The following is a 57,671-nucleotide window of genomic DNA, read 5'->3' as shown; positions in this document are numbered from 1 at the left end:
GACGCAGTGTACCTGCAACCTTCTTCATCGCCTTGATTTGTGCAGAACCACCTACACGAGATACAGATAGACCTGCGTTGATCGCTGGACGTACGCCAGAGAAGAATAGGTCAGATTGTAGGAAGATTTGTCCATCAGTGATGGAGATAACGTTTGTTGGGATATAAGCAGAAACGTCACCTGCTTGTGTTTCGATAAATGGTAATGCTGTAATTGAACCTGCACCTAATGTGTCGTTCAATTTCGCAGCACGCTCTAATAGGCGGGAGTGCAAGTAGAATACATCCCCTGGATATGCTTCACGACCTGGAGGACGACGAAGTAATAGGGAAAGTTCACGGTATGCAGCCGCTTGTTTAGAAAGATCATCATATACGATTAATACGTGCTTGCCAGAGTACATGAACTCTTCAGCCATCGCAACACCCGCATATGGTGCTAAGAATAGCATTGGAGCTGGTTGTGATGCAGATGCAGACACAACGATTGTGTAATCTAATGCGCCGTTTTTACGAAGCATTTCTACCGCATTACGTACAGTTGATTCTTTTTGACCGATTGCAACATAGATACAGATCATGTTTTCAGTCTTTTGGTTTAGGATTGTATCGATCGCAACAGATGTTTTACCTGTTTGACGGTCACCGATGATTAACTCACGTTGACCACGACCAATTGGAACTAGTGCGTCAATCGCCTTGATACCAGTTTGTAATGGCTCATGAACAGATTTACGCGCCATAACGCCTGAAGCTACTGCTTCAACTGGGCGAGTTTTAGTAGTATTGATTGGACCCATACCATCGATTGGTTGTCCTAAAGAGTTAACAACACGTCCAATTAGTTGTTCACCAACTGGAACCTCCATGATGCGTCCTGTACGACGTACTTCGTCGCCTTCCTTGATGTCTGTGAAAGGTCCAAGGATAATAATACCGACGTTATTTTCTTCTAGGTTTTGTGCCATACCCATAACGCCGTTTGAAAATTCAACAAGTTCTCCAGCCATGACATTGTCAAGGCCATGAACACGTGCGATACCGTCACCTACGGAGATAACTGTACCAACATCACTCACTTGAATTTCTGCCTGATAGTTTTCAATTTGCTGCTTTATCAGGGCACTGATTTCTTCAGCTTTGATGCTCATGAGTTTCACCCCTATCTACGAATCTTAGCTTAACAATTTACGTTCTAAACGGTTTAACTTGCCGCGCAAGCTTCCGTCATATATACGGTTTCCGATGCGGAGCTTTACGCCGCCAAGCAATTCGGAATCAACGATATTTTCGATTTTTAATGATTTCTTGCCTACTTTTGCTGCAAATGTAGTAGAAATAGCTTCGCGCTCTGCATCTGTAAGTGCACGAACACTGTACACTGCGGCTTCAGCTACACCCATTTCATCATTTGACAGTTCAATAAAGGCATTCACCACTTCAACGATTTCGTCTTCGCGGTGACGATCAACCAAAATTAACAATGTATTGAGTACATATGCATTGATAGATCCAAAAGCTGCTTTTAAAATCTCTTTTTTCTTATCAATCGTTAGTTTTGATGATTTTAGAACAGCTTTCAAATCAGCATTGTATTGCAAAACTTCTTTTACTACACGAAGTTCTTCTTCTACTGTACTCAGAATCTGCTGTTCTTTTGCAATTTGAAAAAGAGCTGACGCGTAGCGTTTTGCTACCATAGAATTGCTCATCGCCCTTCTCCTGCCTCTTTGATATATTCGTTAATAAGTTGATCTTGGTCTGCTGCAGTTAATTCTTTTTCAATTACTTTAGAAGCAACTAATACAGACAGGGAAGCAACTTGTTCGCGAATAGCTGCAACTGCTTTCTCTTTTTGCTGCTCGATTTCAAGCTTCGCAGCTTCTTTAATACGTTCTGCTTCAGTACGTGCCGCAACTACGATCTCTTCACGTTGGATATCGCCTTGCTTTCTAGCGTTTTCCATTAAGTTCTGAGCTTCAGTACGTGCTTCTTTTAAAAGATTTCTTTGCTCTTCTAAAAGCTTCTTCGCTTCTAAACGACTGTTTTCAGCCGCATTAATTTCGTTAGCAATGTGTGATTCACGTTCCTTCATGATGCCCATTAATGGACCCCATGCAAACTTCTTCAGCAACGCTAACAAAATGATGAACATTAGTAGCTGGAAGAAAATATCTCCCAAATTAATATGGGAACCGCCTTCTGCAGCAGTAGCCAATACAAAATTGCTTGTTAACACCCTGGGTTCACTCCTTTCAAGAGTCGCTAAACGATGAAAGTAACAACAATTTAACTAGACATAAATGAATGGCGAAGGATTAGGTGTCTTCGCCATCTGGAGTTTTAATAATAATTACTTATTTAAAACCATGAACGCAATAACTACACCGATGATCGGTAATGCTTCAACTAACGCAACCCCGATGAACATTGTAGTTTGTAACATACCACGTAATTCTGGTTGACGAGCAGTACCTTCTACTGTGCGTCCTACGATAAGACCGTTACCAATACCTGCGCCGATAGCGGATAAACCAATTGCAATTGCTGCTGCTAAAATACCAATTGAACCTGTCATTTTCGTTTTTCCTCCTTAAATGTATAAAAAAATATTGTTTTTTATTTTGTTCATGAGTAATGAACGGTTTATATTAATGGTCGTGACTCACTTTATGAGCCATATAAACCATTGTTAACATTGTAAAAATGTACGCCTGAATTGAACCAACGAAGATCGAGAAACCTTGCCAAACTAGTGTCAGTGGTACTGCTGCGATAGTTCCAGCAATGCCTTGATGCGCTAGTCCTGCCGCTAATAAAGAAAGAAGCAATTCACCGGCAAAAATGTTACCGTATAAACGCAAACCAAGTGTCAGTGTATTCGCAAATTCCTCAATTATTTTTAATGGGAATAGGAATTTCATAGGGCTGACAAAGCCTTTTGCATATCCTTTTACACCTAGTAGCTTTACACCGTAGAAGTGTGAAAGCGCAACAACCATAACAGCTAATGTTAATGTGATGGTTGGGTCAGCTGTTGGTGATTTCCACCATAAGTCTCCGCCTACTACCACTGCGAATGGAAGTCCAAGCATATTGGATACAAAAATATACATGAGTAGTGTGATTCCAAGAATGTGGAATCGGCCACCTGTCTTCCAATCCATTGTGCTGTTGATAATCCCTTTAACAAAATCCAAGATCCACTCGAAGAAATTTTGTACGCCTGTTGGCTTCATCGCAAGTTTGCGGGTGGCAAGGACTGCAATTAGGAAAACAATCAAACTGGCAACGGTAATCATTAAGATGTTGGCACCGTTAAACCAAAGCCCCATAAATTTAAAATCTGGAGTTCCGTGTTCCATGTAAACTCACCTCGTTTCCACTCATTTATGTACATGCACTGCATGATAAAAATAATCTATCATAATGACAATATAGGATGTCATCAGTCCTATTACTAAACTTATAATATTAAAATACTCGGGGTATCTTAATGCAATTAATGCGGCTATCCCACCTACTGCCATTCTGGACAGCGAGCCGAGAGAGCGGACTTTCTTGCCCTGTGAAACCTTTTTATCAAAGTCCTCTGTTTTCTTCACTAATAACCAAAGGTTTAAGTAACCAAAGCATGTCCCAAGGATCAGCCCTAAGAAAACCGTTGGGTAGGGTGTGAATCCCCAGCCAAGAACATAGATGGCTAATACATAAAAGAGCCATTTCCGCTGTCTGTTAAACATGATTCTAAAATCTGGCATAGTTATTTATCTCCTGAATAGAAATGGCGGATTGAAAGAAGCATGGAATAGGTGCCTGCTCCAAGTCCAATGAGCAGTCCAACTATTAAGAAAAGCGGCTCGGTATCCCACTGCCGATCCAGCCATCTGCCTGAGAATATACCTATTAGAATGGAACCGACTAACTGGGAGACTATTGCGGACATTAAAGCCATAGCTTGTAATGGATGACGGTTGTTTTTTCGCATGCTTATCGCATCCTCACTATCAGAGAATGTCAACCGGGTACTAGTATGCAAACACGTAGGAAACACCGTAGAATATTGTCGAAATTCCGATGAAAACCCTATCATTTTACACCCTTTGTTAGCATACAATAGGCATCTTGTAAAGTCAATGGAATTTAGTGAATTATCCCACAAACAATTTCCCAAAGCTTTTTCTCATGAAATTTTAATTTACACTCTTATTGTAGTGGATTTCTTATCTATTTTTTGACCATTTTGTGTCCATTTTGTGAACTTTGTGACACAAAATATTTTTCTGTGATAAACATGGTGGACAAACCGGTCCAAATTTGGCTTGCCCACCATGCACATAAAAATTACTCCTTTTCCCTCTCAATCACAATCATCCGTTCAATAAAATCTTCCTTTTTCGCCTTTTTCGCAAATACCTTCACAAGGTACGTCCCGTCAGCCGGCAACTGCTCAGGCGAAATGACCTTGCGGATGAGCCCTTTCTTCACATTTGTCCTCGTATCTAGAAAGCCCATAAACCGGTAGTCTTGCGGATTAAACAACGCAATACCAAACTCCTCGGCACCACCAGGCAAATAGACCTCATATTTGTACTGCCCCGGCTGGTCCCCTTCACCAAAGTCAAACCCCATCACCCTTGGATATCCCGGCTCTTCCAGCACATACAAATATGGAATGTGAATGGTCGTTGTGCCTGCCTGCATTTCAAGGTAACCGTCATGAACCTTGCGCAAGAACACCTTCGGATCCACCATCAATTCCACTGTCACATCCCGCGATTCCTTCGGTCCAAGCGTGAACGACAGCGGGAACCTCCAACTCAACCCCTCCACCTTCTCTGGAATGGAGAAGGAATAACGCTGTACATGCGCACTCTTATTTTCCACATGGAGAGTGGATGTGTGTACATCCCCATCTTCGCTATATTTCCCAAACCTCATACTGCTCGGTGAAACCAGTGACGTGGCCTTAATCGCTTCATCCACCTGGATTCGTCCGGCCCCTTGTTCATACGTACGGTAATAGCCGTGACTATCGTCAGCCACTATACTTATTCGTCTTTTTTCAAGCGGCTTTGCCGTGTTCATCAACGCCGCCTTAATTTGCAGCGGTGTCCAGTCTGGGTGCGCCTGCTTGATTAACGCACAGGCCCCTGCCACATGCGGTGCCGCCATACTCGTCCCCTGTAGTGATAAGTAGCCGCCTGGAATTGTCGAATTGATGGCTACTCCCGGCGCGACAATATCCGGCTTAATATCCCACGTCCCCGTAACCGGCCCCCTCGAGCTAAAGTCTGCCAACTTGTCCCGCTCTTCGACCACTGAGATTCTCGCAACCACACCTTGTTTTATTTCTTTCTGTAAAAAGACTCCGTCACCCCTAGAGAGTGCACCCACAGGGATGGTCAGCGGAGATTCCAGATTGCCAATGAAGCTTCCGCTCATATTGTTGTAAATTAATACCGCTCTTGCCCCCGCCGCGCGGGCATTTTCGGCTTTTTTCGTAAAGGTCAGTATCCCTCGCTTCATCAGCACAATCTTTCCTGCAACATTTTTCAACTCGTTTTTCCTGCCAAGACCTCCGTCTACCACATCTAGCGAACGGTCTAGCGCCCATTTGTCGGAGCCTTCCATCGGCTGAATCCGTAATTTTTGCCGACTTCCTTCTATTAATAAATAGGGTATCTCCATAGTAGGCGTTGAAGCACCGACCGAAATCGCTTTAGAGGCGGTACCGGGCGAACCCACCGTCCACACATTCGGTCCCGAATTACCAGATGCAGCCACCGCAACAATGCCTTTGTCCACCGCGCGGTTAAGCGCAAGACTGATTGGAAGGTCCGGACCGTTAATATCGTTTCCGAGCGACAGGTTCATAATATCCACTTTGTCCTTGATTGCTTGGTCAATGGCCGCCAGTACCTGTTCTGTCGTTCCGCCGCCCCCAGGACCGAGTGCGCGGTACGCGACAATTTTCGCCTCCGGCGCTACGCCTTTAATTTTTCCATTAGCCGCAATAATCCCAGCGACATGCGTCCCATGAATCGTCGCCTTACCGACAGCGAGCGTTTCCATCGGATCGCGGTCATTATCGACAAGGTCATGTCCGCCGGCATAGTTGCGCTGCAGGTCGGGATGCGTATAATCGACGCCGGTATCAATCACCCCGACTGTCACCCCTTTCCCGGTAAGGCGTTCATTTTTCTCATCAAAAAAACTGCGGACCTCTTCCCCGCCAATGATTTTGACGCTCTCTTCTGTTTCTGCCTGATACTGGGTCACTTGAGAGACGTTGAGGATGTGCTGCTGGTTGGTGAGTTTGCTGATGGTTTCTGCAGGTCCCTGAACAGAAAACCCATCAATCGCCTCCGTAAAAATTCTGCGCAGCTTGATGTCCTTATACGGTTGAATCAACTGCCGGATGGCTTGTTCCGATCGGGGCTCCTTAAGAAGGACAATCGCCACGGTCTGTTCATTGGAAGGTTTCGGAATAGGAGGATGGATCAAAATTCTCGGAGTCTGAAAGGTAAGGAGCAATGCAAGTATGAGTTTCATCAGTAAAAATCCCCTTTTTTCCTATCGTTTTCATTTAGGGGGGAAAGTATGCAGTCTGGGGGAAGATAGTATTGAGTGGTCCTTCCGATACCAGTAACCTGAAGCTGCAGCGAGTGGAGCAGCCCCTTAGCTGCTCCTCGCTTATCGATTAATAAAAATTCCTGAAACTGTTTGACCGTCATTTTTTCATTTTGCAGAAGGAAATAATCTCTGACCGCGGAAAAATGTGCGTCCTTTGAGTAGGTTTCACAGGAGGGGCAATACCATGCAGCGGACACTCTCCACATCGGTATCCTTTTGCAGGTGGGGGCATTGAACCCCAGGAACAATCTCTTTCCCGCCAATCCCATACATTTTGAGAATTTCAGGATAAGAGGGTATATGTTCAGCTAACAGAAGCTGTGTCAGTTTATTGTAGGGTTTGATTTTTAAGACTGCAGTTTGGTATCTTGCAGCAAGCTGATTGATTTTCTCCTCTAAACACTCTGCATAAATGATATTGTTAAAAATATGCTCATTACCGGGATTTGTTTTTAATCTGGTGGAGTTTCTACTGATGACAACTAAGTATTCGAGGGGGAATGGTGGAATCTTATGTTTTATCATCCATTGAAGCAATTGATTTCGGTGCCGCCTTGCTTGAATGAGAGGGTTAGCAATTCCTTCTTCGATATCCTTATAGATTCTTGTAACACTGTTAGTGTGTTGATCGAAAAACAGCGTCCCAGCTATGTTCTTTATTTCAAGAATTAAGCCAAACATAAGTGAAAAAAGGACCGTATCCATTTGGAAAGTATTTTGGTTTTTCAGCCGCAAGTCATTAATAATACCAAACTGCTCTTCTGGCAAGTAGGATAGATAATAGTCCGTATTCCTTTCACCTGCATAGCCCGCTTTCCAATTAATTAAGTCCTTTTCAATCTCCTTGTAGCGATAAAAATTTTTGTCTAATCTTCGCAAGAGTGCCTCCCTTTGTAATATCTGGATCGGCACAGGTCTTTCCTTTAAAATCATGGAATCTCCTCCTTTTTATTTAATAACAGTTACCTTTTCTAATGAAAACTGCAAAATCCCTTTATTTTATGTAGGTAGATTTTGTGAACGATGATTAAAGGCGGGGTGGGGACTTATTTTTTGGAAAAATTACGTAGCATTTTCGGTGATTGGCTCATTTTTGGGAGAGATTGGCTCATTTTTTCCTATAATTGGCTGATTTCCTTTGCTGATTGGAGCATTTTCCCGCAACATTGGCTCATTTTTCGAGTAGATTGGATATTTTTCCAATAAAACCCAAAAAACAAGCAGCCCTCAGTAAGAGGACTGCCTGTTTTCACCAACCAATTATTTTACCCATGCGCCATCTTTGCCAAGCTTATAGCCATCAACCGTTGTGTTGTACGCCATTTTACCAGACTTCGGATATAGGTAATACCATTTTCCATTAATGAATTTCCAGCCTGTATCCATCACACCGCTAGTGCTTAGGTGATACCATTCACCGCCTGTTTTCACCCAGCCAGTTAACATTGCACCTTGGCTATCTAGGAAGTACCACTTACTACCTACAAGTACCCAACCGGTTTTCATTGCGCCATCTTTATCTAGGTAGTACCACTTACCACCTACAAGTACCCAGCCCGTTTTCATTGCGCCATCTTTATCTAGGTAGTACCATTTACCAGCATCTAATACCCATCCTGTTTTCTTCACATCTTTATCATAGAAGAACCAAGTGTTGCCATCCTTTACCCATCCAGACTTGACAACAGGTGTCGGATCCGGTGTTGGATCTGGATCTGGATCCTTCGTTTCCGCACGGTAAATGCTGATTTCCTTCGTTGTTTCGTTACCCGCAAAATCAACGAGACGAACGTTTACTTTATTCTCTCCATGCTTCACAGGAACAGTGAACTCATAGTTTGTGCTCGCAGGAGTCAGAACATCAACCGGGCTCTTGTACGGTTGAACAAATACCTGATTGTCTCCTACATAGAAAGATAAGTAGTTATAGTTGTCTTTTAGAGTCACATTCACTGTTGCGACATCTACATCGTAGCCCACTTTATCAGAAGAATTGACAACAATTTCCCCTGGAGTCGTGTCGATATAAACATTACGGCTGATTGAAAACTCCTTACCTGCCACATCCGTTACCGTTACAGGAATCTTATACTGTCCGTCTTTTTCAAACTTCACAGTAGTTGAGAAAGTGTATTGATTTTTAACAGCATCATACGTAACGGCAACATCTTTGCCATTTACTTGTGCTTTTTCTACACCAAGGTCATCTGTAAAGTATCCAGAAACAGGAACCTCTAAAGTTTTGTAAATACCAGAAGCTGCAGGAGTTGATACATAGATTAACGGAAGCTCTGTGTCGCCCGCTGCCGTCTTAGAACCGCCTACATTTAGTGCATAATCAGTTGCAAATACTTCAACAGAAGTCTTCTTCGCTAAAGGTGTTGCGAATGTATAGCTTGAAGTCGTACCGTTTACAGTTGTCTTTAATACGCCATCCACAAAGATACTATACGTTTTCACACCTGTACCTGTTTCGTCAGCTGACCAATTTACTGTATTTGCTGCATCATCATAAGTTGCTTTTACTTTTGGTGCAGTGGTATCCACATAAACTGGGATTTTCTTAGATTGATAGCTTGCACCTTCAAAATCTATTACAGACTTAATTTCATAGTAGTACAGACCATCTTCTACTTTTTTGCCGCCAACTGTACCATCCCAGGCACGGCTGGATTTGAAAGAATACGTTGTACCTGTACCGCCATTGACATAGTTCTTTCTAACATCCTTTTCTAATGCCACACGACGAAGGAAGTTACCGTCCTTATCGAGCACGTTGAATTGTGCTTCTGCCGCATTACGAACAAACGATGGCAGCGGATAAATCGTATCCAATTTCCCGTCTGTATTTGGTGAAACAGGATAGAATGATTTCCCAGGAACTGGAGCCACAAATGTACCAGAAGCACCTGAAAGCATTTCATTCCAACCAGCGCTTAAACCAAAGAAACGGTTTTCGCCAAGCTCTTTAAATCCATCCACGATATCCGGACGATCCCACTTTCCGTAGAACCCAATATAAGGAATGTTCAATGTTGGCTCTAGTTTGTTGTTGACATCTGTTAGAGTGACAAAGCCTTCTACAAAAATATCTTCTTTTAAATCTAGTGAAATCTTTTGTCCAGCATTATCTAATCCAGGAATTTTTGCATTAGAAAAATCAACGTTTACTGTAAAATCAACCGATTGACCCGCTGGAACCTTTACAGTTTTCGGTGCATCCACAATGGCACCTTCTAAATTGCCTGCGATTAACGCATTTGTATCAAGTTTCCCCGCAGTTTGCTTGATGGTATCTGTTAAAACATCTGTATTAACTGCATACGTTACATCTTTATCTGAAACGTTTTTCGCCGTAAAGCTCATGGAGAAGTTAGTTGAAGTGAAATCCTTTAACTCTACTTTTCCTTCATTATTTGCTTTGTTTACCACATAAACTGGAGTCGTAACAGCACTGTAGGTTTGCATCATCCCTGCACCTTGACGGCGAGGTGAGAATGGTTGTCCCTTCAAATCAGTGATTTTGTTACCTGTGTTCATTAAAAGAACTTTAGCTAAGTGTGTACGGTCGCCCGCTGATAAACCTTTGAAGCGCTCGTCTCCTTTTAAGTATTGCTGCACAAGAGCAGATCCACCCGCAACATGTGGAGAAGCCATGGATGTACCATTCATATATTCATACTTGTCGTTATTTACTGTTGAATAAATATGTCCGCCAGGAGCTGTGATTTCAGGCTTAAGCTCAAGACTTGGCGTTGTTCCCCATGAAGTAAAGTCGGTCATGCGTCCCACTTCTTCATCTTCCGTTTTCTTCGTTTGTGCTACATGTAAGGTTGTATTTCCTGCTGCAATCGCTGCTTCAAGGGCCAAGCCTTCTTCTCTTTTAAGCTTCATGAAAGGAATCTGCCATAAACCTTGGTTTTCATAGAATGTAGGAGCCGTGCTATTGTAAACAATGATTCCAGCCGCACCTGCTGCTGCTGCATACTTTGTCTTATCCGCGAACGTTAAGTCCCCACGCGGCATCACTACCACTTTTCCTTTTACATCTAGGCCTTTATAGTCCGCTGGATTACCAAGCTTACCGCCAAGACTTACTAACTGCAAGGTGCCGGATTGAGCCAATTTGGTCCAATCGTCTAAGCCATATCCAATTGCAGAGAAGGAATTTGCACCGTCAACTGTAATAGTATGCTGGTATAAATAGTTATAGTTTCCGGAAGCGGCAACTTGGATAGTGTCAGGGTTTAAGCCTGGTGCTCCCACAACACCGATATCAGGGTTTTTCGCTAAAGGATTGGAGGAATAACCATATGCGATATTTCCAGAGTTACCTGCAGAAACCGCACAAACAATTCCATTTTCCACTGCACGAGTGATAGCTAAATCTTCGGCACTCTTTTCATCGTAGAAAGAGGCTACAGATCCAAGACTCATATTAAGTACATCCGCACCTAATTTAATAGAATCGTCGATTGCCGCTAGATACACATCAGATGAGGTTGAACGATAGTTCGGGTCATTACTGAATACCTTCATGCCAAGTACCTGTGCTTCAGGTGCAACCCCTTTAATACCGCCGTTCGCTTCATCACCATTTGCAGCAACTGTTCCAGCTACGTGCATTCCGTGCATGGAAGCTGCTGGCCCTAAGTCAAGGATCGTACTATTTTCATCGAAATAGTTGTATCCATAAGGCACTTTATCTGTGTAAAATTTACCCTTTAAGCCAGACTCGCTTACTACTTGGTCCACTTTTGTTTTCGTTAACGCTTCTTTGGCTGAATCAGTCAACTTGAAATCGCGGTGAGACGGATCTACCCCCGTATCAATAACCGCTACCACCATTCCTTCACCCTTCAGGTATGCATCTGCCCACGTTTGGTTGGACTGAACGAACGAATGGCTTGTCTTCATATCAGGTGTTTCTTCAGGGCGATCATATTCATTGGCGATATACACATTTTTCACACCATCAATAGAAGCAATTTTTGATAGCTCACTGTATTGGACATCTCCGCTGAACCCGTTGAATGCCGTTGTAAAACTCTTCTTATACTTGACAGTAATTCCTTTTGCCGAAATCTTGCCTTTCACCGTTTTTTGCTGTGTAGCAACCTTCACACCAAGTGAATTTTTCTTATCCTCTGACAATTCTTTGTAGAGCTTTCCTTGCTTTGTGGCATACTCCACTGGAGTTTGTCCCTCTAATTCAACGATGACGCGAACTTTGTCGGTTGGTTTAAGGTCAGCTACTCCCTTCACATCACTTGAACTAATGTTTTTGAAATCCTTACTTGCAAGATCCTGCAATTGTTTCACTTTTGCTGCAAAATCATCTTTCGGTGTACCGCTTTCAGCTGAGACGGACGCCGTAAACCCTAGATTCGACAATACTAGCGCAGATGCTAGTACATACGATGCAGCCTTTTTCTTTCTCTTTTTCAAGGCCTTTCCCCCCATTAATTTTTAATTTTGATTTTATCTAATTTTTAGAAAAATTAAAAATAGATAAGAATTATCATAATTCTTTAATCTGTATTCGGTCAATATAATTTTCCAATTATTCATTCGATATTTTTCGACAATTTTCAAAGGGGGAGAATTTGCTGGCAGATTAAGGAAAAACACATGTACAAAAGCAAGTATGCGACAAAAGAAATATTATATAAATTTAAGGAGTCCATAAAAAAAAGCCGAGCAAAATCACTCGACTTTTCTAAAATATCCTTATTTTGTTCCGAACAAACGGTCACCGGCATCACCAAGGCCTGGTACGATGTAGCCGTGGTCGTTTAACTTCTCGTCTAAAGCTGCGATATAGATGTCGACGTCCGGGTGCTCCGTCTTCACAGCTTCAACGCCTTCTGGTGCAGCAATTAAACACATAAATTTGATGTTTTTAGCGCCGCGCTTTTTCAACGAGTGGATCGCTTCATTCGCTGAACCGCCTGTTGCCAGCATTGGATCAACCACGATGAAATCACGTTCTTCCACATCACTTGGAAGCTTTGCATAATATTCAACCGGCTTTAGTGTTTCTGGGTCACGATATAGACCGATGTGACCTACCTTTGCCGCTGGGATTAACTTTAAGATTCCGTCCACCATACCGATTCCGGCACGTAAGATAGGCACTAAGCCAATTTTCTTTCCGGATAGAACCTTCGATTTTGTTTGGCACACTGGTGTCTCAATATTGATATCTTCAAGCGGCATGTCCCTTGTAATTTCAAATGCCATGAGAGTTGCCACTTCATCAACCAATTCGCGGAATTCCTTTGTTCCTGTGTTTTTATCACGTATGTAAGTCAGCTTATGTTGGATTAGTGGATGGTCGAAGACGTATACCTTTGCCAAAAAAATCGCCCCTTTTTTAAAATTTATTAAATTCTTCGTCTCATTTTACAGAAAAAAAGTGCAATGAGCAAATGAGAAAACGGTTACTTTTAGTAGTAGGAATTTTTCGAAAAAATATATAACTAGCTTGTTAATTCCGCTCCAGACACGAGCGGTTCGTGGGTGTTTCGACGACCTCCCCGGAGAAACGCGCCTGCGGGGTCTCCCCTGAACTATACTCCCAAAGGACATTGAATAAGCTTCATCGAAGCTACACCGCACGAAGGAAATGCGATAGCATTTTCGAGGATCTTCGCGCCTTCCGCTCCTATAACAATTTTCCTTTAAAATAAGTCCAAAAAAATCGGCCCCCAATAAACTTTAGGCCGATTCTGTGTTGTTTAGTATTCTGGGTATAATGTAAATTTGCTTGTTAGTGATTCTACGCGTGCGCGTGCTTCTTCCAGCTTTGCTTCGTCTTCGTGGTTTTTCAAAGTGAACGCAATGATTGACGCGATTTCATCCATTTCCGCTTCACCAAAGCCGCGGCTCGTTACCGCGGCCGTACCAATACGGATACCGCTTGTTACGAATGGGCTTTGTGGGTCAAATGGAATCGTGTTTTTATTCACGGTAATCCCAATTTCATCAAGAACTTTTTCAGCAACCTTACCAGTTAAGTTCAGCGACTGCACATCCACCAATAGCAAGTGGTTATCCGTACCACCAGAAACTAGCTTCAAGCCTTCTTTTTGTAAGCTTTCCGCTAAGCGCTTCGCATTGGTAATGATTTGACCCGCATATTCTTTAAAGCTGTCCTGCAGTGCTTCACCGAAAGCAACAGCTTTAGCTGCAATTACATGCATAAGCGGACCGCCTTGAATACCAGGGAAAATCGACTTATCAATCTTCTTACCGAATTCCTCTTTGCAAAGAATCATACCGCCGCGAGGACCGCGCAATGTTTTATGAGTGGTTGTTGTTACAAAATCTGCGTACGGCACTGGGTTTGGATGCAGGCCAGCTGCTACAAGACCAGCGATGTGAGCCATGTCAACCATGAGGTATGCGCCTACTTCGTCGGCAATCTCACGGAACTTTGCAAAATCAATTTCACGCGGGTAGGCACTTGCACCTGCCACAATCATCTTCGGCTTATGCTCTAGAGCCTTCGCACGAACATCTTCATAATTAATGCGGTGTGTCTCTTCATCAACACCATATTCAACGAAGTTATATTGAATTCCACTGAAGTTTACTGGGCTGCCGTGTGTTAAGTGGCCGCCGTGGGATAAATTCATGCCAAGCACTGTATCGCCCTGCTCGAGAACGGTGAAGTAAACGGCCATATTCGCTTGTGCACCTGAATGCGGCTGCACGTTTACATATTCCGCTCCGAAAATCGCCTTCGCACGTTCGCGGGCTAAATCTTCGACCACATCGACATATTCACAGCCACCATAATAACGACGACCCGGGTAGCCTTCTGCGTACTTATTCGTTAGAACGGAACCCTGTGCTTCCATGACTGCTTCACTTACAAAGTTTTCTGAGGCAATTAATTCGATTTTAGACCTTTGACGACCTAATTCTTGTTGGATCGCTTGAAAAACCTGTTCATCGGCTTGAGACAAATGCTTCATGATCTTTCTCCCCCTTATGTATGCTCGCATAAAAAATTGAAAATTCCTTATTTATTTTAACATGTTTTCTCTCTATGTAAAAAAATAAGTTGAGCGAGCGCTCGAAAATTTTTTCAGATTCCCCTGTTGTCCAGATTTCCAAGGTCAATTTTCGCCCAAATCCTTACGAACAGCTCGTGTTCGCACTCGTTCGTTCGTAAACCGCTCTCGCACCGCCGATCAGCTTTGGCCTCGTCTTTGCTAACGTGACATACGCTTCTCCGACATGCTTTTGCGTGACGCGGATCGGCACCGCTACATGCTTCAGATGCATGCCAATCAACGTATGGCCAATATCCATTCCCGCATCGGCCTTTATGAATTCCACGACAACGGCATCGTCCAGTTGTTCAAACGCATGGGTTGCCATCGCCCCGCCCGCCTTACGGACAGGAACCACGGAAACCTCATCGAAGCCGCGCTGTTCAGCCACCGAGCGTTCCACCACCAAAGCCCTGTTCAAGTGTTCACAGCATTGGAAGGCTAATTGGATACCTGTTTCTGCTTGCAATATTTTCAATTGGCGAAAAATCATTTCAGCCACTTCAAGGGTTCCAGAGGTACCGATTCGTTCCCCGACTACTTCGCTTGTACTGCAGCCGACCACCAGTAGTTGGCCCGGCTTGAAAGAAACCTGCTCTTTGAATTCCGTGATGATTGCTTCCAGTTGTTTTTCCCATTCTTGAATCATTGGGCATGACCGCCTTTCTTTTTAGAAAGTTAGTGTTAATAAAGTAACGACCTAAATGGGCATGACCACAGCCAATTGCATAACTGCGGTCACGAACACATCCATGGGATTATAAATGCTTACCCTCGTATTCCGCAATCTTCCCTACTCGGTTCGCATGACGGCCGCCTTCGTACTCGCCTGTCAACCAAAGCTCGGCGATATCGCGGGCAAGTCCTGGTCCGATGACGCGCTCACCCATCGCAAGCATGTTGGTATCATTATGGGCCCGTGTGGCTTTCGCGCTGAACGTATCATGAACAAGCGCACAGCGGATTCCTTTCACTTTGTTCGCAGCGATGCTCATGCCAATGCCTGTACCACAAATCAAAATGCCGCGGTCAAACTCGCCGCTCGCTACCTTTTCCGCCACCGGCAGGGCATAGTCAGGGTAATCAACAGATGTTTCACAATCACAGCCAAAGTCTACGTATTCAATGTGTAATTCTTCAAGCAATTTGGCGATTTCTTTGCGGAGATTGACTCCGCCATGATCTGATGCTAATGCTACTTTCATCTTAAAAGCCCCCTACTCAATAATTAATTTATAAGATTTGATTTCGAGAATTGTCCAGCTCCAGCGCCTAGCCCCTCGGGTCAAATAACCTTCGGCAATAAAAGTCAAAAGGCGGACTTTTCTCACCGAAGAACATTAGCCTGTCGGGGCTGACCGAGGCGCTTCCGCTTTTCTTTGTCTATTTCTTTTATTAATTTTGACATACTGCTTCGGAATTATAAAGAGCCCTCTTGAAAAAGAGAGCTAGTCACCCGGCTAGGATTTTAGTTTTTCAATGGCCTTATCGATGAGTTGTTCGAGTTCACGATAGGTTTCTTCGTAGATTGGCAGGCTGCCGCCGTATGGGTCTACGACATCGTGTTCGAATGTCTCGCCGGTGAATTCCTTTAAGGTGAACACCTTCATAACGGCATTCGGGTATTGCTGCTGAATGGCATACTTATGGGACGATGTCATCGTTAAAATCAGGTCGGCCCAATCTACTTCATTTTTGGTTAACAGACTCGACCGGTGATTATGCGGGATGTCGTTGTTGCCAAGCACCGTTTGTGCGTGTGTTGAGGCCTCGTTGCCCGTGGCCGCATAAATTCCGGCGGACTTGACCTCGATCCCAGCGATGTGTCTATTTTTCAAAATTGCTTCCGCCATTGGACTTCTACATGTGTTTCCCGTACATACAAACAAAATGCGCTGCAATGTGCCAACCCCCTTTTCTCCATTATAAAACATTTTACCAAAATTCAAAAAAACCTTTCCCCAAACTGCTCAGGAAAAGGTTTAATACACAGCGGTGTCCACCAAGGAAGGACAAATGTCCACAAGTGGTACCTGACACCCAAATTAACGATAGCTAATTGCTTGTTTGCCCATTTGCACCCAGCCGCGTTTAAAGGCGCTGATCGTTACCTTGCGGTTTTTGACTACAGCTAATGGGTCATTGAAATAAATATATTGGCTGTCATAGCCGGTGATAAGGACACTGTGTTCCTTATAGGTAATTGAAATTTTCCCAGCAGGGGTATTCCAAGTCTGCCAATACTGGGATGGCACCGTATCGAAATACACATTGTTGATGACCCATACTGGTTTCCCGTTATTTAAATGCTTATAAATCTCTTCAAAATTGGATCCGGTGAAATCAACAACGCGACCTGGCAGATACTGCCCCGCTAGATCAGCGATGGGTCCATGATACACACCTAAACCCGGCTTACTGAACGTGTACATATCGCCGACAAATCCAGAATACGGATTACCGAAATAGACTTGTCCATTTGTTTTCGAATAGGGTGTATGGTCCTTTCGCACTTGTGACGCCAACGTCATTTTAGACACACTCTTACCCGCATCCATCAACATCATCGCGAGCGACGTTACCTCACATCCGCGTGGAAGCTCCGGCATTTGTGCTACAAGCGGAACATCGAGCACAACGGATGATACTGAACCGCTAGTCCCCAGATAGAAACGGTCCCTCCCACTTTGAATCCAGCTCGATTTTTTCATAGAACCGTCCGAATTCAAGTAGTACCACTTGCCGCCATCATACAGCCAGCCCGTGGCCATTGCGCCACTTGAACCAAGGTAATACCATTTGCCACCTGTAAATACCCAGCCTGTTTTCATCACGCCAGAATTCGCTAAGTAATACCAGCGGTTATTGTCCTTCAGCCAGCCGGTAATCATTTGACCCGAACCAGACAGGTAGTACCATGCACCGGCATCAAACTGCCAGCCGGTCAACATCTGCCCGTTTGAGCCAAGGTAATACCATTTGCCGCTGTCATAAGCCCAACCGGTAGCCATGGCTCCAGAACTTTTTAAAAAATACCACTTGCCGTTATCCAATAACCAGCCCGTTTGCATCGCACCCGTTGTATCTAGATAATAGCTTGTTCCCTTATCGTTGATCCAGCCCGTTTGCTTTTCACCAGCCGGTCCATAGAAGTACCAAACATCATTCTCTAACACCCAGCCGGTAGCGGCAACCTTAACTAACAAAACATATGTATGAATCCCATCGACTTTTTCTACTTCCACAGTAATGGTGAAGGAAGTGTTCGCAGGCTGCTTCTCCACACTTACTTCAAACTTCCCCTCTGCATCTGTTTGAGCAGAACCTAGAAGTATCTCATTTTTCTCCACTTTAACGCTGGCGTTAGGAGCTGAAACGCCTTTGATCAACGTCGTTTGATCCGTTACTTTTTCCAGCAATTGAATTTGTTGCTGTTCATCTGCGGTTACCTTCGTTTCTGCTAAGGCCATCTTTGGAAAAAATGATTGAGAAATGACCATCAATGACATGCATAGGCCGATCCAAAATTTACGCTGCAATCCGTGTCCCTCCTCTAAAAACGTCCCTACTGCTAATTTAATAGATTGGTATGTTAAATATTTACCAGAATCTATTCTAACACAGTTCAACCACCGTTTTTAGGAAATTGACACAATTAATAGAAAATATCTACCATAATGGAAGAATCAGTTTTAAGCCAAAGGCAAGGAGAATAGCGCCTCCAAGGGCCTCACTATAGTTCCCAAGCCATCCTTGTACCTTTTTTCCTAACAGCAAGCCTGCCCAGGTTAATACAGTTGCCACAATTCCAAAGGAAAGAAGCACCATGACAATTTTTGCCCCGTAAATCCCTAATGTCAGGCCAACGGAAAAACTATCGAGACTCACACTTAAGGCAAATAATAGTAAGCCGAAGCCGACCGGCGTGATCACTTTTTCGTCTCCCTTTTTCAGGCTTGCCCAAATCATCTGCACCCCAAGAACCATGAGCAGGAGTCCACCAATAAGGCTCGCAAATGTGCCAAACTTCTCCGATAAAAATTTTCCCGTAAGCAAGCCCACGAGTGGCATCCACACATGGAAGAACCCAATGGTAATCCCAATCTCAAAGATCTTCCTAAGCCTAAGCTTATACATCCCCATACCAAGCCCTACCGAGAAGGCATCCATCCCTAGTGCAAAGGCCATTATTACTAATGTTAGCATTTCTCCAACTAATTCTGACATCCTGTCCCCGCCCCCTTGGACTAACTAACCTAAGCATATGCACGTCCAAACCAGTTTAGAAGTCACAATGGGGGAAAATGGAATCATGTCCACGAATGGTGCATGACACCAAAACAATGACACAAAAAAAAACACCAGACCCCCTCGCCGGAGATCCTGGTGCTTACTCTGAAATCAATTTATTTCCTGCTGCTTTTTGCAGGCGATTCATAACAGCATGTCCCACGCCCATGCTTGGGAAAATCTCGCTATAAATGACATCCACGTCACTCTCGTTAAACCGGCGCAATGTATCATACAACGCTGCAGCCACCGTCTCCAACTCTGCTCGGCTTCCACAGGCGAACACCACATCGGCATGGTAGAACTCGGCATTCTCCAGCGTCGTTAACACCCCGACCCGCAAACCTTCCTGCCGCTTCTCTTCTACTAACCCTTGTAAAAATTCCTTGGTGCCTGACACCATATAAAGCGGCGCGTTCGGCGCATAGTGGCGGTATTTCATTCCTGGTGACTTCGGTTTCGCTGCTTCATCTGTTAAGGCAGGGTCGACCCGAACTTCACCAATGACTGCCTCAAGCTGTTCCCTGGTCACTCCACCCGGACGCAAAATGACAGGCACCGCTTCCGTGCAATCAATCACCGTGGATTCTACACCCACCCCGGTTGCGCCACCGTCCAGCACTCCGGCAATCTTTCCATTTAAATCATCCATGACATGCACGGCATTCGTTGGACTAGGTTTCCCCGAACTATTCGCACTTGGGGCTGCAATCGGTAGTCCGCATGCCTTAAGCAACGCCAGTGCCACCGGATGATTTGGCATGCGGACTCCAACCGTCCCCAACCCAGCCGTTGCCTTGTCCGAAAGAACGCCTTCCGTCATTTTAAAAATAATCGTGAGCGGCCCCGGCCAAAAAGCATCCATTAAAACCTCTGCCTTCTTAGGAACCTCCGCTACAAACCGGTTCAACTGCTCCCGATCCGCAATGTGTATAATTAACGGATTATCACTTGGACGGCCCTTGGCTGCGAAAATTTTTGCCACCGCTTCATCACTTTCAGCATTACCACCCAAGCCATACACGGTCTCCGTCGGCAGGGCTACCACTTCATTTTCTCGCAAAAAATGAGCTGCATCCACAACCTGTGGATTATTCATAAGATTATCCACAGAATTATCCACTTTCCAAACTTTTGTGTTCATAGTTATCCACCTTTATTGTCACTGAGCCTTTTATCGAAATTTGGCGAATCTAGGCACCTCGACTCAGATTTTTCACAGAGTACGTTTGAAAGTATAAAAGATGGTGGGGACAAAAACAAGTTTTATCCACAAATTGTGTATAAGTTTCCGGAAAAAGTGGATAACTTTGTGGATATATCCACAATTATAGGGAGAATTTCAAGAATAACGAGTTATCCACATTTAAAACGTGTCGAATATGCTCTGACTGAAAAAATCCTGAAGGCAACTGCTCCCGCTCGACCCGCTTAAAGCCCATTAATTCAAAAAACGGAAGCGCCACACTCTTATTTGTTGCCAAAAACAAGCTTCTCATCCCCTTTTCTTTCGCTAATTGCACCATTTGATCAAAAAGGACGAAAATTTCCTTGTCGGCTTGTCCAGGCGACACCACTAACGAACGCAGCAAACCATCCTCCCCAAATCCCTCCATGCCGAGCGATCCTCGTAACGAGCCGTCCTCATTCTCTAGCAATAAAAAGTGGTCCACCGTCTCATCCGTCAATCCATCCGTCCCCAGCCCTGCCCTTGATAAAAACTCTCTCACGTTTTCAACATCCTCTTTACTTGCTCTACGAATTACTGCCTGCATACTCTTCCACCTCTTTTAAATTCATTTCTAGTTCTATCATTATGAAAAAGATAGGCAAAATAGAACACGACCAATGCAGGAATCTAGTAAATTTTTTCCCAACAAAAAACCAGCCCCTCATAGGAACTGGTCTAGTACATTAACTTCTCCCACATCTCTACTACGAAAAACTTCACCTTTACCGGCTCTTCATCTTGCTCTGTGTACACAGGAGCTTGCTTCTTCACTTTCTTTTCTTCCTTCTTCACTGTTTTCTTCTCTACCTGAACTGACTTTTTATGTTCGACTACTTCTTCCTCTTCATCCCCGATATACTTTTTCCGGTTCATTATCTCATCCTCATCCGGATCCGTCACAGCAATCTCTTTTTTAACAGGCTGTACCTTCGCTTTCGGCTCAACCTCCGCTTCCTTTTCCACAGCCATCTCTGCCTTCGCCTTCTTCTCTCCCTCAAACCCTTCACTCACAGCCACACCATTTGAAAAATCAAGAAAGCATAATGGCGGATACAACACGCACCACCAGTTCGCCCCTTCACCCTTGCCAAGCGTAATCAAAATTGCCTGATACTCACCCGCTGGATATAAAAACTGTCCATACAGCTTGGTCGGAAACTGAACCTTCCCGAACTCTACTTTCACCGACTGATCCGAGCCCTGCTCACGTACCGTCTTTTCCGCAATCTCTTGAATCTCTGGAAGCTTTGAAGTAATGACCGTTCTCGCTTTTTCCATCGACGTTAAATCCTGCACCCACAGCGTAATCTGCGCATTCACCGCATCCCGTACCTTACGCTTAATCGCTTGGTCTGATTCAAAATCACTATTTGCTAGAATCCTGAGGCGAATCGCCTCTCCCGGAATCACAATCGACTCCTTCGCGGCTACTTCCGTCTTCGGCATATATAAACTTAGGATTGTCCCTAACGATAAAACCACTAAATATCCCCAAACAACTAACTTGCTTCTCATTCCCAGCACCGTCCCTTCCATATCTTCATTGTGGACAGATTGCCAGAATCTTAAACTAGTAAAATGATAAAAAATACTATTTTTTCTATCAACAATACAACAAAAGCTCCGAGGCACTATGCCCCGAAGCCTATTTCTGCAAACACCATGCGGTCCCTGCCATTAATATCATTGACCACTTCAACCCTTACATCAGAAAACGCTTTTCGAAAAAGCTCCGCTACCGCTGCGCCCTGACCGGCCCCGATTTCGAAACATACCAGCGCGCACCGCCCTAGAACCTGCGGAAGTTCTACCATAAAGCGGCGGTAAAAATCCAAGCCATCCTCCCCAGCAAACAATGCACGATGCGGCTCGTGTTCCGTCACAACCTCAGACATCGTCACGATATCCCCTGTTGGAATATACGGCGGATTGGAAACCACCACATCAAACGCCCCTCCGATAAACGGTTGAAGCAAATCCCCTTGGACAAACTCCACATCCGCCTCAAGGCGAGATGCATTTTCCTTCGCCACTTCCAAAGAGGCTCCCGCAATATCAGAGGCAAACACCTTCAAGGATGGACATTCTAGCTTCAGGCTAACCGCAATCGCTCCGCTGCCAGTCCCGATATCCACAATCTTAACTCCTGTTTTTTCACCAAACAGCCGCTCGATTCGCTTTAGCGTTCCCTCCACTAACTCTTCCGTTTCCGGTCTTGGAATCAACACCTCTTCATTGACGATAAACGTCCGGCCGTAGAAATCCTCCGATCCAATCATGTATTGTACCGGAACACCTGCAACATGGTCGAAGACTGCTTTTTCAAACACTTCCCAAACACCAGGCGTCAACTCATCGCGAATATTCGCGAACAGCTGCGCACGTGACATACCCGTGAAATGACGAAGAAGCAGCTCTCCCGCATTCTCATCACGGCCACTCTCAACTAAAAAAGAAGAAGCCCAATGAAGAGCTTCAAATACCTTTTTATTCATCAGATGCAGCTTCCAATCGTTTCGCTTGGTCATCCATTACTAAAGCATCGATGATATCATCCAGCTTTCCTTCCAAGATTTGATCCAGCTTTTGAATCGTTAACCCGATTCGGTGGTCAGTCACTCGGTTTTGCGGGAAGTTGTACGTACGAATCCGCTCAGAACGGTCACCCGAACCAACGGCAGATTTACGAACAGAATCATATTCAGCCTGCGCTTCCTGCTGATACTTATCATAAATACGCGCACGTAGGACCTTCATCGCTTTATCCTTGTTTTTATGCTGCGATTTCTCATCCTGAATCGAAACAACGATTCCGGTTGGAATGTGTGTTAAGCGCACCGCTGACATGGTCGTGTTAACAGACTGTCCGCCGGCACCGCTCGACGCGAACGCATCAAAACGGATATCTTTATCATTGATTTCCACTTCTAATTCTTCTGCTTCAGGCAAACAAACAACCGTCGCAGTTGATGTATGAATTCTGCCGCTGGATTCCGTTTCAGGAACACGCTGAACACGGTGGGCACCGTTCTCATACTTCAATTTCGAGTATGCACCCTGACCGTTGATCATAAAGCTGATCTCCTTATAACCGCCAAGACCTGTTGGGCTCGCATCAAGAAGCTCAGTTTTCCAACCCTGTGCTTCCGCATAACGGCTATACATGCGGTATAAGTTACCAGCAAACAAGGCCGCTTCGTCTCCGCCTGCTGCGCCGCGGATTTCAAAGATAACGTTTTTGTCATCGTTCGGATCCTTAGGGATTAGGAGGATTTTCATTTTTGCTTCAAGCTCTTCGATTTGCGCTTCCAGCTCATTGACTTCTTCCTTCACCATTTCACGCATTTCAGCATCCAGCTTCTCATCAAGCATTGCCTTTGCATCTTGAAGCTGTTCGCGAGCTTCTTTATATTCACGGTACGTTTGTACAGTTTCTTGTATATCTGATTGTTCTTTTGAATATTCACGAAGTTTTTTTGAATCATTAATAATTTCTGGGTCGCTCAAAAGCTCATTTAACCTTTCGTAACGATCTTCCACAGATTGAAGACGATCAAACACAGCATTCACCTCAGTTTTTAGTCCATAACATTATAATTATAGTATAGGTGAAAACTGCAGTCAAAACCAATTTGCGGGAGAAAAAATTTTACAGGATGCTTTTTGTATCCTAGTCTGTTGATTTCCGCTCCAGGAGCGAGCGGTTCGTGGGTGTTTCGGCGAGCCTCCTCGGAGAAACGTGCCTGCGGAGTCTCCCCTGAACCATACTCACACAGGACATGGAATAAGTTTCATCGAAACGGCACCGCACGAAGGAAATGCGTTAGCATTTTCAAGGATCTTCGCTCCTTCCGCTCCAATCAACAGGATGCCAAAAAATTCACCTATAAATAATAGCTCATGACAATTAATACACCCTTCGGCCCCATTCTTCTTTCCCCTTCGTCTATAAATCCGCACTTTTTATATAGGCCTTGCGCTATTTCGTTTCCCCCATTAACCCCTAACACCATTTCAGTGATCTCAGGAAAATGTTGCTTCACAAAGTCGGGTAAAAGGCTGAGTGCTCTCTTAGCGTAGCCTTTTCCAAGGTGGCGGTTATCGGTTGAAAAAGCTCGAATTAGGATGGCATTCTTATTATCTGAGTATGGTTTCGCACCCTCATTTTTATGTAAATCAAAATAAGTCACCAGCTGTTTATCTTCCATGGCTAAAATAGAATAGCGATCCACATCCTCTTGGGACAGCTGGATACAATCTATAGGCTTTCCTGTAAAACGCAGTTGTTCTTCTGTAATTTGATATTCTTCAATATCCTGTTTAAATGTCTCATTGTAAAAATAAAGTTGCATTCAAAAATCCCCCTTCACAAAGGAACGTTTGTTCTAATTTTATCAGTAACAGGAAAAAAATACAAATAAAAACATGCCCTGGAAACAGAGCATGTTATCTTCGATCTTCCTTTACACGAACTTCAATGTCATACCGAGGCAGTGCTTGGATAAGCTTCTTGTGAAGACGTGCTTGCGCATCCATTCGTTCTTTGTCAGATAGCATGCCTTTTTTATACACAGACACCCACATCCGATCGCCGTTAATCCAAATGGAATCTGGCACAAATTCCTTGGTGTTTGTTATGACCTGTTTTGCCTTATAAGTATCGTTGCCTGTATTTTTGCCACCGCCCGCTTCCGAACCACTTCCTGTTCTCTTTAGATCAAGGAAGTTCGGATTTTGGTTGGTAATATCATCTTCCACTAAATGCCGCTTGTTTTTACCGCGGTCAGACATATTATCAGGGTGATTTTTGTCGTTGCTGCTATCACTCATATTATCAACGATATCCTTCTTATGTGTTGCATAATCATCCATCGTATCAGGATCATCCGCATTGTTTCGTGTGCTGGACATAAAATTTGGCGCCGAGCGGTCGTTCCGCAAATCATAGGCCTCATTGTTCGCCCCGCGCTTGCTCTGACATCCACTTAGCAAAAATAACGCCGCAACTGAAAGAAACATCCATTTTTTCAGCATGTTACACCTCCTATGACTATCTTGCCCGTCTGGAGGTTGAACTTGCTTAGTGAATTCCTTCCAAGGAAATTAAGGTGCCTGTTTGGCAACAATCGAAAACCGCTTTTCTCCCGTCCACTGTTTACCGTCATCATCGATTTGAATGGTGGCTGTATAGTCCCCTTCCATTTCAAATTCAACCGTTTCCGTATACACTCCATTCGCAGTTTCTTTCATGTTCTTCATGGAAATATCACCATGGCTCATCATATGCATATTCAAATCAACACTCACCTTCGCCCCAGTAACAGGCTTCCCGTCAGCATCTAAAACTTTTATTTGAATGGTTGAAGGTTGATCCACTGTAAACGATTTTGGTGTATTTAACTCAATCTGAAAATCACCCGAACCGCAGCCCGCCAGAAGAACCATGACCAAGCTGAACAGCCATACTATCCGTTTCTTCATAACAACACCCTTTCCTTTCGAAAATGGGGACAGTCCCCCGCCGCTTTAAAGCAGCGGGGGACTGTCCCCTTTAATATTAGTTTGTCGCTTTTTGAATTACTGAGCGGTATGATGCTGTTTTTGGTACTTCGTGATGGTGACGACAGCGCGGCTCGTACGCCTCAGATGCGCCCACTAATATAACTGGATCATGGTATGAGGCTGGGCGTCCATCAATTAAACGCTGGGTACGGCTTGATGGTGAACCACAAACCGTGCAGACTGCCTGCAGCTTCGTTACCGTTTCTGCAATCGCCATTAACGCAGGCATTTGCGCAAACGGCTCGCCGCGGAAATCCATATCAAGACCCGCACACACGACGCGGTGGCCGCTGTCTGCTAACTGCTGAACAACCCGGACAATGCCTTCGTCAAAAAACTGAACTTCATCAATCGCGATAATATCCATATCTGCTTCTACATGATGAAGAATTTCTATAGAATGGGAAATTGGCTTCGCATCAAAAGAAGAGCCATTATGGGAGACTACAGACTGTTCACTGTAGCGATTATCTATTTTTGGCTTAAATACAGCGATTTTTTGCTTCGCGAATTGAGCTCGTCTCACGCGACGGATCAATTCCTCTGACTTTCCAGAAAACATACTGCCGCAGATAACCTCAACCCATCCGGTTTGCTTCATTAAATACATTAAACGGCATCTCCTTCCTATAAAAACGAACCTTTTTTAACGATACTTGTCCAATATCTATGTATCGCCGATCTATTATTAAACAGGACTCTGTTATATCTCATTAGTAACACTTTACCCTATATCGACTGAACTAACCAGCAGGGAAAAGTAGTTTTTTGGCTGTTAAATTTGGCTGTTGATCTCCACTCCAGGCACGTGCGGTTCGTGGGCGTTTCGGCGAGCCTCCTCTGCGCAAGCGCCTGCGGGGTCTCCCCTGACCCGTACTCGCACAGGAGTCTTCGTGCCTTCCGCTCCAATCAACAGGGTATAAAAATTGGCCATGTTCTTTAACACAGCCTATTTTTTTCAAAAAAAAACAGGCAAGCCGACTTTCTCTTGCCTGTTTTTGAGCGATTATTGTTGCTGTTGCTTAAGGCCGTATTTTTTGTTGAAACGGTCAACACGTCCGCCAGCTTCAGCGAATTTTTGACGTCCAGTATAGAATGGATGACATTCTGAACAAGTTTCAACACGGATCTCATTTTTAACAGAACCAGTTTCGAATGTGTTACCACATGCGCAACTCACCGTTATTGTTTTATAATTTGGATGAATTCCTGCTTTCATTCTTTTCATCTCCTTCCGCCCTGAATCTTTCGAAACAGAGTTATATCAAGTGCTTGTCTTTTGACATGCACTCACTTACTAAAAACACACTGTACACATTATAACAAGGGTCCCTTTTTATTGCAAGTTGGGATTTGCTGGTTTTTTGAACAAGGTCTGTTGATTTCCGTTCCAGACACTTCACTTTCCGTGGGTGTTTCGGCGAGCCTCCTCGTAGAAACGCGCCTGCGGGGTCTCCCCTGAACCATACTCCCACAGGAGTCTTCGTGCCTTCCACTCCAATCAACAGAGTTTGCTTGTCCCAATGGGTCACTTATCTACGACCGTCTTGTTTTTAACTCTTCCCCAAGTTGGGCGAAAAATTCTTCGTTTGATTTGGTTTGGCGTAGTTTTTTCAGGAAGCGTTCGGCAAAGTCTGGGGAATCAGACATGGATTTTCTGATGGCCCATAGTTTGTCCAAATGATCTTTCGGAATGAGCAATTCTTCCTTACGCGTACCAGAACGACGGATATCAAGCGCAGGGAAAATACGGCGCTCAGCCAGACCACGGTCAAGGTGAAGTTCCATATTACCCGTTCCTTTAAACTCTTCATAAATCACATCGTCCATACGTGAACCTGTGTCTACAAGAGCCGTCGCAAGAATCGTTAAGCTGCCGCCCTCTTCAATATTACGGGCTGCACCAAAGAAACGCTTCGGACGGTGGAACGCCGCAGGGTCAATACCACCAGAAAGCGTACGTCCGCTTGGCGGAATCACCAAGTTATAAGCACGAGCAAGACGCGTAATACTATCCATAAGGATAACCACATCGCGCTTATGCTCAACTAAACGCATTGCACGGTCAAGCACGAGCTCAGCAACCTTAATATGGTTTTCAGGCACTTCGTCAAACGTCGAGCTGACCACATCACCAGCTACGGAACGTTCAATATCGGTAACCTCTTCCGGACGCTCGTCAATTAATAGAACAATCAGTTCAACATCGGGATGATTCGTCGTAATGCTGTTAGCAATTTCTTTTAACAACATCGTCTTACCTGCTTTTGGAGGTGCAACGATTAGACCCCTTTGTCCAAAACCGACCGGTGCCACGACATCCATAATTCGTGTAGAAAGATGCTTTGGTGTCGTTTCAAGCTTCATTTGTCTATTTGGATATAAAGGTGTTAATGCCGGGAAGTAGACGCGTTCCTTCGCAGACTCTGGGTCCTCTCCGTTGACCGCTTCCACGTGCAACAAGCCGTAGTAACGTTCGTTTTCCTTCGGCGGACGAACCTTACCTGAGACCTTATCCCCATTACGCAGGTCAAAACGGCGGATTTGTGATGCAGAAATATAAATATCCTCTGAGCTTGGCGAATAATTAATCGGGCGTAAGAATCCGAATCCTTCTGATTGGATAATTTCGAGAACGCCCTCCATGAAGAAATAACCTTGCTGTTCCGCACGAGACTTCAGGATCGCAAAGATTAGTTCTTTTTTCGTCAATTTGCTGTAGTAAGTCACTTTATATTCACGAGCAAGCTCATAAAGTTCTTTCAGCTTCATGTTTTCTAAACTTGAAATTGTTAAGTCCATTAGTACACCACACTTTTGAATTTTTCCATCAAATCCGCTTCTTTTTCATAGCGGGAGATCTTCCTGTTAGATAATAATAAAATTGAGGAATTGATGATTGAAGTAGAATGGAAATGAATAGAATTGCAGAAATTAAAGATAATAAAAACAATTTCTATTGTACCCTCTGAGTAAAAAATTAATCAACTAAATTTTTCGTTAGAAATATACGGGTGCCTGACACCTTGTCAAAATTGTGTCCGACACCCGTTATTGGTAAATTTCCGCTCCAGGCACGAGCGGTTCGTGGGTGTTTCGGCGAGCCTCCTCGTAGAAACGCGCCTGCGGGGTCTCCCCTGAACCATACTCCCACAGGAGTCTTCGTGCCTTCCGCTTCAATCAACCATTATCTGCAAAAAATTTATTTAATCACTAGATTTGGTTTCTTTTTCAGGCTGTGACGGCCTTCGATGAAGCGGACTGTGCCTGATTTTGCACGCATAACGACGGAATGTGTGGAGCCGTACGCGCCTTTGAATTGAACGCCGCGCAATAATTCCCCATCAGTTACGCCTGTTGCTGCAAAAATAGCGTCGTCACCCTTCACAAGGTCTTCCATGCGAAGTACACGGTTTACGTCGAGGCCCATCTTGATGCAGCGCTCAAGCTCCGCATCATTTTGCGGCAACAACTTACCCATGATTTCGCCGCCTAGACATTTCAAGGCTACCGCAGCAATAACACCCTCTGGTGCACCACCGGAACCAAATAAAATATCTACACCTGTATTATCAAACGCCGTATTGATCGCGCCTGCCACGTCACCGTCATTGATCAACTTAATCCTTGCACCGGCTTCACGAAGCTGAGCAATTATGTGCTCATGGCGAGGACGGTTTAAAACAGTCGCAACAACGTCTTCGATATCCTTATTTTTCGCCTTAGCAACAGCCTTAAGGTTATCTAATACAGACGCATTGATGTCCACAAGACCCACTGCTTCCGGACCGACAGCGATTTTCTCCATGTACATATCCGGTGCATGCAGCAGGTTGCCATTGTCCGCTACTGCTAAAACAGCCAGTGCATTCCAGCCGCCGGATGCTAAAATATTGGTTCCTTCAAGAGGGTCAACCGCGACATCCACACGCGGGCCATAGCCTGTACCAAGCTTTTCACCGATATAAAGCATTGGCGCTTCGTCCATTTCCCCTTCACCAATTACAACGGTACCTTTCATTGGAACCGTGTCAAAAACATCACGCATGGCTGTTGTCGCAGCACCATCTGCCTCGTCTTTTTTCCCGCGGCCCATCCAACGTGCTGATGCAAGTGCAGCTCCCTCTGTAACGCGGACAAGCTCCATCGTTAAACTTCTTTCCATCGATTCCCATCTCCCATGTTTTCGTTTGTTTTATCTCTGAAGGCGTTCTATTACAGCATCCCTAAATGGATGCAAATCCCCATATTTACGTATTCTTCAACTGCTCAACTTCTTCTTTCGTTAACGCTTCACGCCATACGGTCGCACCCAGGCCGTCCAATTTTTCCACGAGATTACTGTAGCCGCGGTCAATGTGCTCTAGTCCAGTCACTTCTGTAATTCCTTCAGCTAAAAGGCCGGCAATCACCAGCGCCGCACCTGCCCGAAGGTCACTTGCCTTCACTTTGGCACCCTGAAGTTGAATAGGGCCATTAATAATCGCTGAGCGGCCTTCCACCTTAATATTGGCGTTCATGCGTCTTAATTCATCAATATGCTTAAAGCGTGCGCCATAAATAGTATCGGTCACAACGCTTGAACCAGTGGCTTTTGTTAAAAGAGTCGTAAATGGCTGTTGCAGGTCGGTTGGGAATCCCGGATAGACGAGCGTTTTAATATCAACCGCCTTCAAGTTTCTGCCTCCGCCAACAAATATTTGGTCGTCGCCTGATTCTATATGAACACCCATTTCACGCAGCTTTGCAATCAATGATTCTAAGTGCTGTGGAATGACATTATCGATGACCACACCCTCGCCCACTGCTGCACCAAGAATCATATACGTCCCTGCTTCAATCCGGTCAGGAATAATCGTGTGGCGGCAACCGTGCAAGGCGTCTACCCCATCGATACGGATGACGTCTGTTCCAGCGCCTTTAATTTTTGCACCCATGTTTGTTAAAAGTGTCGCAACATCAATAATTTCCGGCTCTTTGGCGGCATTCTCAATGATCGTCCGTCCCTTAGCACGTACCGCTGCTAACATAATATTAATTGTCGCTCCCACACTGACCACGTCTAAATAGATGCGGGCACCACGAAGCTCATCGGCGCGAAGATAAATCGCCCCTTGCTCGTTCGTAATTTGCGCACCCAACGCCTCAAAGCCTTTAATGTGCTGATCAATCGGTCTCGGACCTAGATGGCAGCCTCCTGGCAGACCAATGACTGCCTTTTTAAAGCGGCCAAGCATGGCCCCCATCAAATAATAGGATGCACGAAGCTTTTTCACTTTTCCGTTTGGCAGCGGCATGGAGATCATCGTTGATGGGTCCACCGTCATTTCATCTTCGCTGATTTGAACCTTCCCGCCGATTTCCTCCAGCAGGTCTTTCAAGATCTCAACGTCTGAAATATCTGGTAGTCCTTCTATTGTCACAGGTGATTCAGCTAATATCGTTGCAGGAATTAATGCTACTGCACTATTTTTCGCTCCGCTGATTCGAACTGTTCCTTTTAACGGATATCCGCCCGCAATTTTAAGTTTTTCCATTTTTGACTCCCTTCTAAGCCATATGTACCACATGGTAGTGACACTGTACTTTGTGAGAAAATTCTTTATTAAGAATGCGCTTACCTTTTAAAGTAGAAGCATTCACATTTCTAGTACCACTTCACCAGGCTCTAGGTATATTTTTCCAACATTAAAGGCCAAATTCCGACAGCTTGTCTATCCTTTAGTTTACACGAAAATCCTATTTTCATGTATGCATATTAAAAAAATTTGTTCAAAAATGGAAAAACCGCGGTATATTAGGCTTCTGTACGAGAATTCCAGTCTTTAAGGAATGCTTCAATTCCTTTATCTGTTAGAGGGTGTTTTGTTAAGCCCATTAATACATTGTAAGGAATGGTCGCAATATGCGCGCCTCGTAACGCAGCTTCTGTCACATGGATTGGATTACGAATGGATGCAGCAATAATTTCTGATTCAATACCATGAACCGCAAAGATTTCTGCAATCGTAGAGATTAAGTCTAAACCATTTTGACCAATATCATCTAATCTGCCTAAGAATGGGGAAACATAAGTTGCACCAGCACGTGCTGCTAGCAATGCTTGGTTTGCATTAAAGATGAGGGTAACATTTGTTTTGATTCCTTCTTTTGAAAAAGCATGTACCGCTTTTAAGCCATCAGGAGTCATTGGAACTTTCACCGTAATATTTGGAGCAATCGCAGCTAGTTCTCTTCCTTCTTTAATCATGCCTTCTGCATCAAGGGCAATTACCTCTGCACTGACAGACCCAGGAACTAAAGCCGTAATTTCACGTAAACGGTCGTGGAAGGAAACGCCTTTTTCTTTGGCCACAAGGGACGGATTTGTTGTTACTCCAGCTAGTAATCCAAGTTCATGTGCTTCACGGATTTCTTCTAAGTTCGCTGTATCGATAAAAAACTTCATAGTATTACCTCCAATTTTCGACTAAATTTTCAGTTTCCTACTAACATACTGAAACCGCCCTCATAGTAAGGGCGGTTTAATTTTATCATAGGTGAGCAATCAACAAAAAGTGCCAAAAAACGGCTTTTTGAATTAAGCTCTGTTTGAAGAACCGAATTCGCGCATTTTGCCGATTACTGTTTCTTTAATCGCATCGCGAGCTGGTCCTAAATATTTACGTGGATCGTATTCGTTTGGCTTCGCCGCTAACACTTCACGAACAGTCTTTGCAGAAGCAATTTGATTCTCAGTGTTCACGTTGATTTTTGCAGTTCCTAAAGAAACTGAACGTTGGATATCCTTTGTTGGGATACCAGTTCCACCATGTAGAACTAATGGAAGGCCAGTTGCTTTACCGATTTCCTCCATTTCAGCAAAACCAAGGTTTGGTTCGCCTTTGTAAGGACCGTGTACAGAACCTAATGCAGGAGCAAGACAGTCAATACCTGTGCGCTTAACAAGCTCTACACACTCTTGTGGGTTAGCATAAATAACGCCTTCAGCTACTACATCGTCTTCCTGTCCGCCAACAGTTCCTAATTCTGCTTCAACAGAAACTCCTTTTGAATGAGCATAGTCAACAACCTTTTTAGTTGTTTCTACGTTTTCTTCAAATGGGTGGTGTGAAGCATCAATCATTACAGAAGTGAAGCCAGCGTCGATCGCTTCTTTACACTTATCAAAGCTTGAACCGTGGTCAAGGTGAATCGCCACTGGTACAGTGATTTTTAAATCTTCCATAAGACCTTCAACCATTTTTACAACAGTCTTGAAGCCTGACATATAACGTGCTGCACCTTCAGATACACCAAGGATAACTGGTGATTTTTCTGCTTCTGCAGCTTGAAGAATCGCTTGTGTGAATTCTAGGTTATTAAGGTTAAATTGCCCAACTGCGTAGCCTTCTGCTTTCGCTTTGTTAAGCATTTCTGTCATTGAAACTAAAGGCATTTCTTTTCCTCCTTAAATTAGGTTGAACTCCTTTTTTAGAAGACAGCTTCCCATATTAAAGGTTTCCCTCTCAATGGGTGTTTATGTATTCTTCCAAAAATGATGTTCTTCCTGTTAAGATTCATATGTATCATATCAAAAGAAATACAGAAATGCTATTAAACAACCACCAGTTTTCGAAACTGTCATAATGAAAGCGTGACCAAGTGACAGCAAGCGTTTTCACCGATTCAACTGCTTCTTTTTTTATAAAAAAAGGCAACTTTTAGGCGCCTCATTTTTTCCAAAATTTAGTTGGTTTTTTGCGGGATATGTTTGCGAACTGCCGCACGGATATCGTCTATATCAAATGGTTTGGCGAAGTGGGTAATCGCACCGAGATCCTTGGCTTCTTGAATCATATCTAATTCGCCATATGCGGTCATGATAATGACGCGAATATCCGGGTCAATCACTTTCATTCTTTTTAAAATTTCAATTCCGTCCATTCCGGGTATCTTCATATCAAGAAGAACAAGATCCGGGGCATGCTTGGTCACAATGTCCAATGCCTGAACGCCGTTCGCCGCTTGAAATGTCTGGTACCCTTCCTTTTGGAACACCTCATTTAGCAAAATTCGAATACCAAATTGGTCGTCTACAATTAAAATTTTCTCTTTCATACACTCCACCTCTTCCTTGGTTTTTTTTATTTTGATTCCATCATTATACATATCCCTATAAATATTCGACAGCGAGAGGTATTCTCCTTCAACGTTGTTATGTCATTTTAGTGGTAATTTTTACCTAATTTTATCTTTTTTGAAAAAAAGTCTATAATAAGAGGCGTGATAAGGAGGGTTATTATGTTAAAAATGTTTACTACCCAGTTAACAGGTTTGTTCAAGCGGATTGAGGATAAAGAAGAGTTTGCCTTTGAAGACGGGGCCCGTTTGCTTGCCCAGGCACCTGTTGGCGATGGATCTATATATATTTTTGGGGCAGCGGAAATGAAAGCCGTAGAGTTTGAAGCATTAGAAGGTGCCGAACCATTGAATGGGGCGAAAGTGCTCACTCTTGATAAAATTGACCAGCTTACGGATGCGGACCGTGCCGTTCTTTTTACGCGAACTTCCTCGGATGAAGCGGCGATCACGGTTGCTTCTGCTTTGAAGGCTAAAGGCATCCCATTTGTGGCGGTTTCAACGGTTACAGACGGGGATTTAACCGAATTAGCGGATGTACATATTGATTTGCGCTTGAAAAAAGGCTTATTGCCAGATGATGAAGGCAATCGCTACGGTTATCCGTCTTCGATGGCGGCCTTGTACGTTTATTTTGGCTTAAAATTTACGATTGATGAGATTTTAGCGGAATATTTTGAGTGAACGGCCCTTTGAGTGGGGTCGTTTTTTTGTGATTGGTTCATTTTTGGGCCGGATTGGCTCATTTTTATCATGTTTTGGCTCATTTTCGAGAGGGATTGGCTCATTTCCACCCATGATTGGCTCATTTTCCAACAACATTGGATATTTTTCCATTTCCATCCAAAATAAAAAGGCCAGTCCCCCTCAAAAAAGGAAACTGGCCCTCCCCAAACAAAATTATTTTTCCAAAGAAGCTTTAATAAAGTCACGGAACAACGGCTGTGGACGCGTTGGTCTTGACACAAATTCCGGATGGAACTGAGACGCCACAAACCAAGGGTGGTCCGCAAGCTCGATGATTTCCACTAAACGGCCGTCAGGGCTTGTACCAGAGAAAATAAAGCCTTGTGCTTCCATCTCTTGACGGTAATGATTGTTGAACTCATAACGGTGGCGGTGACGCTCATACACCACTTCATCCGCATACGCGTCGAACGCCTTCGTGCCTTCCACCAAACGGCAAGGGTATAGACCTAAACGTAACGTTCCGCCTAAATCCTCAACATCCTTTTGTTCTGGAAGTAAATCAATGATCGGATGTGCTGTTTCCGGTACAAACTCAGCAGAATGTGCATCTTTGTAACCAAGAACGTTGCGTGCAAATTCAATCGTTGCCAGCTGCATTCCTAAGCAAATACCAAGGAATGGCTTCTTCTGTTCACGAGCATAGCGAGTTGCTTCAATTTTGCCTTCAACCCCACGGTCACCGAATCCGCCTGGCACTAATACGCCATCCACATCAGCCAATAGCTCAGCTACATTTTCACGTGTTACGTGCTCAGCATTGATCCATTTAATTTCTACATCTGCATCAAATGCATACCCTGCATGCTTCATCGCTTCCACGACAGAAATATACGCATCCTGCAGTTCCACATACTTACCAACCAAACCAATGCGAGTCTTATTAGAAAGGTTTAGCACGCGGTCAACCAGTTGCTTCCACTCTGTCATTTCTGCTTCCTTCGTCTGTAACTTCAGGTGGTCACAAACAATTTGGTCCATGTTTTGCTCTTGAAGGGCAAGAGGAATGGAATAAAGCGTGTCAGCATCCTGACATTCAATAACAGCCTTCGCGTCGATATCGCAGAATAAGGCAATTTTATCCTTCATGTCCTGAGAAACAGGCATTTCTGTACGAACGACGATAATATTTGGCTGGATACCCAAGCTGCGAAGCTCTTTTACACTGTGCTGTGTTGGCTTCGTCTTCATTTCACCCGCCGCCTTTATGTACGGAATCAGGGTACAGTGAATGTACATCACATTGTCGCTGCCGATGTCACTCTTCATTTGACGAATCGCTTCAAGGAATGGCAAGGATTCAATATCCCCAACCGTACCGCCGATTTCTGTAATCACGACATCCGCATTTGTTTCATTACCTGCACGCAGGCAGCGCTCTTTAATTTCATTCGTAATGTGAGGAATAACCTGAACCGTTGCACCTAAATAATCACCGCGGCGCTCTTTACGTAAAACCGTAGAATAGATTTTTCCTGTTGTCACATTGCTGTACTTGTTTAAGTTAATGTCGATAAAACGCTCATAGTGGCCAAGGTCCAAATCCGTCTCGGCGCCATCACCAGTTACGAATACTTCACCGTGTTGGTATGGGCTCATCGTTCCTGGGTCCACGTTGATATACGGGTCGAATTTTTGAATAGTCACGTTCAAGCCGCGATTTTTCAATAAACGCCCTAAAGAAGCTGCGGTAATACCCTTTCCGAGTGATGACACTACGCCACCAGTTACAAAAATATACTTTGTCATTAAAATTCCCCCTTATTTACAGTTTGACCATTATTCAGTCTGTTTAGGATTTTTCATAAAAAATATTTTGGCTGCTGAATGAAGCCGTCATTCCGTCAGGCCAAGTCGGGTTCGTCAATCGTTGTTTTTCACTTATTTATCCCTTTAGACTAAAAAACGAAAAAACTCCATTTTACGGGAGTTTTTTAAAAAATAAAAAGCGCTCCTCTCGCCAGTGCAAGGGAGCGCATATAAGTAAAAATTGATTTGTCCTTTTTTAAGGAGCCCAAAAAAGATGATACAAGGGCGGGAATAAAAAGTCAAGCTGTAGTTTTACAACTCTTCGTCTTCTTCCTCGTCAAACATTTCGTCCTCTTCATCAAGATCCTCATCTAAATCTTCATCTTCGTCTAACTCGAACTCTTCGTCTTCAATGACGTCTTCGTCAATATCCAAATCTTCGTCCTCGTCCAGATCAATATCTTCGTCGTCATCAAGAAGATCGTCCTCATCGGCAAAATCGTCAAGATCATCGTAATCTTCATCTTCGACTTCCTCGAAGTCTTCAATTTCGTCTTCGTCAACAACCTTCTTCGCTTTCTTCTTCTTCGGTTTCACCGCAGTAACAACTTCTTCTTCAGCTGTATCTACTGGATACCATAAACGAAGTCCCCAACGGTTTTCTCCTAATGAGAGGAAGCGGCCGTCAATATTCATATCTGTATAAAACTGTGCAAGTCTTGAGCGAATTTCCTCTTGAGACATATCAACAGCATTGGTGATTTCATTCACTAATTCGTTAAAAGTGATTGGCTGCTTACTATTTTTTAAGTATTCGTGAGCCAGTTCGATGAGTGATAACTCTTGTAATTCCTCTTTTGAGTATTGTGCTAAACTCAATATGGGCACTTCCTTTCTCTATTTAACACTCGGTTATGAGTGATTAACGAACTTTTTACTAGGACCATATACCAGTCCTATCCAGCTGCAACGCCTAGCCCCTCGGGTCAAATAACCTTCGCCAATAAAAGTCAAAAAGACGACTTTTCTTGGCGAAGAACATTTGCCTGTCGGGGCTGATCAAGGCGCTTCCGCTTTAAAGACATATTCTCCATTATAAACAAAATCTTCCCGTTTATGCTAGTTTCTAACTAATGTTTCACTTGATTTTTTCGTGATTGGACTTAGGTGTGTCACCATTCTCCTGCTTTTTTAGCTTTTTGGTCTCTTTAATCGTGATCACCAAGAAGAAAATCGCTAGTAAAAGAAACGAGACGGCGCCTAATTGCAGTTGGTAGAGATAGTATAATGGCCAGGCAAATACAATCAAAATCAATAATATGTGACTAACCTTCACCTTTACCCCACCTGCCAAATCTCTTAGAAGTTTTTTACACTAGTTAGATTATATAAGATAACGCTTCAATTTAACATGTTGTACCCAAAATTTTTTCCATAAAAACAAAGATTGGTGTCAGGCACCTTTGTGACATATTCACATGGTGCCTGACACCCTACAATGTTTTAATTTAAATTTATTTTAACCTTGAGAAATGTCTAGCTCCGGCCCCCAGCGACTAGTGGCCATCCCAATCCTCCCTACGATAAGTCAACATCGAATCGCTCCGCTCTTCCTGTGTCTAGCTCTACAGCGCCTAGCCCCTCGGGTCAAATAACCTTCGTCAAGAAAAGTCAAAAGACGGACTTTTCTCGCCGAAGAACATTTGCCAGTCGGGGCTGATCAAGGCGCTTTTACTTTTCTAGTTTCCTTTATCTCAGTCGGACCGGGCCCCTAGCTTGTCGTGCGCTAAACGGTCGCTTTTCTTTTTACATATTCCGGCGATATTGTCCGCCGACTTCATACAATGCACGTGTGATTTGGCCTAGGCTTGCGACTTGGACGGTTTCCATTAGTTCTGCAAAAATGTTGCCGCCACTGACTGCTGCTTCTTTCAACCGTTTTAACGCATCAGCCGCTTTGTCCGCATGCGACTCCTGGAATGCACGCAGATTATGAATCTGCAATTCCTTTTCCTCCGTCGTTGCCCGTGCCAATTCCATATTGTTCACGTCTTCCACAGAAGGAGGATTCGGATTCAAATACGTGTTCACTCCGATAATCGGCAGCTCGCCCGTATGCTTCTTCATTTCATAGAACATTGATTCATCCTGAATCTTTCCGCGTTGGTACTGCGTTTCCATCGAACCAAGAACACCGCCGCGGTCATTCAAGCGCTCAAACTCCTGAAGCACCGCTTCCTCTACCAACTCCGTCAACTCTTCCACAATAAACGAGCCTTGAAGCGGATTCTCATTCTTCGTCAAACCATGCTCCTTCGTGATAATCATCTGAATTGCCATCGCGCGGCGAACCGATTCCTCTGTCGGAGTCGTAATCGCCTCATCATACGCATTTGTATGAAGGGAGTTACAGTTGTCGTGCAATGCCATCAACGCTTGAAGCGTAGTACGGATGTCATTAAAGTCAATTTCCTGTGCATGCAGTGAACGGCCTGACGTCTGAACATGGTACTTCAGCTTTTGGCTTCGCTCATTCGCACCATACTTATCACGCATCACGGTCGCCCAAATGCGGCGCGCTACCCGGCCAATCACCGTATATTCTGGATCCAACCCGTTCGAGAAGAAGAACGATAAGTTCGGCGCAAAATCGTCAATCTTCATGCCGCGGCTTAAATAATACTCCACATACGTAAAGCCGTTCGAAAGCGTAAACGCCAGCTGCGAAATCGGGTTCGCCCCTGCTTCCGCAATATGATAACCAGAAATCGACACCGAATAATAGTTGCGCACCTGGTGATCAATGAAATATTGCTGAATATCGCCCATCATCCGCAGTGCAAACTCTGTAGAGAAGATACATGTGTTTTGTCCTTGATCTTCTTTTAAAATATCCGCCTGAACCGTACCGCGAACCGTACGCAAAGTATAGGCACGCACTTCAGCAAACTCTTCCACCGTTAATACGCGGCCAAGCTCTTCTTCCCTCTTCTTCACCTGCTGGTCAATCGCCGTATTCATAAACATCGCCAAAATTATCGGCGCCGGACCATTGATCGTCATCGAAACAGACGTCGATGGGTGACATAAATCAAACCCGTCATACAGTTTCTTCATATCATCTAACGTACACACGCTAACGCCGCTCTCGCCGACCTTCCCATAAATATCTGGGCGGTAATCCGGGTCTTCCCCGTACAACGTCACCGAGTCAAACGCCGTACTTAAGCGTTTCGCCGCATCATCCTTCGATAAATAGTGGAAACGGCGGTTGGTCCGCTCCGGTGTCCCCTCTCCGGCAAACTGGCGCTTCGGATCCTCACCCTCACGCTTGAACGGGAATACCCCTGCCGTATATGGGAACGCACCCGGAACGTTCTCCTGATACACCCAGCGAAGAATTTCCCCATAGTCCTTAAACTTCGGCAAGGCCACCTTCGGAATATCAATTCCAGATAAACTCTTCGTCTTTAACACCGTAATAATTTCTTTATCGCGGATGCGCGTCACAAACTGGTCGCCAGAATAGGCTTCCTTCGTCTGTTCCCACGTATCGAGAATCTTTTTCGATTCAGGCGTTAAACGAGCTTCCGTCTCCTGCTTCACCGCTTCCAACGCAGCCACTACCTCCTGCTGGTCCTGAACCGCAAGAATCGCACCCTCAAGCTGGAATAATTTCCGGGCAATATTCGCCTGTTCTTCCGCCTTCTTATGGTAGCCGCGCACCGTCTCAGAAATCTCTCGTAAATAGTAGCGACGATCCGTAGGAATAATCACATTTTGCTTTTCCACCACAGCACTCTTGCTAAAAGAAGTCACCCAATCCGTCGCCGTTTTTTCATTAATTTTTCCCACTAATGCCGCAAACAGCGCGTTCGTACCTGGGTCATTAAACTGACTCGCAATCGTTCCATACACCGGCATTTCCGACGAATCTTTTTCAAACAACATGTGACTGCGCTGGAATTGCTTCTGCACCTGGCGCTTCGCATCCTCTGAGCCCTTGCGCTCAAACTTGTTGATGACAATTAAGTCCGCAAAATCGATCATATCAATCTTTTCAAGCTGTGAAGGGGCCCCGAATTCGCTCGTCATGACATATAAGGACACATCACAAATCTCCGTGATTTCCGCATCCCCCTGCCCGATTCCGCTCGTTTCCACGATCACCAAGTCAAAGCCCGCCGCCTTCGTCACTGCCACCGCATCCTTAATCGCCAGCGATAATTCATTCTTCGAACGACGCGTCGCCAGGCTTCGCATATACACATTCGGAGAGAAAATTGCGTTCATCCGAATCCGGTCGCCCAGCAAAGCCCCGCCTGTTTTTTGCTTCGTCGGGTCAACGCTTAGAATCGCCACCTTCTTATCCGGCAGCTCATTGATAAAACGGCGAATCAACTCATCCGTCAACGAACTTTTACCAGCGCCGCCAGTACCCGTGATCCCCACAACCGGAATCGCTTTTTCCAGCGACTTCACTTGCTCCAGCACCTGCTCAGCCGCCGCAGCCGCTTCATTCTTTTTATCCACATGAAGCTCAGCCAACGTAATTAGCTTCGCAATCGCATTTACATCTCCCGTCGGAAGCTTCTCAATTTGCTCCGCCGCGTCCATGTCAACCGTCGAAAAATCGCACTCCTGAATCATCTGGTCAATCATGCCCTGCAATCCAAGCAAACGGCCGTCCTCTGGTGAAAAGATGCGCGCAATCCCGTACGCATGAAGCTCATCAATTTCCCGAGGAATGATGACGCCGCCCCCGCCGCCATAAATGCGGATATGCGGTGCACCCTTTTCCGTTAACAGGTCATACATATATTTAAAGTATTCAACGTGCCCACCTTGATAAGAAGAAATGGCAATACCCTGCACATCCTCCTGAATCGCCGCGTTCACAACCTCCTCCACCGAACGGTTATGCCCGAGGTGAATAACCTCCGACCCGCTCGACTGAAGAATACGTCTCATAATATTAATCGAAGCATCATGTCCATCAAACAAACTCGATGCCGTCACAAACCGAATATGATGCTTTGGCTGATAAGTTCCCATCGTACTCCCCCTTTTTAAGAAAAGCGCAAGCGCCTTGGTCAGCCCCGACAGGCAAATGTTCTTCGCCAAGAAAAGTCGCTCTTTGACTTTACTTACCGAAGGTTATTTGACCCAAGCTGTAACAATCATCGCTTTATCCAGCCATAATTGTTACAAGATACTCAATGCAGAGTATTCAGGGTGAAAACTGGCTAGGCGCTGGAGCTGGATAATTCTCAAAGTCGAATTTGATATTTACATATAATTTTAAAATGAACTCCGTTTTACTGTTCGCGACTCGCCTCGTTTTCCAGACGCTTTTCGCCTGACGTGACCTCGCCGCCAATCCCCGCTAACAATAACTCCGTCTGCAGCTCAATATATTCTTCTAACGTAAATAGTTTTCGAAGCGCCCAGCGGCGGAAGCCCCACATTTGTCCCTGCACAAAAATGTTATGTGCAATCAACTCAACCTGCTTTTCAGTCAGCGATAGTTCGCCGTTTTCAACACACCGTGAGAGCAGGTTTTCAAACATGGCCACCATTTCCATCTCTTTTTTCAACACATAAGGAAGGGCGTCCCTAGAAAGGGACTTCACTTCCTGATACATCACGAGCACTTCCGCCTGCATCTCATCCATAACCTGAAAAAAGTTGGCAATCCCAAGCTTCAAGCTTTCCAATGTCCCTTTTTTCAAAGCTAAGTCCTTCTGCAACCTGTCACTGACATGGTCATAGATGCTGTCACACACTAGATAGAGCACGTCTTCCTTCGTGCGGATGTATTCATAAAGCGTCCCAATACTAAAGCCCGCTGCTTTGGCGATTTCCCTCGTCGTTGTCCGGTGAAACCCCTTTTGTTTAAAAAGTGTCACGGCCCCTTTGATCATCTGGTCGCGTCGCTTTTGCACTAAGCGCTCATCCTTGACCGAAGCCTGTACTTCCCGCTTTTTCATCCCGCTTCGACCACCTTACTTCGTAATCATTCTTGAAATAACGAGTCGTTGAATTTCTTGTGTGCCTTCGTATATTTGAGTGATTTTTGCATCACGCATGAATCGTTCAACTGGATAATCCTTTGTATAACCGTAGCCGCCAAACACTTGAACCGCTTCGGTTGTGACCTTCATCGCTGTGTCCCCAGCAAACAATTTGGACATCGCAGACTCTTTTCCATACGGAAGACCATTAGACTCTAACCATGCAGCTTGATAGGTTAATAGTCTTGAAGCTTCAATACTGGTTGCCATATCAGCCAACTTAAAGCTGATTCCCTGCTGAGCCGCGATAGGTTTACCGAACTGATTGCGTTCTTTTGCATAGTCCACCGCTGCATCTAATGCGCCTTGCGCAATTCCCACCGCTTGTGCTGCGATCCCGTTACGGCCGCCATCCAATGTCATCATGGCAATCTTAAATCCTTCGCCCTCTTCACCTAGGCGGTTTTCCACTGGAACCTTGCAATCTTCGAAAATAATTTCCGTTGTAGGTGACGAACGAATGCCCAGTTTCTTTTCTTTTTTCCCAACAGAGAAGCCTGGGAAGTCGCTTTCGACGATAAATGCTGTTGTACCCTTTTGTTTGCTGGATGGATCGGTTAGTGCAAAAACTACATAGATATCAGCGATGCCGCCGTTAGTGATAAAAATTTTAGAACCATTTAGAACGTAATGATCTCCTTCGAGGCGAGCCGTTGTTCTCATGCCGCCTGCATCCGAACCGCTGCCGGGCTCTGTTAAGCCGTAGCCGCCAATTTTGCTTCCCTCTGCCATCGGGCGAAGGTACTTTTGTTTTTGCTCTTCATTACCAAACTTGTAGATTGGCCAGCCGGCAAGTGAAGTGTGAGCTGAAAGTGTTACCCCTGTTGATGCACAGACACGGGAAAGCTCCTCAACTGCGATACAGTATGCTAAATAGTCACTTCCGATGCCGCCGTACTCTTCAGGCCACGGAATTCCCGTTAAACCAAGCTCCGCCATTTTGTCAAAAATTTCACGGTCGAAGCGTTCTTCCTCGTCACGCTCAGCGGCAGTCGGCGCCACTTCGTTTCTAGCAAAATCACGAACCATTTTTCGAATCATTTCATGTTCTTCTGTTAACTTAAAGTTCATTTTTAGGTCCTCCTTTGGGATATCTACATGTTTTTTAGATTTATCTACACACTTTCGGAGTTTATCTACACATTTTGCTCAGATATCTACACACTTTTTCGATTTATCTACACATTTTGGCCGGATATCTACACAAAATCCATCTTTATCTACAAATACTTGCTAATCACAATTCGTTGAATCTCACTCGTACCCTCATAGATTTCCGTTACCTTCGCATCGCGGAAGTAGCGCTCTACCGGGTAATCCTCTGTATAACCGTAGCCGCCAAACACTTGGATGGCTTCCGTTGCTACCTCGACAGCTGTGCGAGTCGCAAACAACTTTGCCATCGAGGCCTCGAGGCCGCACTTCAACCCGCGGCTGCGCAAATCTGCGGCCCGATAGACTAATAGTTTCGCCGCCTCCACACTTGTCGCCATATCCGCCAACTTAAAGCCGATTCCCTGCTGCGCGGCAATTGGTTTACCAAACTGGTGGCGCTCCTTCGCATAGTTCGTTGCGGCAGACTGCGCGGCCTCTGCAATACCTAATGCTTGCGTCGCAATGCCAATGCGGCCGACATCAAGGTTCGCCATCGCAATTTTAAACCCTTCACTTTCGTTGCCAAGCAGATTTTCTACCGGCACACGCATGTCTTCAAACGTAAGCTGTACGGTTCTTGAGCCGTGAAGCCCCATTTTGTGCTCATCCTTCCCAATGATCAGCCCAGGGGTATCTTTTTCAACAATAAATGCAGCGATGCCTTTAGTGCCTAATTTCGGCTCAGTGGTCGCAAACACAATGTACACATCGGCCTCACCGCCGTTAGTTATGAATACCTTCGAGCCATTGATGACATAATGGTCACCCTTCTTGACCGCGCGCGACTTCAGGCTTGCTGCATCTGAGCCAGCGCTCGGCTCGGTTAAGCAAAAAGCCCCTAAGTATTCACCTGAAGCAAGCTTCGGTACATACTTTTGCTTCTGCTCTTCCGTTCCAAAATAAAGAATCGGGTTCGTACCGACCGAAGTATGCACCGATAAAATCACACCCAGCGTGGCGCTGACCTTCGAAATCTCATTGATAGCAATAATGTAGGAGGTGAAATCCATTTCAGCCCCGCCATATCTTTCTGGCACAGGAATTCCCATTAAGCCAAGCTCACCCATTTTACGGAGAATCTCACGTGGAAATTCACCCTTTTCCATATTCTCAACAAATGGCGCAATTTCACTGTTCGCAAAATCGCGGACCATTTTTCGCATCATTTCTTGTTCTTCTGTAAATGTCAGATTCATTGGTCTCTCCCCTTTTTAAGGTGGATTCAATTCCAGGGGAGATCACAGAAGTGTATGTAATGTCGCCAGTGATCCACCTGGTTTTTTATATTTCTATTTAAAAACTTGCATTCGTTCCTATTCGTACGTGTAGAATCCACGGCCGGATTTCTTGCCGAGCCACCCTGCTTTTACATACTTACGTAGCAGTGGACATGGACGGTATTTGTCGTCGCCGAAGCCTTCATGAAGTGTTTCCATAATGTACAGGCACGTATCTAACCCAATAAAGTCGGCTAAAGTTAACGGTCCCATCGGATGGTTCATGCCAAGCTTCATGACTTCATCGATGGCTTCCTTCGTTGCCACGCCTTCATACAAGGTATAAATCGCCTCATTGATCATTGGCATCAAGATACGGTTGGATACAAAGCCAGGGAAGTCATTTACTTCTACAGGTACCTTGCTTAACGTTTTTGTCATGTCTTCAATCACTTGATAGACTTCATCTGCTGTTGCCAATCCGCGGATAATTTCCACCAACTTCATCACAGGCACCGGATTCATAAAGTGCATGCCGATGACCTTTTCCGGCCGCTTCGTCGCTGCAGCAATCTCCGTGATTGGCAGTGACGAGGTATTGCTCGCTAAAATCGTATGTGCCGGAGCAATTTCGTCTAATTGTGCAAAGAGTTTTGTTTTAATTTCCATATTTTCAACGGCTGCTTCGATAACAAGGTCAACGCCAGCCGCATCTGATAGATTCGTTGAAACTGTAAGTCGCGCGAGCACTTCCTGCTTTTGCTCCTCGGTGATCCGGCCTTTATCGACGTTACGGGAAAGGTTCTTATTGATGACCCCAAGACCGCGTTCCACGAATTCAGGTTTTAAGTCATTTAACAACACGTTATATCCTGCTTGGGCACAAACTTGAGCAATCCCCGAGCCCATTTGCCCTGCACCAATTACCATTACACTCGAAACCTTCATGTTTTCCCCTCCAGATAGGGGCCGTGTACCCGACCGCAGCCCCCTTTTTTATGAAAAATTGTCCTTACGACAGTAAACTGATGTTATGCGACAGTTACAGTGACTTATGCGACAGTAAACTCACGTTATCCGACAGTTAACACGTCTTATACGACAGTTAACCCCCGCCATACGCCGGTAACGCCAACCGCCTACCTTTTCGGCACCTCAATCATCACAGCATCGCCTTGACCGCCGCCGCTGCATATAGCTGCGATGCCAATTCCGCCGCCACGGCGTTTCAATTCGTGCATCAACGTGATGATAATTCGTGCGCCGCTTGCGCCGATAGGATGTCCAAGTGCGACCGCACCGCCATTCACATTAACCTTTTCCGGATCAAGCCCCGCAATTTTTCCACTTGCCAAAGCCACAGCCGCAAAGGCTTCATTAATTTCAAACAGGTCAATTTCCTCCAAGCTCTTGCCAGTCTTTCTTAAAATCTCATTGATGACAAGTCCTGGCGTTTGTGGGAAATCCTTTGCTTCGACCGCGACAGCTGCGTGACCAAGAATCACTGCACCGACTTCGCGTCCTTCACGCGCCGCACGCTCTTCGCTCATAAGCACAAGGGCCGCCGCACCATCATTCACTCCAGGTGCATTTCCAGCTGTAATCGTTCCTGTTGAATTAAACACTGGCGCCAGCTTAGCAAGTCGATCTAAAGAAGTATCCTTACGCGGCCCCTCATCTTCAGAAACAACCACAGGTTCTCCTTTTCGCTGCGGTACCTCTACTGAAACGATTTCCTCTGCTAACTTCCCACTTTCAATCGCTTCAAGTGCGCGAACGTGGCTTCGTAACGCCCACTCGTCCTGTGCCTCACGCGAAATCTCCATTTCAGCTGCCGTCGAGTTGCCGTACGTTCCCATATGCACACCTGTAAAGCTACAGCTTAAGCCGTCATGAATCATAAGATCCTTCACCTGTGAATCGCCCATTCGAAAGCCCCATCTTGCTTTTGGTAAAATATACGGGGCGTTGCTCATCGACTCCATTCCACCTGCTACGATGACTTCCTCGTCGCCCGCACGAATGATTTGATCGCCTAACGTCACACTGCGCATGCCAGATGCACAAACTTTATTAATGGTTTCGGTTTTGACCTCCCACGGTAGGCCAGCGTGACGAGCAGCTTGGCGCGATGGAATTTGTCCTTGACCCCCTTGTAAAACTGTCCCAAGAATTACTTCCCCTACCTCTTCAGGCTTCACGCCGGCACGAACCAATGCCTCTTTTACCGCGATGCCCCCGAGTTGTGATGCCGTGAAGCTGCTTAAAGCGCCTCCTAATTTGCCAAAAGGTGTTCTAACACCGCTCAAAATAACTGTTTTACCCATTCAAAACACTCTCCCTATTCCTAATATTCAGTCTTGTGTTTTTAAAATTTTTTACGATTCTTCAGATCTCATCTTTTAAAATCTATTCCGGTTATTTCGGCGACTGAACGCTCGCTCGAAAAAAATCGAAAAAATAACGCAAGCGAAGATCGTTTTACAAAAAACGCACTGCCCACGTACAGAAAACAAAAGGAAATGTAAGCGTTTTATTCTCACTTTATATTTTACATAAAAAATAGCAAAAGTTGAAATATTTTATACAAAATTCATAAAATTTTGAATGAAAATCTCAACCTTTGCTATTCAAATCATTGCTGCTACCGCTTACGAAGCGATTTCTTTTACCTCTCCACAAACTGCTTTTTCAAGCAATTCAGCTACATCGTATGTTGCTACTTTTTCTTCTACTTCTTTCGCCTTTGTTCCGTCTGAAAGCATCGTTAAGCAGTATGGACATCCAGAACTGATCACGGAAGGATTCACGGCCAACGCTTGCTCCGTACGGCTCACATTAATCCGGTGTCCGGTTTCTTCCTCCATCCACATCAAGCCGCCGCCTGCGCCACAGCACATTCCTGTTTCTCTGTTCCGCTCCATCTCAACCAGTTGCACACCTGGAATCGATTTTAAAATTTCACGCGGCGGATCGTAGACATCGTTGTAACGACCTAGATAACAAGAATCGTGGAAAGTAATTTTTTCATTCACTGCATGCTTCGGAACCAAGCGGCCATCACGAACCAGTTCATAAAGAACCTCGGTATGGTGATACACCTCTGCCTGCAGGCCGAAATCAGGATACTCATTTTTGAAAATATTGTAGGCATGCGGATCGATCGTCACGATCTTCTTCACTTCAGCCTTTTCGAATTCTTCAATGTTTTTCGTCGCCAGCTCTTGGAACAGGAATTCATTTCCGAGACGGCGTGGTGTATCACCAGAGTTTTTCTCTTTGTTACCCAAAATGGCAAACTTCACGCCTGCTTCGTTCATTAACTTCGCAAACGAAAGAGCAATCTTTTGACTACGGTTATCAAAGGATCCCATCGAACCAACCCAGAAGAGGTATTCGAATTCTTCACCCTTCTTGCTCATTTCCTTCACCGTTGGAATTTCTACATCCTCGCGAACCTCACGCCAGTTTTCGCGCTCTTTACGGTTCAATCCCCACGGATTGCCTTGACGCTCGATATTCGTCATCGCACGCTGTGCATCCGCATCCATTTTACCTTCTGTTAAAACTAAATAACGGCGAAGGTCAATAATTTTATCCACGTGCTCGTTCATAACCGGACATTGATCTTCACAGTTACGGCACGTAGTACATGCCCAGATTTCCTCTTCGGTAATAACATCACCAATCAAACTTGGATTGTAAGCAAGGGCAGCAGCTGATTCCTGTGCACCTTGTCCTGCCGCAGCTAGTGCAATTTGATTACCTTTTGTATTAGAAAAAGCAAACGTCGGCACCCATGGCTGTTTGGAAGTAACGGACGCACCATAATTTGTGAGGTGGTCACGCATTTTTACAATCAAATCCATTGGCGACAGCATCTTCCCTGTTCCTGTTGCCGGACACATATTGGTACAGCGGCCACATTCCACACAGGCATAAAAATCGATCATTTGGTGCTGCGTAAAGTCCTCGATTTTTCCAACTCCAAAGGACTCTTGTGTTTCATCTTCAAAATCAACTTTCTTCAACTTACCTGGTTTTTCTAGACGGTCAAAATATACGTTTGCCGGGCCAGCCAACAAATGCGCGTGCTTAGATTGCGGCACGTATACTAAGAAGGTTAGTAAGAACAATAAGTGCATCCACCAAGCCACATAGAAAATGACGATGGAAGCTGTTTCTCCTACCCATGAGAAAGCCGTTGCAATCAGAGAAGCAACCGGCTCCGTCCAAGATGCCTCATCTCCATGCCAAATGATGCCCATTCCATTTCCGACTAAAACGGAAACCATTAAGCCGCCGATAAATAAAAGAACAAGTCCAGATTTAAAATTGCGCTTTAACCGAACTAATTTTTCCACATAGCGGCGGTAAAATGCCCAAATCACCGCAACCAGAATCGTCAATGTGACGATTTCCTGGAAAAAAGTGAAGCCTGCATATAACGGTCCAAGCGGCAGGTGTGAACCTGGTGCGATACCTTTCCAGATAAAATCGATGGCTCCAAATTGGACAAGAATGAATCCGTAAAAGAACATGACGTGAATCGCGCCGCTTTTCTTATCCTTCAATAGCTTTTTCTGACCAAACACGTTTACCCAAATTTTTTGCAGCCGCTCTTTGACATTGTTATCAAACTCGACTTTTTTCCCTAACTTAATAAATTCGATTCGAGTCTTAACCACATAAACAAATAGGCTGATAGCGTAAGCGGTTACAAGTAAAAATGCAATGAGGTTAATCCACAAAAGACCATTCATTACTAACGCCCCTTTCCCCTGTTCTTACAAGAAAATAATTAATTTTCTGAACTTAATCTTATCTCTATTATATTATGAATGAGCATTCAGTCAATCAATTTTTGTAAAATTCGTTCGACTTATAGAAATGTACCCGTTCGGAAACACTAATGAAACCGATTGGGGGAAAGATTCACATGAGCTTGGCCACTTGTTTATGCGCACTACTTTTACTTATCATTATATGGCTCGTATTAGATTTTAGATTAGGTCGAAAGAAGCATCTTTCCATTGCTAGTTTTATGGAAACCACCATCCTCCATGGTTATGTGGACATTTTTACACATGGGAAGGAATTATTCGCTGACTATTTTCAGGAAATTCGCCAGGCGAAGAAGCATATTCATGTGCTCTTCTATATCGTTAAAGATGACAGCTTCGGTCAGGAATTTCTTGAAATGTTAAAAGAAAAGGCACGGGAAGGCGTGGAAGTGCGGCTGTTGGCGGACCGCCTTGGCAGCTGGCGTTTAAAGCCGTCCACGGTAAAGGCCCTTAGGGAAGCCGGGGTGAAGTTTGCTTTTAGTAACCGAATCAAACTCCCCTTTCTTTTTTACTCCGCGCAAGTCAGGAATCATCGTAAAATAACGATTATTGACGGGGAAATTGGCTATCTCGGCGGGTTTAATATTGGGAAGGAATATATCGACCAAGACCCGAAACTTAGCCCGTGGCGTGATTATCATTTAAAAATTCTTGGTGAAAGTGTTCATTCTTTGCAAAGTGAATTCATGATCGACTGGGAGGAGTATGGCGGTGAAAACCTTCAGCATGAACCGCCCTATTTCCCTGAGAAATCTCTTTCTAGGGGCCCTGTCCGCCATCAATTTGTCCCAACAGAGGCCGGTATGCTGGAAGGAAAGTTTATTCAAGTGATTCAAAAGGCGAAAAACTCGATTATTATTGGCAGCCCTTATTTTGTGCCAAGTAACCGCGTGATGAGTGAATTGATTCTAGCTCTCAGCCGAGGTGTAACACTCACTATTATTGTTCCTTACAATGCGGATCATTTATTAGTCCAAGAAGGGTCCTATCGCTACTTACGTAAGTTGCTGAAAATTGGGGCCAAGGTGTATCAATATAAGAATGGTTTTTACCATGCCAAAACCATGGTGATTGATGACAATATTTGCGATGTCGGCACCGCCAACTTCGATAAACGCAGTTTCTTCCTAAACAAAGAAATCAACTGCTATATCTACGACTCTGCCTTTATCACACGCGTGAAAGAAGTCATCGAAAAAGACATCGCCGACTCCCTGCCATTAACAATAGACAAACTAAACAAACCCAACCCGTGGAGAGCAACAAAAGAAATCCTAGCACGCTTCATCTCATACTTCCTATAAAAAGGGGGGACAGTCCCCCGGCACTTTACCGCATCACCCAATGGGGGGACAGTCCCCCGACTCATCACCGCGTTACCACACCGGGGGACTGTCCCCCAGAATGGAGTCACCGATATGAAAATTCGTTTTGGTTATGTTTCGACTGCGATTACTTTATGGGATGCTTCGCCGGCTAAAACGCTGACCTATACCCGCTACCAACAGCTCAGCGCAGAGGAGCGGACAGCAAAACTATTAGACGTGACGAGGCAAAATATCGAGCACACGAAACGAATGCTGTACTTCAATCTTGCTCATGAAATTGAGGTATACCGCATGTCGAGCTCGATTGTTCCCCTCGCCACCCATCCAGAGGTACGCTGGGACTTTACCACCCCCTTCAAAAAGGAATGGGAAGAACTCGGCGAACTGGTGCGGAGCAATCACCTGCGGATCAGCTTCCATCCGAACCAATTCACATTATTTACCTCGCCCAAAAAAACCATTACCGAAAATGCAGTCATTGACATGAGCTATCATTATCAAATGTTAGAAGCAATGGGGCTTGCTGATGTTGGACTGATTAATATCCATATCGGCGGGGCATATGGGGACAAACAGCAGGCTCTAATCCGTTTCTATCAAAATTTAACCACCCTTCCGGCCCATATTAAGCAGGTCATGACGTTAGAAAATGATGATAAGACCTATACCACGGAAGAAACATTAGAAGTTTGTGAAAAAGAGTCCATTCCCTTGGTGTTTGACTATCACCACCATATGGCGAACCTATGCGAAACGCCATTAGAAGAGCTATGGCCACGGATTGTCCAGACCTGGGCATATGTGCCACATATTCCGAAAATCCATATTTCTTCGCCCAAAGCGGAAAAAGAATTCCGTTCCCATGCGGATTTTGTGGACCCTGAATTCATCATGCCCTTTCTGCAGCTGCTAAAAGATACCGGTCAGGACGTCGATTTCATGATTGAAGCCAAATCAAAAGACCAGGCAACACTAAAACTCATCGATGATTTAAGCAAACTGCGAGGCTATAAACGAATCAGTGGCGGGGCCATTGAAATCAAATAATAGGGACAGTCCCCCAGCGGAGTGAAGCTTCACCGCACGGGGGGACTGTCCCCACTCTTTTATTCCTCGATTAGGTTCAAAACCGGTACGTCTCTTTCGTTCTCAGGGTCTTTCCTGGAATAGATCCGCGCCATTTTTGTGGTTTCGTCCACATTTTGAATGATCACTGGCGTTCCATCGTAGGTCACGTTAATCATATCGGCTGATTCCATAATTTCTTTCGCTCTTCCAACATTCATGCAATCGGTCACTCCTCACTCATAATTCTCTATTACTATTTGCATTTTATTGGATATTATTCATTATTTTAGGGACTTTTCACCTGAATGTTAGATAGAGCGATCATTTTATCTACCTTTTTTATTTTATCGACCACTTTTTCCAACTTATCGACCGGTTTTTATTTTTATCGGCCACTTCCAACAATATATCGGCCACTTCCAACAACATATCGGCCACTTCCACCCTCCTATCAACCACATTTCCATCTTTATCAACCACTTCACCCACCAACAAAAAAAAGCCCCCTCATCCACGATAAGGGAGCTTCAAACTTTACATCTTCTCCGGAGCCGATACACCAATCAACGCCAATGCATTCTTCAACGTAATCTGCACGGATCTCACCAACGCAAGGCGTGCCTTCGTACGCTCAACATTGTCCATATCAAGCACCTTTTCCGCATTATAAAAACTGTGGAACGTCGACGCTAAATCAAAGATATAGTTGGTGATGCGGTGCGGCATGCGCTTCAACGCGGCCTCCCCAACAGCAGCCGGGAACTCGCCAACCTTCTTCAATAAGTCCATCTCTTTCTCAGACGTCACCAATGAAAAATCAGCCGACTCCGCATCAAACTTCACGCCCTGCTCTTCCCCAGAACGCAAGATACTAGAAATCCGAGCATGCGCATACTGTGCATAATAAACCGGATTCTCATTCGACTCAGACACTGCCAAATCCAAATCGAAATCCATATGCGTATCCGAGCTGCGCATCGCAAAGAAATAACGAGTCGCATCGAGGCCGACTTCATCCACTAAATCACGCATCGTAACCGCCTTACCGGTACGCTTACTCATCTTCATCTTTTCGCCGTTCTTATACAAATGAACAAGCTGAATAATCTCCACCTCAAGCGTATCACGATCATAGCCTAACGCCTGAAGCGCCGCCTTCATACGCGGAATATAGCCGTGGTGGTCCGCACCCCAAATATTAATCAACTTTTCAAAGCCGCGGTCCAACTTATCCTTGTGGTACGCAATATCCGGCGTCAAATACGTATAAGACCCGTCCTGCTTAATCAACACGCGGTTCTTATCATCGCCGAAATCCATCGAACGAAGCCAAGTCGCGCCTTCCTCTTCATAGATATAACCGGTTGCACGAAGCGCGTCCAACGCCTCATCAATTTTCCCATTCTTATAAAGAGACGTCTCAGAATACCACACATCAAAGCCCACGCGGAAATCCTCAAGGTCCTTCTTCAGCTTCGCCATTTCATACTTCAAGCCGTACTCACGGAAGAACTCAAAACGCTCCGCCTCATCAACATTCACATACTTATCACCGAACTCATCCGCCAACGCCTGCCCGATGCCCACAATATCTGCACCATGGTAGCCATCCTCCGGCATGTCCTTATCCATGCCAAGCGCCTGGAAATAACGAGCCTCAACCGACTTCGCCAAATTATTAATCTGATTTCCAGCATCATTAATATAGTATTCACGGGACACCGCATAGCCCGCCTTAGCCAATACATTGCAAAGCGAATCCCCAACAGCCGCACCGCGGGCATGTCCAAGGTGCAAATCTCCAGTAGGGTTCGCAGACACAAACTCCACCTGAATCTTCTGGCCGCCACCAACCGTAGTTTCCCCGTACTTTTCTCCAGCCTTCAGCACTGTTGGAATCAAATCTGTCAAATACGCATTATTCATATAAAAATTGATAAACCCTGGTCCTGCCAGCTCAATTTTTTCAATAGATGCCTTCGAACGATCAAAATGCTCAACCAATGCCTCTGCAATCATGCGCGGCGCCTTCTTCGCCACACGAGCCAGCTGCATCGCCATATTCGTCGAATAATCGCCGTGCGCCTTATCCTTTGGAAGCTCCAGGATTACATCCGGAATCTGATCCTCCGCCGCAAGCCCTGCCTTCAAAACCGCCGCCCGAATCTCTTCCTTGATCTTACTCTGCATCAACTCTACTATATTCATTTCCCATCCTCCTCAAAGGTAATTTCTAACCGATATGTACCGCCGGGCGAACCCTGCATCCTGAAATCATACAATATATCAATCAAGCCTCGGCCATCTTCAAACGAATGCTCCAGCCTTTTCGTCATCGTCAACGTCTCAAACACACCAAACGGCATCTCATAGCTACCGCGAAGCAGCCGATTCAACTCAAACGGCAGCCGCATCTTCACCGCACCGCCTCGTAAAATCAACGCTTCCTTGCCCGCCACCTTTACAATCGTGCGAACATTGCCTTCTTCCTGCACTTCCTCATATTTAAGAAACGAGGCACCATCCTTCTCAAGATAACGGCCCAACACCATCAACTCGAAAGTCTCCTTATCCCCGTCCTGCTCAATCGTCGTTTTCACCTTAATCTTCATCGGAATCTCATGAATAGACAAACCAAACTGCACTTCCTTTTTTAAAAAGGAACTCTAACCTCTTCTTTCGAGTAGTTATAGTCCTCATCATGGTCATAAGCGCGTCACCGCATACTTTTTCTATTATAAACATTGTCACGATACAAATCAAAAGATGCCCGCCCCAATGGGACAGGCACCGTTCAAAAAGTTTTTCAAGGATGGAACTAACCTATTAGAACCAACCTAAAATCATTTCACGTAAAAGCTTGCTAGCTGTGTTTGCTGTTTGTTCAGATACATCATAGATAGGAGCGACCTCAACAAGGTCAGCACCCACCACGTTTACCTCAGAACGAGCAATCGCATGGATCGATGCAAGAAGCTCTTTCGACGTGATTCCGCCGCAATCCACTGTACCTGTTCCAGGTGCGTGGGCAGGGTCTAGCACGTCGATATCAATCGTTACATAAACAGGACGTCCTGCAAGTGTAGGCAGAATTTCCTTTAATGGCTCAAGCACTTCAAATTTCGAAATGTGCATGCCATTTTGCTTCGCCCATTCGAATTCTTCCTTCATTCCAGAACGGATTCCAAAAGAATACACGTTTTTCGGACCGATATGCTCAGCGATCTTACGAATTGGAGTAGAGTGTGATAACGGCTCACCCTCATATTGCTCACGTAAATCCGTGTGAGCGTCGAAGTGGATAATCGCTAGGTCTGGATACTTCTTATACATTGCCTTCATTACCGGCCATGACACAAGATGTTCTCCACCCATACCAAGCGGGTACTTGCCTGCAGCAAGTAGAGAATCCACGTATTCTTCAATCATATCTATGCTTCGCTGCGGATTTCCAAACGGAAGTGGAATATCGCCCGCATCGAAATATTTAACCTCTTCAAGCTCGCGGTCAAGATAAGCGCTGTACTCCTCAAGACCAATCGACACCTCACGAATACGAGCAGGACCGAAACGAGAACCCGGGCGGTAACTTACCGTCCAATCCATCGGCATCCCATAAAGAACAACCTTACTCTCCTCATAACTCGGGTGACTCTTAATAAACACATTACCCGAATACGCCTCATCAAAACGCATCAAAAAACCTCCTCTATACGGGGTCAGTCCCCCGACTCATTAACGCATCACCACACCGGGGGTCAGTCCCCCGACTCATTAACGCATCACCACATCGGGGGTCAGTCCCCCGACCCTTTAACGCATCACCACATCGGGGGTCAGTCCCCCGATCCTTTAACGCACAACCACACCGGGGGTCTGACCCCCCCATTATTACTTCACTAAGTCGCCGACGAATTTAGGTAGTACGAATGCTGCTTTGTGCAGTTCTTTTGTGTAGTATTTTGTTTCGATTTCGTGGAAGCGGTCTTCGCTTACTTCTAATGGATCGTATTTCTTTGAACCGATTGTAAATGCCCATAGGCCGCTTGGGTACGTAGGAATGTTGGCTACATACAGGCGAGTGATTGGGAAGATTTCCTTTACATCGCGTTGTACGTTGCGGATTAAGTCCGCCTTGAACCAAGGATTATCTGATTGCGCTACAAAGATACCGTCTTCTTTTAATGCTTTAGAAATCCCAGCATAGAAGCCTTTAGTAAATAGATTTACCGCAGGACCTACAGGTTCAGTTGAATCAACCATAATCACGTCATACTCGTTGTCACTGTTTGCAATGTGCATGAATCCGTCGTCTACACGTACATCAACACGTGGATCATCTAACATACCAGCGATTTCCGGAAGGAACTTCTTAGAATACTCAATAACCTTACCGTCGATATCAACAAGTGTAGCTTTCTTCACGCTTGGGTGCTTTAACACTTCACGGATTACGCCGCCGTCTCCGCCGCCAACTACTAATACGTTCTCAGGGTTTGGGTGTGTAAATAAAGGAACGTGTGCCACCATTTCATGGTAAACGAACTCATCTTTAACAGAAGTCATAACCATGTCATCTAATAGAAGCATGTTACCCCACTCTTCTGTTTCGATCATATCCAGCTTTTGAAATTCCGTTTGTTCTGTATGTAATGTTTTATTTACTTTCATTGTGATACCAAAGTTTTCAGTCTGCTTCTCTGTAAACCAAATTGACATATATCATCTTCCTTTCAACTTAACTCATTTTTATACAATCATGTGATTACTAAAGTAATCACTTCATTTTTTATGCTACCCAAACTATTGAATTACAAACATAAGAAAAAGTCTAGCAAAATTTAAGAAAAATTGCATTTTTATTTGAAAAATGTTTAAAAAAACTCTCTTTTTTCAATACTATTACTATCTAAATTTTTCCTGATAGAAAAAACGGAGGTGAACTCTATGGAAATCATGACTGATCAAGGGTTTCGAAAGACCATTAAATACTTGCGCGCCATTATTATCATCAGTTTGATAGGCATGATTTGCATGCTTATTATCTTTGGAAGCATTCTTGCCTACGCAAAGATATTAGGCGCACCTCCGCTCGCGGTTCCGCAATCCACCCTATTTTTTGCAGACGATGGAACTTTGATTGGTGAAAGCAATAGTGGTCAGAAACGGTATTGGGTGAATTTAAACGAAATTTCACCTGACTTAGTGAAAGCAACCGTTTCTATTGAGGATAAAAATTTTTACAATCATCATGGTTTTGATTTCAAACGAATTGCAGGTGCCGTCATTGCCGATGTTCAAGCCTTTGCCAAGGTGCAGGGAGCCAGTACCATCACCCAGCAATACGCAAGGAACCTTTTCCTTGAACACGACAAGACGTGGAAACGTAAGTTGCACGAGGCATTTTATACAATTCGCCTAGAAATGAACTATTCGAAAAAGGATATTCTGGAAGGCTATTTAAATACCATCTACTATGGCAACGGTGCTTATGGTGTGGAAGCAGCCAGCCAATATTATTTTGGAAAAAAAGCAGCGGATTTAAGCCTTGCCGAGGCCAGTATGCTGGCGGGTATTCCAAAGGGAC

54 protein-coding genes (2 of these 54 only partly in view) are annotated in these 57,671 nt (G+C 44.7%); 5 read left to right on the top strand and 49 right to left on the bottom strand.

Features of this window, described 5'->3' with window-relative positions:
* The 9 genes from atpA to QE429_RS02180 all read right to left on the bottom strand — a co-directional run.
* Positions 1-1,150, bottom strand: partial view of a F0F1 ATP synthase subunit alpha gene (atpA, locus tag QE429_RS02220; protein ID WP_307283515.1) — the 5' portion only. Its footprint begins 359 nt before the window's first position; 1,150 of the gene's 1,509 nt are visible here — the first part of the coding sequence; its start codon is at positions 1,148-1,150; its stop codon lies off the left edge, out of view.
* A 24-nt stretch (positions 1,151-1,174) separates the two neighbouring features.
* Entirely contained in the window at positions 1,175-1,711 is a 537-nt protein-coding gene (locus QE429_RS02215; protein ID WP_307283513.1) for a F0F1 ATP synthase subunit delta, read from the bottom strand.
* The gene (locus tag QE429_RS02210; protein ID WP_307283510.1) at positions 1,708-2,238 is read right to left on the bottom strand and encodes a F0F1 ATP synthase subunit B; all 531 of its coding nucleotides are present in this window, start codon (positions 2,236-2,238) and stop codon (positions 1,708-1,710) included. Before QE429_RS02210 ends, QE429_RS02215 begins: the two co-directional genes overlap by 4 nt.
* Positions 2,239-2,352: 114 nt before the next feature.
* Complete coding sequence (gene atpE, locus QE429_RS02205; RefSeq protein WP_307283507.1) at positions 2,353-2,577, bottom strand: F0F1 ATP synthase subunit C; 225 nt, start codon at positions 2,575-2,577, stop codon at positions 2,353-2,355.
* A gap of 73 nt (positions 2,578-2,650) precedes the next feature.
* A complete protein-coding gene (gene atpB / locus QE429_RS02200; protein ID WP_307283504.1) occupies positions 2,651-3,364 on the bottom strand; it encodes a F0F1 ATP synthase subunit A in 714 nt (237 codons plus the stop codon).
* Positions 3,365-3,385: 21 nt separating this feature from the next.
* A complete protein-coding gene (locus QE429_RS02195; protein ID WP_307283500.1) occupies positions 3,386-3,760 on the bottom strand; it encodes an ATP synthase subunit I in 375 nt (124 codons plus the stop codon).
* Between the two features lie 2 nt (positions 3,761-3,762).
* Positions 3,763-3,987 (bottom strand): AtpZ/AtpI family protein, encoded by a 225-nt coding sequence (locus QE429_RS02190; RefSeq protein ID WP_307283498.1) that lies wholly within the window; start codon positions 3,985-3,987, stop codon positions 3,763-3,765.
* A 356-nt stretch (positions 3,988-4,343) separates the two neighbouring features.
* Positions 4,344-6,554, bottom strand: coding sequence for a S8 family serine peptidase (locus QE429_RS02185; RefSeq protein WP_307283495.1), 2,211 nt, complete (start codon positions 6,552-6,554; stop codon positions 4,344-4,346).
* 246 nt (positions 6,555-6,800) lie between these two features.
* Positions 6,801-7,568, bottom strand: a complete 768-nt coding sequence (locus tag QE429_RS02180; RefSeq protein WP_307283493.1) for a nuclease-related domain-containing protein — start codon at positions 7,566-7,568, stop codon at positions 6,801-6,803.
* A gap of 120 nt (positions 7,569-7,688) precedes the next feature.
* Between QE429_RS02180 and QE429_RS02175 the strand changes: the two genes are divergently transcribed.
* On the top strand, positions 7,689-7,841 hold the full coding sequence (locus tag QE429_RS02175) for a hypothetical protein (protein ID WP_307283490.1): 153 nt from the start codon (positions 7,689-7,691) through the stop codon (positions 7,839-7,841).
* Positions 7,842-7,895: 54 nt separating this feature from the next.
* On the opposite strand, the gene QE429_RS02170 is transcribed toward QE429_RS02175, so the two are convergent.
* The 24 genes from QE429_RS02170 to QE429_RS02055 form a co-directional block, all read right to left on the bottom strand.
* On the bottom strand, positions 7,896-12,083 hold the full coding sequence (locus QE429_RS02170) for a S8 family serine peptidase (protein ID WP_307283488.1): 4,188 nt from the start codon (positions 12,081-12,083) through the stop codon (positions 7,896-7,898).
* Between the two features lie 282 nt (positions 12,084-12,365).
* Positions 12,366-12,995, bottom strand: a complete 630-nt coding sequence (gene upp / locus QE429_RS02165) for a uracil phosphoribosyltransferase (RefSeq protein ID WP_307283485.1) — start codon at positions 12,993-12,995, stop codon at positions 12,366-12,368.
* Positions 12,996-13,375: 380 nt separating this feature from the next.
* The gene (glyA, locus tag QE429_RS02160; protein WP_307283482.1) at positions 13,376-14,617 is read right to left on the bottom strand and encodes a serine hydroxymethyltransferase; all 1,242 of its coding nucleotides are present in this window, start codon (positions 14,615-14,617) and stop codon (positions 13,376-13,378) included.
* Between the two features lie 163 nt (positions 14,618-14,780).
* Complete coding sequence (locus QE429_RS02155; protein WP_307283481.1) at positions 14,781-15,347, bottom strand: TIGR01440 family protein; 567 nt, start codon at positions 15,345-15,347, stop codon at positions 14,781-14,783.
* A 109-nt stretch (positions 15,348-15,456) separates the two neighbouring features.
* Positions 15,457-15,903, bottom strand: coding sequence for a ribose 5-phosphate isomerase B (rpiB, locus tag QE429_RS02150; RefSeq protein ID WP_307283478.1), 447 nt, complete (start codon positions 15,901-15,903; stop codon positions 15,457-15,459).
* A 255-nt stretch (positions 15,904-16,158) separates the two neighbouring features.
* Positions 16,159-16,632 (bottom strand): low molecular weight protein arginine phosphatase, encoded by a 474-nt coding sequence (locus QE429_RS02145; protein ID WP_483862235.1) that lies wholly within the window; start codon positions 16,630-16,632, stop codon positions 16,159-16,161.
* A gap of 111 nt (positions 16,633-16,743) precedes the next feature.
* Positions 16,744-18,237 carry a C39 family peptidase gene (locus QE429_RS02140; RefSeq protein WP_307283473.1) on the bottom strand — a complete coding sequence of 498 codons (1,494 nt, stop codon included), beginning with the start codon at positions 18,235-18,237 and terminating at the stop codon, positions 16,744-16,746.
* 130 nt (positions 18,238-18,367) lie between these two features.
* Positions 18,368-18,925, bottom strand: coding sequence for a manganese efflux pump MntP (locus tag QE429_RS02135; protein ID WP_307283470.1), 558 nt, complete (start codon positions 18,923-18,925; stop codon positions 18,368-18,370).
* A 163-nt stretch (positions 18,926-19,088) separates the two neighbouring features.
* Positions 19,089-20,132 carry an L-threonylcarbamoyladenylate synthase gene (locus QE429_RS02130; protein WP_307283466.1) on the bottom strand — a complete coding sequence of 348 codons (1,044 nt, stop codon included), beginning with the start codon at positions 20,130-20,132 and terminating at the stop codon, positions 19,089-19,091.
* Positions 20,133-20,316: 184 nt separating this feature from the next.
* Positions 20,317-20,763, bottom strand: coding sequence for a GNAT family N-acetyltransferase (locus QE429_RS02125; protein WP_307283465.1), 447 nt, complete (start codon positions 20,761-20,763; stop codon positions 20,317-20,319).
* 131 nt (positions 20,764-20,894) lie between these two features.
* On the bottom strand, positions 20,895-21,734 hold the full coding sequence (gene spoIIR / locus QE429_RS02120) for a stage II sporulation protein R (RefSeq protein WP_307283462.1): 840 nt from the start codon (positions 21,732-21,734) through the stop codon (positions 20,895-20,897).
* Between the two features lie 116 nt (positions 21,735-21,850).
* A complete protein-coding gene (prmC, locus tag QE429_RS02115) occupies positions 21,851-22,747 on the bottom strand; it encodes a peptide chain release factor N(5)-glutamine methyltransferase (RefSeq protein ID WP_307283460.1) in 897 nt (298 codons plus the stop codon).
* On the bottom strand, positions 22,707-23,780 hold the full coding sequence (gene prfA / locus QE429_RS02110; RefSeq protein ID WP_307283459.1) for a peptide chain release factor 1: 1,074 nt from the start codon (positions 23,778-23,780) through the stop codon (positions 22,707-22,709). Before prfA ends, prmC begins: the two co-directional genes overlap by 41 nt.
* A gap of 323 nt (positions 23,781-24,103) precedes the next feature.
* Complete coding sequence (locus tag QE429_RS02105) at positions 24,104-24,571, bottom strand: GNAT family N-acetyltransferase (RefSeq protein ID WP_307283456.1); 468 nt, start codon at positions 24,569-24,571, stop codon at positions 24,104-24,106.
* A gap of 94 nt (positions 24,572-24,665) precedes the next feature.
* Entirely contained in the window at positions 24,666-25,253 is a 588-nt protein-coding gene (locus tag QE429_RS02100) for a hypothetical protein (protein WP_307283454.1), read from the bottom strand.
* Positions 25,254-25,322: 69 nt separating this feature from the next.
* Positions 25,323-25,700, bottom strand: coding sequence for a FixH family protein (locus tag QE429_RS02095; RefSeq protein WP_307283451.1), 378 nt, complete (start codon positions 25,698-25,700; stop codon positions 25,323-25,325).
* A gap of 76 nt (positions 25,701-25,776) precedes the next feature.
* Positions 25,777-26,391, bottom strand: coding sequence for a thymidine kinase (locus QE429_RS02090; protein WP_307283448.1), 615 nt, complete (start codon positions 26,389-26,391; stop codon positions 25,777-25,779).
* A 396-nt stretch (positions 26,392-26,787) separates the two neighbouring features.
* Positions 26,788-27,000, bottom strand: a complete 213-nt coding sequence (gene rpmE, locus QE429_RS02085) for a 50S ribosomal protein L31 (protein WP_307283446.1) — start codon at positions 26,998-27,000, stop codon at positions 26,788-26,790.
* Positions 27,001-27,317: 317 nt separating this feature from the next.
* Entirely contained in the window at positions 27,318-28,583 is a 1,266-nt protein-coding gene (gene rho, locus QE429_RS02080; RefSeq protein WP_307283443.1) for a transcription termination factor Rho, read from the bottom strand.
* A 400-nt stretch (positions 28,584-28,983) separates the two neighbouring features.
* The gene (glpX, locus tag QE429_RS02075) at positions 28,984-29,946 is read right to left on the bottom strand and encodes a class II fructose-bisphosphatase (RefSeq protein WP_307283440.1); all 963 of its coding nucleotides are present in this window, start codon (positions 29,944-29,946) and stop codon (positions 28,984-28,986) included.
* Between the two features lie 85 nt (positions 29,947-30,031).
* Positions 30,032-31,318: a UDP-N-acetylglucosamine 1-carboxyvinyltransferase gene (locus QE429_RS02070; protein ID WP_307283437.1), complete on the bottom strand. Its 1,287-nt coding sequence runs from the start codon at positions 31,316-31,318 to the stop codon at positions 30,032-30,034.
* 260 nt (positions 31,319-31,578) lie between these two features.
* On the bottom strand, positions 31,579-32,229 hold the full coding sequence (gene fsa / locus QE429_RS02065; RefSeq protein ID WP_307283434.1) for a fructose-6-phosphate aldolase: 651 nt from the start codon (positions 32,227-32,229) through the stop codon (positions 31,579-31,581).
* A gap of 132 nt (positions 32,230-32,361) precedes the next feature.
* Positions 32,362-33,219 carry a class II fructose-bisphosphate aldolase gene (locus QE429_RS02060; protein WP_307283431.1) on the bottom strand — a complete coding sequence of 286 codons (858 nt, stop codon included), beginning with the start codon at positions 33,217-33,219 and terminating at the stop codon, positions 32,362-32,364.
* Between the two features lie 290 nt (positions 33,220-33,509).
* Complete coding sequence (locus QE429_RS02055; RefSeq protein WP_307283429.1) at positions 33,510-33,881, bottom strand: response regulator; 372 nt, start codon at positions 33,879-33,881, stop codon at positions 33,510-33,512.
* 183 nt (positions 33,882-34,064) lie between these two features.
* Here QE429_RS02055 and QE429_RS02050 point away from each other — a divergent pair, with 183 nt between their 5' ends.
* On the top strand, positions 34,065-34,586 hold the full coding sequence (locus tag QE429_RS02050; protein ID WP_307283426.1) for a DUF2529 domain-containing protein: 522 nt from the start codon (positions 34,065-34,067) through the stop codon (positions 34,584-34,586).
* Between the two features lie 216 nt (positions 34,587-34,802).
* Here the strand turns inward: QE429_RS02050 and QE429_RS02045 are convergent, their stop codons facing one another.
* The 10 genes from QE429_RS02045 to QE429_RS02000 all read right to left on the bottom strand — a co-directional run bounded on the left by QE429_RS02045 (position 34,803) and on the right by QE429_RS02000 (position 49,607).
* A complete protein-coding gene (locus tag QE429_RS02045) occupies positions 34,803-36,398 on the bottom strand; it encodes a CTP synthase (RefSeq protein WP_307283424.1) in 1,596 nt (531 codons plus the stop codon).
* A gap of 312 nt (positions 36,399-36,710) precedes the next feature.
* Complete coding sequence (gene rpoE, locus QE429_RS02040) at positions 36,711-37,277, bottom strand: DNA-directed RNA polymerase subunit delta (RefSeq protein ID WP_307283422.1); 567 nt, start codon at positions 37,275-37,277, stop codon at positions 36,711-36,713.
* A gap of 259 nt (positions 37,278-37,536) precedes the next feature.
* On the bottom strand, positions 37,537-37,734 hold the full coding sequence (locus QE429_RS02035) for a hypothetical protein (protein ID WP_307283420.1): 198 nt from the start codon (positions 37,732-37,734) through the stop codon (positions 37,537-37,539).
* A gap of 470 nt (positions 37,735-38,204) precedes the next feature.
* Complete coding sequence (gene icmF, locus QE429_RS02030) at positions 38,205-41,453, bottom strand: fused isobutyryl-CoA mutase/GTPase IcmF (protein WP_307283419.1); 3,249 nt, start codon at positions 41,451-41,453, stop codon at positions 38,205-38,207.
* 263 nt (positions 41,454-41,716) lie between these two features.
* Positions 41,717-42,388, bottom strand: coding sequence for a TetR/AcrR family transcriptional regulator (locus tag QE429_RS02025; RefSeq protein WP_307283416.1), 672 nt, complete (start codon positions 42,386-42,388; stop codon positions 41,717-41,719).
* A 15-nt stretch (positions 42,389-42,403) separates the two neighbouring features.
* On the bottom strand, positions 42,404-43,543 hold the full coding sequence (locus QE429_RS02020; RefSeq protein WP_307283413.1) for an acyl-CoA dehydrogenase: 1,140 nt from the start codon (positions 43,541-43,543) through the stop codon (positions 42,404-42,406).
* 149 nt (positions 43,544-43,692) lie between these two features.
* On the bottom strand, positions 43,693-44,823 hold the full coding sequence (locus QE429_RS02015; RefSeq protein ID WP_307283411.1) for an acyl-CoA dehydrogenase: 1,131 nt from the start codon (positions 44,821-44,823) through the stop codon (positions 43,693-43,695).
* Between the two features lie 117 nt (positions 44,824-44,940).
* The gene (locus QE429_RS02010; RefSeq protein WP_307283409.1) at positions 44,941-45,792 is read right to left on the bottom strand and encodes a 3-hydroxybutyryl-CoA dehydrogenase; all 852 of its coding nucleotides are present in this window, start codon (positions 45,790-45,792) and stop codon (positions 44,941-44,943) included.
* A gap of 191 nt (positions 45,793-45,983) precedes the next feature.
* Positions 45,984-47,171 (bottom strand): acetyl-CoA C-acetyltransferase, encoded by a 1,188-nt coding sequence (locus QE429_RS02005; RefSeq protein ID WP_307283406.1) that lies wholly within the window; start codon positions 47,169-47,171, stop codon positions 45,984-45,986.
* Between the two features lie 324 nt (positions 47,172-47,495).
* A complete protein-coding gene (locus QE429_RS02000; RefSeq protein WP_307283403.1) occupies positions 47,496-49,607 on the bottom strand; it encodes a 4Fe-4S dicluster domain-containing protein in 2,112 nt (703 codons plus the stop codon).
* A 176-nt stretch (positions 49,608-49,783) separates the two neighbouring features.
* Between QE429_RS02000 and cls the strand changes: the two genes are divergently transcribed.
* Positions 49,784-50,992, top strand: a complete 1,209-nt coding sequence (gene cls / locus QE429_RS01995) for a cardiolipin synthase (RefSeq protein ID WP_307283401.1) — start codon at positions 49,784-49,786, stop codon at positions 50,990-50,992.
* A 114-nt stretch (positions 50,993-51,106) separates the two neighbouring features.
* On the top strand, positions 51,107-52,063 hold the full coding sequence (gene uvsE / locus QE429_RS01990; RefSeq protein ID WP_307283399.1) for a UV DNA damage repair endonuclease UvsE: 957 nt from the start codon (positions 51,107-51,109) through the stop codon (positions 52,061-52,063).
* Between the two features lie 59 nt (positions 52,064-52,122).
* On the opposite strand, the gene QE429_RS01985 is transcribed toward uvsE, so the two are convergent.
* The 6 genes from QE429_RS01985 to speE all read right to left on the bottom strand — a co-directional run bounded on the left by QE429_RS01985 (position 52,123) and on the right by speE (position 56,803).
* On the bottom strand, positions 52,123-52,302 hold the full coding sequence (locus QE429_RS01985) for an H-type small acid-soluble spore protein (protein ID WP_307283394.1): 180 nt from the start codon (positions 52,300-52,302) through the stop codon (positions 52,123-52,125).
* Between the two features lie 121 nt (positions 52,303-52,423).
* Positions 52,424-52,579 (bottom strand): hypothetical protein, encoded by a 156-nt coding sequence (locus QE429_RS01980; RefSeq protein WP_307283391.1) that lies wholly within the window; start codon positions 52,577-52,579, stop codon positions 52,424-52,426.
* A gap of 39 nt (positions 52,580-52,618) precedes the next feature.
* Positions 52,619-54,292, bottom strand: a complete 1,674-nt coding sequence (gene argS, locus QE429_RS01975) for an arginine--tRNA ligase (protein WP_307283388.1) — start codon at positions 54,290-54,292, stop codon at positions 52,619-52,621.
* A complete protein-coding gene (locus QE429_RS01970) occupies positions 54,289-54,717 on the bottom strand; it encodes a YwiB family protein (RefSeq protein WP_307283385.1) in 429 nt (142 codons plus the stop codon). Before QE429_RS01970 ends, argS begins: the two co-directional genes overlap by 4 nt.
* Positions 54,718-54,910: 193 nt before the next feature.
* A complete protein-coding gene (gene speB, locus QE429_RS01965) occupies positions 54,911-55,780 on the bottom strand; it encodes an agmatinase (RefSeq protein ID WP_307283382.1) in 870 nt (289 codons plus the stop codon).
* 195 nt (positions 55,781-55,975) lie between these two features.
* Entirely contained in the window at positions 55,976-56,803 is an 828-nt protein-coding gene (speE, locus tag QE429_RS01960; protein WP_307283380.1) for a spermidine synthase, read from the bottom strand.
* Between the two features lie 228 nt (positions 56,804-57,031).
* Here speE and QE429_RS01955 point away from each other — a divergent pair, with 228 nt between their 5' ends.
* Positions 57,032-57,671, top strand: the start of a protein-coding gene (locus QE429_RS01955) for a transglycosylase domain-containing protein (RefSeq protein ID WP_307283377.1). The gene runs 1,421 nt beyond the window's last position; only the first 640 of its 2,061 coding nucleotides appear in the window; the start codon lies at positions 57,032-57,034; its stop codon lies beyond the right edge, outside the window.

Origin of the sequence: Bacillus sp. SORGH_AS_0510 (assembly GCF_030818775.1) — a bacterium.
GTDB lineage: Bacteria > Bacillota > Bacilli > Bacillales > Cytobacillaceae > Neobacillus.
Note: the sequence above shows the minus strand (reverse complement) of the source record. Positions and strands in the feature narration are given on the sequence as shown.

What these genes read in the sequence shown, in the direction of transcription:
- glyA (WP_307283482.1), bottom strand. Translation starts at nt 14,617, where the DNA reads ATGAAGCATTTGTCTCAAGCCGATGAACAGGTTTTTCAAGCGATCCAA.
- QE429_RS02100 (WP_307283454.1), bottom strand. Translation starts at nt 25,253, where the DNA reads ATGCTGAAAAAATGGATGTTTCTTTCAGTTGCGGCGTTATTTTTGCTA.
- rpmE (WP_307283446.1), bottom strand. Translation starts at nt 27,000, where the DNA reads ATGAAAGCAGGAATTCATCCAAATTATAAAACAATAACGGTGAGTTGC.
- QE429_RS02025 (WP_307283416.1), bottom strand. Translation starts at nt 42,388, where the DNA reads ATGAAAAAGCGGGAAGTACAGGCTTCGGTCAAGGATGAGCGCTTAGTG.
- QE429_RS02155 (WP_307283481.1), bottom strand. Translation starts at nt 15,347, where the DNA reads ATGATTCAAGAATGGGAAAAACAACTGGAAGCAATCATCACGGAATTC.
- QE429_RS01985 (WP_307283394.1), bottom strand. Translation starts at nt 52,302, where the DNA reads ATGAATGTTGGAAGAGCGAAAGAAATTATGGAATCAGCCGATATGATT.
- QE429_RS02180 (WP_307283493.1), bottom strand. Translation starts at nt 7,568, where the DNA reads ATGATTTTAAAGGAAAGACCTGTGCCGATCCAGATATTACAAAGGGAG.
- QE429_RS02055 (WP_307283429.1), bottom strand. Translation starts at nt 33,881, where the DNA reads ATGAAAGAGAAAATTTTAATTGTAGACGACCAATTTGGTATTCGAATT.
- QE429_RS02060 (WP_307283431.1), bottom strand. Translation starts at nt 33,219, where the DNA reads ATGCCTTTAGTTTCAATGACAGAAATGCTTAACAAAGCGAAAGCAGAA.
- QE429_RS02215 (WP_307283513.1), bottom strand. Translation starts at nt 1,711, where the DNA reads ATGAGCAATTCTATGGTAGCAAAACGCTACGCGTCAGCTCTTTTTCAA.
- prmC (WP_307283460.1), bottom strand. Translation starts at nt 22,747, where the DNA reads ATGACCAAGCGAAACGATTGGAAGCTGCATCTGATGAATAAAAAGGTA.
- QE429_RS02045 (WP_307283424.1), bottom strand. Translation starts at nt 36,398, where the DNA reads ATGACAAAGTATATTTTTGTAACTGGTGGCGTAGTGTCATCACTCGGA.
- glpX (WP_307283440.1), bottom strand. Translation starts at nt 29,946, where the DNA reads ATGGAAAGAAGTTTAACGATGGAGCTTGTCCGCGTTACAGAGGGAGCT.
- QE429_RS02125 (WP_307283465.1), bottom strand. Translation starts at nt 20,763, where the DNA reads ATGCAGGCAGTAATTCGTAGAGCAAGTAAAGAGGATGTTGAAAACGTG.
- QE429_RS02145 (WP_483862235.1), bottom strand. Translation starts at nt 16,632, where the DNA reads ATGTTTTATAATGGAGAAAAGGGGGTTGGCACATTGCAGCGCATTTTG.
- argS (WP_307283388.1), bottom strand. Translation starts at nt 54,292, where the DNA reads ATGAATATAGTAGAGTTGATGCAGAGTAAGATCAAGGAAGAGATTCGG.
- fsa (WP_307283434.1), bottom strand. Translation starts at nt 32,229, where the DNA reads ATGAAGTTTTTTATCGATACAGCGAACTTAGAAGAAATCCGTGAAGCA.
- uvsE (WP_307283399.1), top strand. Translation starts at nt 51,107, where the DNA reads ATGAAAATTCGTTTTGGTTATGTTTCGACTGCGATTACTTTATGGGAT.
- icmF (WP_307283419.1), bottom strand. Translation starts at nt 41,453, where the DNA reads ATGGGAACTTATCAGCCAAAGCATCATATTCGGTTTGTGACGGCATCG.
- cls (WP_307283401.1), top strand. Translation starts at nt 49,784, where the DNA reads ATGAGCTTGGCCACTTGTTTATGCGCACTACTTTTACTTATCATTATA.
- atpB (WP_307283504.1), bottom strand. Translation starts at nt 3,364, where the DNA reads ATGGAACACGGAACTCCAGATTTTAAATTTATGGGGCTTTGGTTTAAC.
- QE429_RS02135 (WP_307283470.1), bottom strand. Translation starts at nt 18,925, where the DNA reads ATGTCAGAATTAGTTGGAGAAATGCTAACATTAGTAATAATGGCCTTT.
- speE (WP_307283380.1), bottom strand. Translation starts at nt 56,803, where the DNA reads ATGTCAATTTGGTTTACAGAGAAGCAGACTGAAAACTTTGGTATCACA.
- QE429_RS02185 (WP_307283495.1), bottom strand. Translation starts at nt 6,554, where the DNA reads ATGAAACTCATACTTGCATTGCTCCTTACCTTTCAGACTCCGAGAATT.
- QE429_RS02105 (WP_307283456.1), bottom strand. Translation starts at nt 24,571, where the DNA reads ATGCAACTTTATTTTTACAATGAGACATTTAAACAGGATATTGAAGAA.
- QE429_RS02190 (WP_307283498.1), bottom strand. Translation starts at nt 3,987, where the DNA reads ATGCGAAAAAACAACCGTCATCCATTACAAGCTATGGCTTTAATGTCC.
- atpE (WP_307283507.1), bottom strand. Translation starts at nt 2,577, where the DNA reads ATGACAGGTTCAATTGGTATTTTAGCAGCAGCAATTGCAATTGGTTTA.
- rpiB (WP_307283478.1), bottom strand. Translation starts at nt 15,903, where the DNA reads ATGAAAGTAGCATTAGCATCAGATCATGGCGGAGTCAATCTCCGCAAA.
- QE429_RS02005 (WP_307283406.1), bottom strand. Translation starts at nt 47,171, where the DNA reads ATGGGTAAAACAGTTATTTTGAGCGGTGTTAGAACACCTTTTGGCAAA.
- QE429_RS02090 (WP_307283448.1), bottom strand. Translation starts at nt 26,391, where the DNA reads ATGTATTTAATGAAGCAAACCGGATGGGTTGAGGTTATCTGCGGCAGT.
- QE429_RS02095 (WP_307283451.1), bottom strand. Translation starts at nt 25,700, where the DNA reads ATGAAGAAACGGATAGTATGGCTGTTCAGCTTGGTCATGGTTCTTCTG.
- speB (WP_307283382.1), bottom strand. Translation starts at nt 55,780, where the DNA reads ATGCGTTTTGATGAGGCGTATTCGGGTAATGTGTTTATTAAGAGTCAC.
- QE429_RS02015 (WP_307283411.1), bottom strand. Translation starts at nt 44,823, where the DNA reads ATGAATCTGACATTTACAGAAGAACAAGAAATGATGCGAAAAATGGTC.
- rho (WP_307283443.1), bottom strand. Translation starts at nt 28,583, where the DNA reads ATGGACTTAACAATTTCAAGTTTAGAAAACATGAAGCTGAAAGAACTT.
- spoIIR (WP_307283462.1), bottom strand. Translation starts at nt 21,734, where the DNA reads ATGAGAAGCAAGTTAGTTGTTTGGGGATATTTAGTGGTTTTATCGTTA.
- QE429_RS02020 (WP_307283413.1), bottom strand. Translation starts at nt 43,543, where the DNA reads ATGAACTTTAAGTTAACAGAAGAACATGAAATGATTCGAAAAATGGTT.
- QE429_RS02010 (WP_307283409.1), bottom strand. Translation starts at nt 45,792, where the DNA reads ATGAAGGTTTCGAGTGTAATGGTAATTGGTGCAGGGCAAATGGGCTCG.
- QE429_RS02000 (WP_307283403.1), bottom strand. Translation starts at nt 49,607, where the DNA reads ATGAATGGTCTTTTGTGGATTAACCTCATTGCATTTTTACTTGTAACC.
- QE429_RS02070 (WP_307283437.1), bottom strand. Translation starts at nt 31,318, where the DNA reads ATGGAAAAACTTAAAATTGCGGGCGGATATCCGTTAAAAGGAACAGTT.
- QE429_RS02195 (WP_307283500.1), bottom strand. Translation starts at nt 3,760, where the DNA reads ATGCCAGATTTTAGAATCATGTTTAACAGACAGCGGAAATGGCTCTTT.
- QE429_RS02130 (WP_307283466.1), bottom strand. Translation starts at nt 20,132, where the DNA reads ATGAACACAAAAGTTTGGAAAGTGGATAATTCTGTGGATAATCTTATG.
- QE429_RS02050 (WP_307283426.1), top strand. Translation starts at nt 34,065, where the DNA reads ATGTTAAAAATGTTTACTACCCAGTTAACAGGTTTGTTCAAGCGGATT.